General features: G+C 74.4%; 51 protein-coding genes. 23 read left to right on the forward strand and 28 right to left on the reverse strand.

Annotated features, from left to right (window positions below; translation table 11 throughout):
- Positions 1-291 precede the first annotated feature (291 nt).
- Positions 292-954 carry a LuxR C-terminal-related transcriptional regulator gene (locus tag ACF09K_RS21070; RefSeq protein ID WP_392245614.1) on the reverse strand — a complete coding sequence of 221 codons (663 nt, stop codon included), beginning with the start codon at positions 952-954 and terminating at the stop codon, positions 292-294.
- Positions 955-1,455: 501 nt separating this feature from the next.
- The gene (locus tag ACF09K_RS21075) at positions 1,456-2,124 is read right to left on the reverse strand and encodes a DUF3000 domain-containing protein (protein WP_392245615.1); all 669 of its coding nucleotides are present in this window, start codon (positions 2,122-2,124) and stop codon (positions 1,456-1,458) included.
- Positions 2,125-2,306: 182 nt separating this feature from the next.
- Here ACF09K_RS21075 and hemE point away from each other — a divergent pair, with 182 nt between their 5' ends.
- The gene (gene hemE, locus ACF09K_RS21080; RefSeq protein WP_392245617.1) at positions 2,307-3,374 is read left to right on the forward strand and encodes a uroporphyrinogen decarboxylase; all 1,068 of its coding nucleotides are present in this window, start codon (positions 2,307-2,309) and stop codon (positions 3,372-3,374) included.
- 13 nt (positions 3,375-3,387) lie between these two features.
- Here hemE and ACF09K_RS21085 read toward each other — a convergent pair whose 3' ends face one another.
- Positions 3,388-4,194, reverse strand: a complete 807-nt coding sequence (locus ACF09K_RS21085) for a rhomboid family intramembrane serine protease (protein WP_392245619.1) — start codon at positions 4,192-4,194, stop codon at positions 3,388-3,390.
- Positions 4,195-4,319: 125 nt separating this feature from the next.
- Between ACF09K_RS21085 and ACF09K_RS21090 the strand changes: the two genes are divergently transcribed.
- On the forward strand, positions 4,320-4,589 hold the full coding sequence (locus tag ACF09K_RS21090) for a hypothetical protein (protein ID WP_392245621.1): 270 nt from the start codon (positions 4,320-4,322) through the stop codon (positions 4,587-4,589).
- Between the two features lie 94 nt (positions 4,590-4,683).
- Here the strand turns inward: ACF09K_RS21090 and ACF09K_RS21095 are convergent, their stop codons facing one another.
- Both ACF09K_RS21095 and ACF09K_RS21100 read right to left on the reverse strand, forming a co-directional pair.
- Entirely contained in the window at positions 4,684-6,096 is a 1,413-nt protein-coding gene (locus ACF09K_RS21095; protein WP_392245997.1) for an FAD-dependent oxidoreductase, read from the reverse strand.
- A gap of 450 nt (positions 6,097-6,546) precedes the next feature.
- Positions 6,547-7,494, reverse strand: coding sequence for a DUF4349 domain-containing protein (locus ACF09K_RS21100; protein WP_392245622.1), 948 nt, complete (start codon positions 7,492-7,494; stop codon positions 6,547-6,549).
- 162 nt (positions 7,495-7,656) lie between these two features.
- Here ACF09K_RS21100 and hemG point away from each other — a divergent pair, with 162 nt between their 5' ends.
- Complete coding sequence (hemG, locus tag ACF09K_RS21105; RefSeq protein ID WP_392245623.1) at positions 7,657-9,111, forward strand: protoporphyrinogen oxidase; 1,455 nt, start codon at positions 7,657-7,659, stop codon at positions 9,109-9,111.
- 5 nt (positions 9,112-9,116) lie between these two features.
- Positions 9,117-9,848, forward strand: a complete 732-nt coding sequence (gene hemQ / locus ACF09K_RS21110; RefSeq protein ID WP_392245625.1) for a hydrogen peroxide-dependent heme synthase — start codon at positions 9,117-9,119, stop codon at positions 9,846-9,848.
- On the opposite strand, the gene ACF09K_RS21115 is transcribed toward hemQ, so the two are convergent.
- From ACF09K_RS21115 to zapE, 11 genes are all read right to left on the reverse strand, one after another.
- Complete coding sequence (locus ACF09K_RS21115; RefSeq protein ID WP_392245627.1) at positions 9,849-11,492, reverse strand: alpha/beta hydrolase; 1,644 nt, start codon at positions 11,490-11,492, stop codon at positions 9,849-9,851.
- 158 nt (positions 11,493-11,650) lie between these two features.
- Complete coding sequence (locus ACF09K_RS21120) at positions 11,651-12,433, reverse strand: DUF4142 domain-containing protein (RefSeq protein WP_392245629.1); 783 nt, start codon at positions 12,431-12,433, stop codon at positions 11,651-11,653.
- A gap of 324 nt (positions 12,434-12,757) precedes the next feature.
- On the reverse strand, positions 12,758-14,320 hold the full coding sequence (locus ACF09K_RS21125; protein ID WP_392245631.1) for a DUF692 family multinuclear iron-containing protein: 1,563 nt from the start codon (positions 14,318-14,320) through the stop codon (positions 12,758-12,760).
- A 316-nt stretch (positions 14,321-14,636) separates the two neighbouring features.
- The gene (locus tag ACF09K_RS21130; RefSeq protein ID WP_392245632.1) at positions 14,637-15,338 is read right to left on the reverse strand and encodes an aminoacyl-tRNA hydrolase; all 702 of its coding nucleotides are present in this window, start codon (positions 15,336-15,338) and stop codon (positions 14,637-14,639) included.
- Between the two features lie 99 nt (positions 15,339-15,437).
- Complete coding sequence (locus tag ACF09K_RS21135) at positions 15,438-15,626, reverse strand: hypothetical protein (RefSeq protein ID WP_392245634.1); 189 nt, start codon at positions 15,624-15,626, stop codon at positions 15,438-15,440.
- A 30-nt stretch (positions 15,627-15,656) separates the two neighbouring features.
- Complete coding sequence (locus ACF09K_RS21140; protein WP_392245635.1) at positions 15,657-16,538, reverse strand: polysaccharide deacetylase family protein; 882 nt, start codon at positions 16,536-16,538, stop codon at positions 15,657-15,659.
- A 97-nt stretch (positions 16,539-16,635) separates the two neighbouring features.
- The gene (locus ACF09K_RS21145) at positions 16,636-18,027 is read right to left on the reverse strand and encodes an alkaline phosphatase PhoX (protein WP_392245637.1); all 1,392 of its coding nucleotides are present in this window, start codon (positions 18,025-18,027) and stop codon (positions 16,636-16,638) included.
- Positions 18,028-18,117: 90 nt separating this feature from the next.
- Positions 18,118-19,032, reverse strand: coding sequence for a slipin family protein (locus tag ACF09K_RS21150; RefSeq protein WP_392245639.1), 915 nt, complete (start codon positions 19,030-19,032; stop codon positions 18,118-18,120).
- Between the two features lie 128 nt (positions 19,033-19,160).
- A complete protein-coding gene (locus ACF09K_RS21155) occupies positions 19,161-20,618 on the reverse strand; it encodes a SulP family inorganic anion transporter (protein WP_392245641.1) in 1,458 nt (485 codons plus the stop codon).
- Between the two features lie 8 nt (positions 20,619-20,626).
- Positions 20,627-21,208, reverse strand: coding sequence for a carbonic anhydrase (locus ACF09K_RS21160; RefSeq protein WP_392245643.1), 582 nt, complete (start codon positions 21,206-21,208; stop codon positions 20,627-20,629).
- 712 nt (positions 21,209-21,920) lie between these two features.
- Positions 21,921-23,072: a cell division protein ZapE gene (zapE, locus tag ACF09K_RS21165; protein WP_392245645.1), complete on the reverse strand. Its 1,152-nt coding sequence runs from the start codon at positions 23,070-23,072 to the stop codon at positions 21,921-21,923.
- On the opposite strand from zapE, the gene ACF09K_RS21170 reads away from it, so the two are divergent.
- From ACF09K_RS21170 to msrB, 4 genes are all read left to right on the forward strand, one after another.
- Positions 23,071-23,901, forward strand: a complete 831-nt coding sequence (locus ACF09K_RS21170; RefSeq protein ID WP_392245647.1) for a pyrimidine reductase family protein — start codon at positions 23,071-23,073, stop codon at positions 23,899-23,901. The genes zapE and ACF09K_RS21170 overlap by 2 nt on opposite strands.
- A gap of 224 nt (positions 23,902-24,125) precedes the next feature.
- Entirely contained in the window at positions 24,126-24,599 is a 474-nt protein-coding gene (locus tag ACF09K_RS21175) for an indole-3-glycerol phosphate synthase (RefSeq protein ID WP_392245649.1), read from the forward strand.
- Between the two features lie 353 nt (positions 24,600-24,952).
- The gene (gene murC / locus ACF09K_RS21180) at positions 24,953-26,341 is read left to right on the forward strand and encodes a UDP-N-acetylmuramate--L-alanine ligase (RefSeq protein ID WP_392245650.1); all 1,389 of its coding nucleotides are present in this window, start codon (positions 24,953-24,955) and stop codon (positions 26,339-26,341) included.
- A 23-nt stretch (positions 26,342-26,364) separates the two neighbouring features.
- Positions 26,365-26,772, forward strand: a complete 408-nt coding sequence (gene msrB / locus ACF09K_RS21185) for a peptide-methionine (R)-S-oxide reductase MsrB (protein WP_392245652.1) — start codon at positions 26,365-26,367, stop codon at positions 26,770-26,772.
- 64 nt (positions 26,773-26,836) lie between these two features.
- On the opposite strand, the gene ACF09K_RS21190 is transcribed toward msrB, so the two are convergent.
- A complete protein-coding gene (locus tag ACF09K_RS21190) occupies positions 26,837-27,862 on the reverse strand; it encodes a YbhN family protein (protein WP_392245654.1) in 1,026 nt (341 codons plus the stop codon).
- A 610-nt stretch (positions 27,863-28,472) separates the two neighbouring features.
- On the opposite strand from ACF09K_RS21190, the gene ACF09K_RS21195 reads away from it, so the two are divergent.
- Genes ACF09K_RS21195 through ACF09K_RS21205 form a run of 3 tightly spaced genes read left to right on the forward strand, consistent with a single transcriptional unit; the run spans position 28,473 to position 30,984 of the window.
- Positions 28,473-29,603: an ABC transporter ATP-binding protein gene (locus ACF09K_RS21195; protein ID WP_392245655.1), complete on the forward strand. Its 1,131-nt coding sequence runs from the start codon at positions 28,473-28,475 to the stop codon at positions 29,601-29,603.
- Positions 29,600-30,319: an ABC transporter permease gene (locus tag ACF09K_RS21200; protein ID WP_392245657.1), complete on the forward strand. Its 720-nt coding sequence runs from the start codon at positions 29,600-29,602 to the stop codon at positions 30,317-30,319. The genes ACF09K_RS21195 and ACF09K_RS21200 overlap by 4 nt, the downstream gene beginning before the upstream one ends.
- Entirely contained in the window at positions 30,316-30,984 is a 669-nt protein-coding gene (locus ACF09K_RS21205; protein ID WP_392245659.1) for an ABC transporter permease, read from the forward strand. The genes ACF09K_RS21200 and ACF09K_RS21205 overlap by 4 nt, the downstream gene beginning before the upstream one ends.
- A gap of 336 nt (positions 30,985-31,320) precedes the next feature.
- Here ACF09K_RS21205 and ACF09K_RS21210 read toward each other — a convergent pair whose 3' ends face one another.
- Genes ACF09K_RS21210 through ACF09K_RS21225 form a run of 4 tightly spaced genes read right to left on the reverse strand, consistent with a single transcriptional unit; the run spans position 31,321 to position 35,764 of the window.
- Positions 31,321-31,920: an ATP/GTP-binding protein gene (locus ACF09K_RS21210; protein ID WP_392245661.1), complete on the reverse strand. Its 600-nt coding sequence runs from the start codon at positions 31,918-31,920 to the stop codon at positions 31,321-31,323.
- Complete coding sequence (locus ACF09K_RS21215) at positions 31,907-32,347, reverse strand: DUF742 domain-containing protein (RefSeq protein WP_392245663.1); 441 nt, start codon at positions 32,345-32,347, stop codon at positions 31,907-31,909. The genes ACF09K_RS21210 and ACF09K_RS21215 overlap by 14 nt, the downstream gene beginning before the upstream one ends.
- A gap of 37 nt (positions 32,348-32,384) precedes the next feature.
- Complete coding sequence (locus ACF09K_RS21220) at positions 32,385-32,861, reverse strand: roadblock/LC7 domain-containing protein (RefSeq protein ID WP_392245665.1); 477 nt, start codon at positions 32,859-32,861, stop codon at positions 32,385-32,387.
- The gene (locus tag ACF09K_RS21225; RefSeq protein ID WP_392245667.1) at positions 32,858-35,764 is read right to left on the reverse strand and encodes an ATP-binding protein; all 2,907 of its coding nucleotides are present in this window, start codon (positions 35,762-35,764) and stop codon (positions 32,858-32,860) included. Before ACF09K_RS21225 ends, ACF09K_RS21220 begins: the two co-directional genes overlap by 4 nt.
- A gap of 440 nt (positions 35,765-36,204) precedes the next feature.
- Between ACF09K_RS21225 and ACF09K_RS21230 the strand changes: the two genes are divergently transcribed.
- Complete coding sequence (locus ACF09K_RS21230; protein WP_392245669.1) at positions 36,205-37,158, forward strand: ABC transporter substrate-binding protein; 954 nt, start codon at positions 36,205-36,207, stop codon at positions 37,156-37,158.
- Positions 37,159-37,726: 568 nt separating this feature from the next.
- Positions 37,727-38,155: an ankyrin repeat domain-containing protein gene (locus ACF09K_RS21235; protein ID WP_392245671.1), complete on the forward strand. Its 429-nt coding sequence runs from the start codon at positions 37,727-37,729 to the stop codon at positions 38,153-38,155.
- Positions 38,156-38,304: 149 nt separating this feature from the next.
- Here ACF09K_RS21235 and ACF09K_RS21240 read toward each other — a convergent pair whose 3' ends face one another.
- Positions 38,305-38,724 carry a DUF6114 domain-containing protein gene (locus tag ACF09K_RS21240; RefSeq protein WP_392245673.1) on the reverse strand — a complete coding sequence of 140 codons (420 nt, stop codon included), beginning with the start codon at positions 38,722-38,724 and terminating at the stop codon, positions 38,305-38,307.
- The gene (locus ACF09K_RS21245; protein WP_392245998.1) at positions 38,721-39,389 is read right to left on the reverse strand and encodes a DUF6230 family protein; all 669 of its coding nucleotides are present in this window, start codon (positions 39,387-39,389) and stop codon (positions 38,721-38,723) included. The genes ACF09K_RS21240 and ACF09K_RS21245 overlap by 4 nt, the downstream gene beginning before the upstream one ends.
- 699 nt (positions 39,390-40,088) lie before the next feature.
- On the opposite strand from ACF09K_RS21245, the gene ACF09K_RS21250 reads away from it, so the two are divergent.
- Positions 40,089-40,727 carry a Tat pathway signal sequence domain protein gene (locus tag ACF09K_RS21250; RefSeq protein ID WP_392245675.1) on the forward strand — a complete coding sequence of 213 codons (639 nt, stop codon included), beginning with the start codon at positions 40,089-40,091 and terminating at the stop codon, positions 40,725-40,727.
- Between the two features lie 114 nt (positions 40,728-40,841).
- Here ACF09K_RS21250 and ACF09K_RS21255 read toward each other — a convergent pair whose 3' ends face one another.
- Both ACF09K_RS21255 and ACF09K_RS21260 read right to left on the reverse strand, forming a co-directional pair.
- Positions 40,842-41,777, reverse strand: a complete 936-nt coding sequence (locus ACF09K_RS21255; RefSeq protein WP_392245677.1) for a lytic polysaccharide monooxygenase — start codon at positions 41,775-41,777, stop codon at positions 40,842-40,844.
- Between the two features lie 322 nt (positions 41,778-42,099).
- Positions 42,100-42,750 (reverse strand): ScbR family autoregulator-binding transcription factor, encoded by a 651-nt coding sequence (locus ACF09K_RS21260; protein ID WP_392245679.1) that lies wholly within the window; start codon positions 42,748-42,750, stop codon positions 42,100-42,102.
- Positions 42,751-42,931: 181 nt separating this feature from the next.
- Between ACF09K_RS21260 and ACF09K_RS21265 the strand changes: the two genes are divergently transcribed.
- The 4 genes from ACF09K_RS21265 to cyc2 all read left to right on the forward strand — a co-directional run bounded on the left by ACF09K_RS21265 (position 42,932) and on the right by cyc2 (position 48,205).
- The gene (locus ACF09K_RS21265) at positions 42,932-43,840 is read left to right on the forward strand and encodes a ScbA/BarX family gamma-butyrolactone biosynthesis protein (RefSeq protein ID WP_392245681.1); all 909 of its coding nucleotides are present in this window, start codon (positions 42,932-42,934) and stop codon (positions 43,838-43,840) included.
- A 68-nt stretch (positions 43,841-43,908) separates the two neighbouring features.
- Entirely contained in the window at positions 43,909-44,559 is a 651-nt protein-coding gene (locus tag ACF09K_RS21270; RefSeq protein ID WP_392245683.1) for a ScbR family autoregulator-binding transcription factor, read from the forward strand.
- Positions 44,560-44,723: 164 nt separating this feature from the next.
- Positions 44,724-45,908, forward strand: coding sequence for a damage-control phosphatase ARMT1 family protein (locus ACF09K_RS21275; RefSeq protein ID WP_392245684.1), 1,185 nt, complete (start codon positions 44,724-44,726; stop codon positions 45,906-45,908).
- Positions 45,909-46,042: 134 nt separating this feature from the next.
- The gene (cyc2, locus tag ACF09K_RS21280; RefSeq protein WP_392245685.1) at positions 46,043-48,205 is read left to right on the forward strand and encodes a germacradienol/geosmin synthase Cyc2; all 2,163 of its coding nucleotides are present in this window, start codon (positions 46,043-46,045) and stop codon (positions 48,203-48,205) included.
- 108 nt (positions 48,206-48,313) lie between these two features.
- On the opposite strand, the gene ACF09K_RS21285 is transcribed toward cyc2, so the two are convergent.
- Positions 48,314-49,069 carry a hypothetical protein gene (locus ACF09K_RS21285; RefSeq protein ID WP_392245687.1) on the reverse strand — a complete coding sequence of 252 codons (756 nt, stop codon included), beginning with the start codon at positions 49,067-49,069 and terminating at the stop codon, positions 48,314-48,316.
- Between the two features lie 87 nt (positions 49,070-49,156).
- Here ACF09K_RS21285 and ACF09K_RS21290 point away from each other — a divergent pair, with 87 nt between their 5' ends.
- Positions 49,157-50,023 (forward strand): LysR family transcriptional regulator, encoded by an 867-nt coding sequence (locus ACF09K_RS21290; RefSeq protein WP_392245689.1) that lies wholly within the window; start codon positions 49,157-49,159, stop codon positions 50,021-50,023.
- Positions 50,024-50,102: 79 nt separating this feature from the next.
- Here ACF09K_RS21290 and ACF09K_RS21295 read toward each other — a convergent pair whose 3' ends face one another.
- The gene (locus ACF09K_RS21295; RefSeq protein ID WP_392245691.1) at positions 50,103-50,858 is read right to left on the reverse strand and encodes a metallophosphoesterase; all 756 of its coding nucleotides are present in this window, start codon (positions 50,856-50,858) and stop codon (positions 50,103-50,105) included.
- 192 nt (positions 50,859-51,050) lie between these two features.
- Here ACF09K_RS21295 and ACF09K_RS21300 point away from each other — a divergent pair, with 192 nt between their 5' ends.
- Complete coding sequence (locus ACF09K_RS21300) at positions 51,051-52,178, forward strand: aminopeptidase P family protein (RefSeq protein WP_392245693.1); 1,128 nt, start codon at positions 51,051-51,053, stop codon at positions 52,176-52,178.
- A gap of 47 nt (positions 52,179-52,225) precedes the next feature.
- Positions 52,226-53,167 (forward strand): aminoglycoside phosphotransferase family protein, encoded by a 942-nt coding sequence (locus ACF09K_RS21305; RefSeq protein WP_392245695.1) that lies wholly within the window; start codon positions 52,226-52,228, stop codon positions 53,165-53,167.
- A gap of 37 nt (positions 53,168-53,204) precedes the next feature.
- Here ACF09K_RS21305 and treZ read toward each other — a convergent pair whose 3' ends face one another.
- Positions 53,205-54,950: a malto-oligosyltrehalose trehalohydrolase gene (gene treZ / locus ACF09K_RS21310; RefSeq protein WP_392245697.1), complete on the reverse strand. Its 1,746-nt coding sequence runs from the start codon at positions 54,948-54,950 to the stop codon at positions 53,205-53,207.
- A 221-nt stretch (positions 54,951-55,171) separates the two neighbouring features.
- On the opposite strand from treZ, the gene ACF09K_RS21315 reads away from it, so the two are divergent.
- Complete coding sequence (locus ACF09K_RS21315) at positions 55,172-55,723, forward strand: FHA domain-containing protein (RefSeq protein ID WP_392245698.1); 552 nt, start codon at positions 55,172-55,174, stop codon at positions 55,721-55,723.
- 316 nt (positions 55,724-56,039) lie between these two features.
- Positions 56,040-56,522 (forward strand): SSI family serine proteinase inhibitor, encoded by a 483-nt coding sequence (locus ACF09K_RS21320; protein WP_392245699.1) that lies wholly within the window; start codon positions 56,040-56,042, stop codon positions 56,520-56,522.
- The last annotated feature ends 10 nt before the right edge of the window (positions 56,523-56,532 follow it).

Consider the following 56,532-nt stretch of genomic DNA (forward strand, 5'->3'; position numbering starts at 1 on the left):
TTGGGGGGGTGGGGTCCGCTGGTGGGGTTGTGGGGGGGGGGGGGGGGGCCCCCCCCGGCCGGGGCGGGGGGGCCCCCGCCGCAGGGTCGCAAACCAGTCAGGCCGGGGGAGGGGGAGGGAAACCGGCCGGGCCGACGGGAGCGAACGGGGCGAACCGGTGGGGTGGGTGAAGAACGGGGAGGGATCGGGGCGGATCGAAGGGGAGGGAAGGGAGAAGGGTGTAGGAGAGATGGAAGGGTGCGGGGGGAGGAGGGGAAAGAAGGGAGAAGGGGGGAAGGGAGTCGCAGGGGATCAGTGGATGATGCCGGTGCGCAGCGCCACCGCGACCATCCCGGCGCGGTCGCCCGTGCCGAGCTTGCGGGCGATGCGGGCGAGGTGGCTCTTGACGGTCAGCGCGGACAGGCCCATCGAGACGCCGATCGCCTTGTTGGACTGGCCTTCGGCGACCAGTCGCAGCACCTCCACCTCGCGGCCGGACAGTTCGCGGTAGCCGCCCGGGTGGCTCGGGGCACCCGGGGGGCGGCGGTGGAGGCGGGCGGCGGCCGCGCCGATGGGGGCGGCACCGGGCCGGGTGGGGAGCCCGACGTTGGTGCGGGTGCCGGTGACGACGTAGCCCTTGACGCCGCCGGCGAGGGCGTTGCGTACGGCGCCGATGTCGTCGGCGGCGGACAGGGCGAGCCCGTTGGGCCAGCCCGCGGCGCGGGTCTCCGACAGCAGGGTGAGGCCGGAGCCGTCGGGAAGGTGGACCTCGGCGACGCAGATGTCGCGGGGATTGCCGACGCGGGGACGAGCCTCCGCGACGGACGAGGCCTCGATGACATCGCGCACACCGAGCGCCCACAGATGGCGGGTGACGGTGGAACGGACGCGCGGGTCGGCCACGACCACCATGGCGGTGGGCTTGTTCGGGCGGTAGGCGACCAGGCTTGCGGGCTGCTCGAGGAGAACGGACACCAGGCCTCCTGGGAGGGGGGGGGAGGGAACGACGGGGCCGGTTCGCGGGGATGGAGCGGGGGACGAACCGTGCTTTCAAGGTCACAGTCGTCTTCGGCACCGGACCGTGGGTCCTTTAGAAAATGATCACGATCTAGTGAGTAAAAATCTGTGCAATTCGGACGCTTGATCGATCGCCCGAAGATCGAATCGGTTTGGGCGGATGTCGTATGGGATCGAAAGTGGCCGTATCGACAAAGAGATGGTCAATCGGGGCGGCCGTTCGGGGGACTCCGCGGTTGTCGGACCCGAACACGGCGTGCGAGCACGCGCGGTCGACAGGCCTCGACGGGCCTCGACGGACCGCGACGGGGTGGCGGAGCCGGTGTGAGGGGTGGGTGGGATCGGTGAAAGCCGGACGGCCGGCCAAGCCGGGAACCGGGGCAGCCGGGCAGCCCGGGAACCGGGGCAGGTCAGGGGGTGCCGGGCGGTGACGGGACCCGTCGCCGCCGGTGCGCGCGGTCAGCGCGACTGCGGCCCCCGCCGTTGCGGCAGCGTCACCACGGACGCGTCCCCCGGACCGGCCGGCGGCAGCCCCGCGACCTGCGCCAGCAGATCGCACCAGGACGCCAGGTGCGCCGCCGTGTCCGGGACCGAGCCGAGCCCCTCGCGGGGCGTCCAGGAGGCCCGGATCTCGATCTGCGAGGACGCCGGGCGTTCCGACATGCCGCCGAAGTAGTGCGAACTCGCCCGCGTGACCGTGCCGCTCGGCTCGCCGTACGTCAGGCCGCGCGCCTGGAGCGCCCCGGTCAGCCAGGACCAGCACACGTCCGGCAGCAGCGGGTCCACCGCCATCTCCTGCTCCAGCTCCGCCCGCACGAGGGTGACCAGCCGGAAGGTGCCGCGCCAGGCGTCGTGCCCGGCCGGGTCGTGCAGCAGGACCAGACGCCCGTCGGCCAGGTCCTGGTCGCCGTCCACGACCGTCGCCTCCAGCGCGTACGCGTACGGCGCGAGGCGTCGCGGGGCGGGGGTCGGCTCGATCTCGATCTGGGGCCGCAGCCGGGCGGTCCGCAGCGCGTCGACGGCGGCCCGGAAGGGCGCCGGGGCCGCCCTGCCCCCCTCCCGGTCCTCCCCGTTCCCGTCATCCATCCCGCCCGTACCGTCCGACAGTCGTCCCTGAGCCGCAGCCATGCCGGGAACATTAAGGGGAACCGAAGCTTCGCGCAGGGCAAGACACCCGTGCGCGGACCCCGGACGGCTGCGCGCTGGGCGAACAGGCGCGCGGGCGGGGGTCGTCGGCGGGCGCCGCGGGGGCGGGACGGGGCGGACCGCCGGTTTCCGCGGGCTTTCCGCGTCGTGGGAGACTTGCCGTCGTGAGCGTGAACGAGAGCCCCGCGGGCCGGCAGCCGACAGCGACGTACGACAGCCCCTTCATGAAGGCGTGCCGGCGCGAACCGGTGCCGCACACGCCCGTGTGGTTCATGCGCCAGGCCGGGCGCTCGCTGCCCGAGTACCGCAAGGTGCGCGAGGGCATCCCGATGCTCGAGTCCTGCATGCGGCCCGAGCTGGTCGCCGAGATCACCCTCCAGCCGGTGCGCCGGCACGGCGTGGACGCGGCGATCTACTTCAGCGACATCGTCGTCCCGCTCAAGGCGATCGGCCTCGACCTCGACATCAAGCCGGGCGTCGGCCCGGTCGTCGCGGAGCCGATCCGCACCCGCGCCGACCTCGCCCGGCTGCGCGACCTCACCCCCGAGGACGTCTCCTACGTCACCGAGGCCATCGGCCTGCTGACCCGCGAGCTGGGCTCCACCCCCCTCATCGGTTTCGCGGGCGCGCCCTTCACCCTCGCGAGTTACCTCGTCGAGGGCGGCCCGTCGCGCACGTACGAGAACGCCAAGGCGATGATGTACGGCGACCCCGAGCTGTGGGCCGACCTGCTGGACCGTCTCGCGGACATCACGGCCGCCTTCCTGAAGGTGCAGATCGAGGCGGGCGCGTCGGCGGTCCAGCTGTTCGACTCGTGGGTGGGCGCCCTCGCCCCGGCCGACTACCGCCGCTCGGTGATGCCGGCCTCGGTGAAGGTCTTCGAGGCCGTCGCCGGGTACGGCGTCCCGCGGATCCACTTCGGCGTCGGCACCGGCGAGCTGCTCCGGCTCATGGGCGAGGCGGGCGCGGACGTCGTCGGCGTCGACTGGCGCGTCCCGCTCGACGAGGCCGCCCGCCGCGTCGGCCCCGGCAAGGCGCTCCAGGGCAACCTCGACCCGACCGTGCTGTTCTCCTCCACGGAGGCCGTCGAGGCCAAGACCCGCGAGGTCCTCGACGCCGCCGCGGGCCTGGAGGGCCACGTCTTCAACCTCGGGCACGGCGTCATGCCGTCCACCGACCCGGACGCGCTGTCCCGCCTCGTGGAGTACGTCCACACCCGCACGGCCCGCTGACCCGCCGCCCGCCTCACCAGCCGGGCCGCGCCCTCCTGCCGAACAGCAGGCCGCGCGGCTCCGGGGGCGGCGGCGTGCCCCTCTTCAGCGGCCAGGCGAGCAGCATGCCCGCCAGGAAGCCGACGACGTGCGCCGCGTACGCCACCGTGCCCACGTCGGACACGCCCTCGCCGGAGGAGTACACCGCCTGGAGCCCGAACCAGAAGCCCAGCACCACCCAGGCCGGCAGCCGCAGCGGCAGGAAGACCAGGAACGGGACGAGCACCCACACCCTGGCCTTCGGGTACAGCACCAGATAGGCGCCCAGCACGCCCGCGATCGCTCCCGAGGCGCCGATCAGCGGGTCGGCCGAGTCGGCGTTGACGAGCGCGAAGCCGTACGACGCCGCGTAGCCGCAGGCGACGTAGAACAGCGCGAAGCGGACGTGGCCCATGCGGTCCTCGATGTTGTTGCCGAAGATCAGCAGGAACAGCATGTTGCCCAGCAGGTGCAGCCAGCCGCCGTGCAGGAACATCGCGGTCAGGACGCTGAGCACCGGGGACTTGTCGTAGCCCGGCGGCCCCAGCAGACAGCCGCCGCCGCGCACGTCCCCGGTGGGGACGAGCTGCGGGAACCGATGGTGGATCAACTCGCGCGGGACGGCCGCGTACTGATCCAGGAACGCGTGCAGGTGGCAGGTCTGCGCCAACGTGCTGTCACCCGCCACCGAGCCGGACAGGCCCGGCATGAACAGGAACACGAAGACGTTCACGGCGATCAGCGCATACGTCACCACGGGGGTGCGGCGCGCGGGATTCACGTCATGGACGGGGATGACCACAAGGAAGTACTGCCCCCGATCCGTTCGGTGAACCGGTGAACGCGGTTCCCCGCGGACGCGTATGAACCGGCAACCGCCCGCGGCACTGGGAAGGCGGACCGCGGGAACGACGTGAGGAACAGGCGATGAACGACAGGGTGACCCCTCCGATGCACGCCACGCCCGACGGTGAGGCGGAGATCGCGCTGGTGATCAGACTGCCCTGGGAGGACGTGGCCCGGCTCGGCCAGGAGGCGGGGCGGCTGGCCGCGCAGCACCAGCGGCCGGTGACCCTCGACGAGGCCGTCAGCCACCGCCTGCGGTCCCGGCCGGCGCCGGCGGCGCACGCGAAGCCGACGGCCGAGCAGCAGCCTCCGGCGGTCTCCGCGCTGCCGAGGCTGACCGGGACCGCTTAGGCCGGGACCGCTTAGGCCGAGGCCGTGCGGGCCGGGACCGTGCGGGTCGGGGCCGTGCGGGCCGGATGCGCGAGGGCGGCCGCTGCCGCTGCCGCTATCCCCGTGCGTCGCGCACCTTCGCGGCCGCCTTCCGCGCCGCCACCAGCACCGGGTCCCACACCGGGCTGAACGGCGGGGCGTAGCCCAGGTCCAGGGTGGTCATCTGTTCGGCCGTCATGCCCGCCGTCAGGGCCACCGCCGCGATGTCGACGCGCTTGCCCGCACCCTCCCTGCCGACGATCTGCACGCCGAGGAGGCGGCCCGTGCGGCGTTCGGCGAGCATCTTGACGGTCATGGGGGAGGCGCCGGGGTAGTAGCCGGCCCGGCTGGTGGACTCGACGGTGACCGCCTCGTACCGCAGGCCCGCCCTGCGCGCGTCCTTCTCGCGCAGGCCCGTGCGGGCGATCTCCAGGTCACAGACCTTGCTGACGGCGGTGCCGACGACGCCGGGGAAGGTGGCGTAGCCGCCGCCGACGTTGGTGCCGATGATCTGGCCGTGCTTGTTGGCGTGGGTGCCGAGGGGGATGTGGCGTTCCTGGCCGGAGACCAGGTCGAGGACCTCGACGCAGTCGCCGCCGGCCCAGACGTTCTCGTGGCCGCGCACCCGCATCGCCCGGTCGGTGAGGAGACCGCCGTGGGCGCCGAGCGGCAGTCCGGCGGCCTCGGCGAGGGCGGTCTCCGGGCGGACGCCGATGCCGAGGACCACCACGTCCGCCGGGTACTCGGCGTCCGCCGTGACGACCGCCCGCACCCGGCCGTCGTCACCGGTGAGCAGCCCGGTGACCTCGGCGTCGTTCACCATGGTGATGCCGAGGCCCTCCATGGCCTCGTGCACCAGCCGGCCCATGTCCGGGTCGAGCGTGGACATCGGCTCGCCGCCCCGGTTGACGACCGTCACCAGGTAGCCCCGCTTGATGAGCGCCTCGGCCATCTCCACGCCGATGTAGCCCGCCCCGACCACCACGGCGTGCCGCCCGCGGGCGCGGGTGCGCGCGAGCGAGTCGAGCAGTTCCTGCCCGTCGTCGAGCGTCTGCACCCCGTGCACCCCCTCGGCGTCGGCCCCCGGCATGTCCGGCCGGATCGGCCGGGCCCCGGTGGCGATCACGAGGTCGTCGTACGACGTCCAGGACTCCGCCCCCGAGTCGACGTCACGCGCGCGCACCCGCTGCCGGCCGAGGTCGATCTCCGTGACCTCGGTGCGCAGGCGCAGGTCGATCCCGCGCGCGCGGTGCTCCTGCGGCGTGCGGGCGATCAGATCGTCCCGCTCCTCGACGTCACCGCCCACCCAGTACGGGATGCCGCAGGCCGAGTAGGACGTGAAGTGGCCGCGCTCGAAGGCCACGACGTCCAGTTCCCCGGGCCCCCTCAGCCGACGGGCCCGGGACGCCGCCGACATGCCCGCGGCGTCGCCGCCGATCACGACCAGCCGCTTCCGCCCGGCCGCCCCGGGGCGCGCGCTCTCGCTCATGCTCATGCGGACACGCTACGGGGCGGACGCCACGGCACCCCGCCCGCCCTCGCCCCCACCGGGCCGACCGGGTCACGGACTTGACGGTCCATCCGGCCCGCCCCCCACACCTCCGGAGACGGCGGGAGACCGTCGGCCGGGAGACGTCGAAGGGCCGGTGAGGCCGCACACGCGGGCCTCGCCGCCCTCGGGAGAGGGCAACCGCAACCGCAGCCGGACCGGGGCCGACGGCGGACAGCGGACAGCGCCTCGGGCGTCCGCGACGGCTCGGCCGGGGTCTCCCCGCCGAGCGGCTCGCGGACCGCCGGCGCGCAGCACGCGCCGGGCCGACGGCCCGCTTCTCGGGCCCGGCCGGCTTCCGGGGCGCGCCGCGGCCGCAGGGTGCCGACGCCCGGGGCGGCGCGGGGCCCTGGAGCCGGGCCCCGAAGAGGTCCGGCGCCGCCCGCCCGCTCAGTCCCGGTCGGCCGTCCGCCCCTCGGGCTCGGCCGGGTGGGCCGCCCGGCGTCGGGGGCGCAGCAGCCGCAGCCACACCAGCAGTGCCAGGGCGAGCACCGCGGCGAACGGCAGCACCGCGCCGAACGCGATCGCGATCCAGCGCAGCATCGTCACGAACGCGTCCCAGCCGCCGGCCAGCGCGTCCACGAACCCGGGGTCGTCGTCCCCGGCCTCGACCGGCACGGGTTTCTCGGACAGGGTCAGCGTGATCGTGGCCATGCTGGTGCGGTCCTTCAGGGACGCCTGCTGGGCGAGCAGGGCCTCCAGGTCGGCCTCCCGGCGGCTCAGTTCGCCCTCCAGGGTGACCACGTCGCTCAGCTTCGTCGCCCGGTCCATCAGCGCGCGGACGCGGGTCACGCTGGCCCGCTGCGAGGTGATCCGGCTCTCCACGTCGACGACCTGGTCGGTGACGTCCTGGGCCTTCGCCGTGCGCTCCAGGAGCTTGCCCGCCCCCTGCAGCCCGGCCAGGACGTCGTCGTACTCCTCCACCGGCACGCGCAGGACGACGCGGGTCTCCTCGGCACCGTCCTCGTCGTGGACGGTCGTCTCGTCGCCGATGTAGCCGCCCGCGTTCTCGGTGGTGGCGCGCGCCCGGTCGAGGGCCTTGGTCACGTTCTCGACCCGCACGGTCAGGGTGGCGGTGCGGATGATGCGGCTGACGGACGGCTTCGGCGCCGCGGTGGCCCGCGACCCGCCCGCGCCCGAGTCCGCACCGGACTTGGCGCCCGCGCCCGACCCGGCGTCCTCGGCGGGCCGCGCCGCGCCGGCCTCCGGGCCGGCCGCCTTGTCGGAAGTGCTGCCCGCCCCCGTGTCGTTCGCGCCGCACCCGGTGAGGGCGACGGCGGCCGCGAGCAGGACGCCCGCCAGGGCGTGGGCCGGTCGTACGGAACGTCGTGTGCGCATGTGGGCGTACCCCCCGAGGGTTCGGCGACGGCTGACGGTCCTTCGACGCCGGGGCGGGGCGCGACGTTCGGCCGCGACGGTCCCGAAGCGGTCACGGTCGGGACTCGGTGGGGCCACATGGCCCTGGCCGGAGCGCCGGTGGGGTCTGAGAGAGTGGGGGGCATGAGCGCAACGGGTACGAGCACGGAGCACGTCGTCGTGGTGGGAGCCGGGATCGCGGGCCTGGCGGCCGCCCACCGGCTGCTGGGGCGCGGCGCGCGCGTCACCGTGCTGGAGGCGTCCGAACGGGTCGGCGGCAAGCTCCTGCCCGGCGAGATCGCGGGGGTCCGGGTCGACCTGGGCGCCGAGTCGATGCTCGCCCGCCGTCCCGAGGCGGTGACCCTCGCGCGCGAGGCGGGCCTGGGCGAGCGCCTGCAGCCGCCGGCCACCGCCACCGCCTCCGTCTGGACCCGCGGCGCCCTGCGCCCCATGCCCAAGGGCCACGTCATGGGCGTCCCCGGCACCGCCGCCGCGCTCGCCGGCCTCCTCTCCGACGAGGGCCTCGCCCGGATCGCCCGGGACGCCGACCTGCCCCGCACGGAGATCGGCGAGGACGTGGCCGTCGGGGAGTACGTGGCGGCCCGCCTGGGCCGCGAGGTCGTCGACCGCCTGGTGGAGCCGCTCCTCGGCGGGGTCTACGCCGGTGACGCCTACCGCATCTCGATGCGCTCGGCCGTCCCGCAGCTGTTCGAGGCCGCGCGCACCCACCGCTCGCTGACGGAGGCCGTCCGCGACATCCAGGCGAAGGCCGCCGCCCACCAGCGGACCGGACCCGTGTTCCTGGGCATCGAGGGCGGCGTCGGCTCGCTGCCGCTCGCGGTGGCCGCGTCCGTCGGAGCGCGCGGCGGCGAGATCCTCACGCGCACGCCGGTGAGCGCCCTGCGCCGCGACCCGGCCGGCGGCTGGCGCGTCACCGCCGGCGACCGGGTCCTGCACGCCGACGGCGTCGTCGTCGCCGTCCCCGCCCCCGCCGCCGCCACGCTGCTCGCCGCCGAGTCCCCCGGGGCCGCCGCCGAACTGCGCACCGTCGAGTACGCCTCGATGGCCCTCGTCACCCTCGCCTTCCGCCGCTCCGAGGCCGTCCTGCCCGACGGCAGCGGATTCCTCGTCCCGCCCGTCGACGGCCGCACCGTCAAGGCGTCCACGTTCGCCTCGCGCAAGTGGGGCTGGATCGCCGACGAGGACCCGGACGTGACCGTGCTGCGCACCTCCGTCGGGCGGTACGGCGAGACGGAGGTCCTGGAGCGCTCCGACGCCGGACTCGTCGACGTCTCGCGCCACGACCTGAAGGCCGCCGTCGGCCTGGACGCCACGCCCCTGGAGACCCGCGTCACCCGCTGGACGGACGGCCTGCCCCAGTACCCCGTGGGCCACCACGCGCGCGTGGCCCGCGTCCGCGAGCACCTCGCGAAGCTCCCCGGCCTCGCGGTGTGCGGCGCGGCCTACGACGGCGTCGGCATCCCCGCCTGCATCGCGAGCGCGTACGCGGCGGCCGACGCGACCGGCGGCGACGGGAGCACCGCGCGCGAGCTGACGGCCAACCCCGTGCAAAGTCTGCACGGCGGAGCGGGAGAATGAGAACCATGAGTGACGACGCCCCCACCACCGAGCCCGGCAGGATCCCGAACAAGGGCAAGCTGGCCAAGGACCTCAACGAGGTCATCCGCTACACGCTGTGGTCCGTCTTCAAGCTGAAGGACGCCCTTCCCGAGGACCGCACCGGCTACGCCGACGAGGTCCAGGAGCTGTTCGACCAGCTCGCCGCCAAGGACGTCACGGTCCGCGGCACCTACGACCTGTCCGGCCTGCGCGCCGACGCGGACCTGATGATCTGGTGGCACGCCGAGACCAGCGACCAGCTCCAGGAGGCGTACAACCTCTTCCGCCGCACCCGGCTGGGCCGCGCCCTGGAGCCGGTCTGGTCGAACATGGCGCTGCACCGCCCCGCCGAGTTCAACCGCTCGCACATCCCGGCGTTCCTCGCCGACGAGACGCCGCGCGACTACATCAGCGTCTACCCGTTCGTGCGCAGCTACGACTGGTACCTGCTGCCCGACGAGGACCGCCGCCGCATGCTCGCCGACCACGGCAAGATGGCCCGCGGCTACCCGGACGTCCGCGCCAACACGGTCGCCTCGTTCTCCCTCGGCGACTACGAGTGGATCCTCGCCTTCGAGGCCGACGAGCTGTACCGCATCGTCGACCTCATGCGTCACCTGCGCGGCTCCGAGGCGCGGCTGCACGTCCGCGAGGAGGTCCCGTTCTACACCGGCCGTCGCAGGGACGTCGCCGAACTGGTCGCGGGCCTCGCCTGATCAGCGCGCCGGCCGGACGGCCGCCGCCTTCCCGGCGCGGCCGGCCGGCCGCGGTTCCGCGTGCGGGGCGCAGGCCGCGCGCCGGGCCGGCAGCCGCCCCTGGAGCAGGTAGGCCTCCAGGTGGCCGTTGACGCAGGGGTTCGGTCCGCCCGCGATGCCGTGGGTGCCGGCGTCGCGCTCCGTCACCAGCACCGAGCCCGTCAGCCGCCGGTGCAGCTCCAGGGCCCCGTCGTAGGGTGCCGCGGCGTCCCGTTCGGCCGCCAGGATCAGCGTCGCGGGCAGCTCGCCCGGCCCGGTCCGCACGTCCGGCGGCTGCTGCCGGGGCGCCGGCCAGTACGCGCACGGCAGGTTCGCCCACACGTTGTCCCAGGTCTCGAACGGCGCCACCCGCGCGAGCCGGGTGTTGTCCCGGTCCCACACCCGGAAGTCCGTCGGCCACGGCCCGTCGTTGCACTCCACGGCCGTGTAGACGGCGTTCGCGTTCTCCGCCTCCGCCGCCGCCTCCGGGGCCGGCGCGGCCAGCGCGATCAGCCGCTTCGGATCGCCCTTCAGGTACGCCGACAGCGCCTCGGCGCGCGAGGGCCAGTAGTCGTCGTAGTAACCGGCCTGGAGGAACGCGCCCTGCAACTGCGCGGGACCCACCCGGCCGCCGGCCGGCTTGGCGGTCAGCCGCGCCCGCGCCCGCTCGTAACTGCGCAGCACCGCCTTCGGGGTGCCGCCCAGCCCGTACACCCGGTCGTGCCGGGCGACCCACTCGCGGAAGTCCTCCCAGCGGCTCTCGAACGCCGCCGACTGGCCGAGGTTGTTGCGGTACCAGATCCGCGCCGGGTCCGGGTTCACCGCCGCGTCGAACACCATCCGCCGCACGTGCGAGGGGAACAGCGTCGCGTACAGCGCCCCGAAGTAGGTGCCGTACGACGCCCCCAGGAACGTCAGCCGGTCCTCGCCCAGCGCGGCCCGCAGGACGTCCAGGTCGCGGGCGTTGTTCAGCGAGTGGTAGTGCCGCAGCGCGTCGCCCGTCCGCCGCGCGCAGCCCCGCGCGTACGCCTTCGCCCGCGCGATCCGCTCCCGCTTGTACGCCTGCGAGGGGTGCGTCGGCGCGGGGGCGGGCCCCTTGAAGAAGGTCTTCGGGTCCTCGCAGGACAGCGGGGCCGAGCGGCCGACCCCGCGCGGGTCGTACCCCACCAGGTCGTAGGCGGCGCCGAGTCGCTTCCACGCGGGAACCATGCCGGCCAGCGGGAAGTACAGTCCCGAGGCGCCCGGCCCGCCCGGGTTGAAGACCAGCGCACCCTGCCGGGGCACGCGGTGCTTGCTGTTGTGCGGGTCGCGGTGGGTGGCCCGGACCCGGCTGACGGCCAGTCGGAGCTGCTCGCCGTCGGGCCGCGCGTAGTCGAGCGGCACGCTGACGGTGCCGCACTCGACGCCGGCCGGCAGGTCCGGCACGCCGGAGCAGGCGCCGAAGGCGATGCCCTTCGCCGCGGCCCGCTCGGCGGCGAGCACGACCCCCGCGACACCGGGGACGGCACCGGGGGCGGCTCCAGGGACGGCACCGGGGACGGCACCGGGGGTCCCGCCCGCGGGGACGGCGGACAGGAGGGTCAGGAGCAGGGCTCCCGTGGCCGAGTGGAGGACGGCTGCTCTCATCGGGTGTCCCTTCGGGGCGCGGCGGCGACAGAAGGGATGCTTGGCGCGCCCGTCGGCGAAGGCAAGCACCGCACGAGGGTGTCGGCGCCGATGCCCCTCGTGCGCCCCCGGGGAACCCGGACGCGCCGGGGCGCACGAGGCCGGACTCGTGCGCCGGGTCAGGAACCGCCGGACGGCGGCGGGCCGGTCGCGGCCGGCGGGAGCGGGGGGCCCGACGGTGAGGACGGGGCGAGCGGCACGACCGTTCCCGGGTCGGCGACCGGGCCGGGCGGAGCGGGGGAGCGGGTGACCGGCGGGGTGCCGCCCGCCGCCAGATCCCGGGCGAGGCGGGCGAAGTCGACGCGGCCGGTGGCCTCCAGGACCTTGATGTGGTCCAGGACCGTGGTGTTGGCGTCGTCGGCGAGGTCGCGCACCAGCACGTTCTGGGTGCCCGCCCGCACCTGCGCGACGACGGAGAACACCCGGCCGTGCGCGAGGCGCAGGATGTTGGCGAACTCCCGGTCGAAGTCCTCGCCCCGCGCCGCGTCCAGTTCCTCCAGCCAGTCCTGCTGCTGGTCGGTGGGCTCGTTCGGCAGGGCGAGCCCGAGCTGCGCGGCGACCGTGCGCACCCGCTCGTCCAGGAAGGCGTGCCCCTCGACGAGGTGCCGTCCCGCCGTCCGCACGGCCTCCGTCGTGCCCTCGGCCTGCGCCTGCCGGCCCGCCGGCAGCTCCCACAGCCCGGCCAGCCGCACCTTGGTGACGAAGTCGCGGTCGAGCCCGGACAGCGGCCCGTACGGCGTCGCCACGGTCTCGGCGTCCAGCACGTCGACGCCGGTGCCGGTCCGGTCCTCGTAGGACCAGAGGGGGAGGAGCAGCGCGACGAGCGTCGCGGCCAGGCCGACGACGATGAGCCCGGTGCCGCTGAAGATGCCTCTGCCCCTGATCGGGGGTCGGGGTCGCATGGTGCCTCCTGCTCACGGCACCGCACGCGCGTGCTTCGGGTGCGGACTTCGGGTGCGGGGTGGGCATATTACTTCGCCCGCGGACGCAACCGCCGCCCGAGGGGCAAACGCCGTGCCTCGGGCTTCCGGTGTGAAATCCCCTCCGGGAACATGCGGCAAAAGGGCGGAAAACGTAGGGAAACGCTCGCCGGGAGGGTCGGCCGGCCCCGGTGTTACCCCCGGCACACTCGGACGCGGGGTCTCCCGACGCTTTCGACGCGGGGGTCTCCCGACGGCTTCGGCGGGGGGCTTCCGACGGCTTCGACGGCCGGGGTGCGGCCCCGGTCACCGGCCGATCGGCGAGCGCCCCGTTCGTCCCAGCCGTCCCAGCCGCCTCAGCCGGGACAGCGGCCTCGGCGCCGGGCCCGAGCGGTCCAGCCACCAGCGCCGCAGTTCGCGCCGGGCCCGGCCCGGTGCCGGCCGCCCGTCCAGCAGCAACCGCTCGGCGAAGTCCAGGGCGTCCTGCCGGTAGCCGCCGCGCATCGGGTGGCGCTGGGCATGGGCGAGGAACGCGGACCGGTAGTCGGCGCCCAGGATCAGGGGCAGCTCCGGCGCCAGCTTCGCCACCACGTCGGCCCGCTTCGCGGCCAGCGCGCGGGCCTGCACGCCGAGCCGCACCCGGTCGAAGCCCTCCGGGGCGGGCGTCCCGGCCACCAGCGCGGACAACAGGGCGGCCTGGGCGAGCCCGAGCCGCTGCCGCGTGGCGTCGCCGACGGCCGACGGCTCGGTCTCCCCGGCCTCCGTCTCCTGCCGTGCCGTCCGCTCGGCTTCCGTCTCCTGCCGTGCCGTCCCCTCGGCCTCGGCCTCCTGTCGTGCCGTCCCCTCGACTTCCGCTTTCCGCCGTGTCGTCCGCCCGGCTTCCGCCGCGGGTGGTTCCGCTTCCCCGGTCCCCGTGGTGGACGGTCCTGCCGTCTCCGGACCGGTGGCCGGCGGCTCGCTCTTCCCGGTCCCCGCCGCGCGTGGTCCCGCTTCCCCGGTCCCCGCGGCCGGCACCTCCCGCGGCGCGGTCGCCACCCGCCGGCGCGCCCCCAGCTCCACCGCCTCCCGGATCGCGCCCACCTCCCCCTCCAGTTCCCCGGGTGCGGGGAAGTTCTCGTCGCGCTCCAGCAGCACCCCCGGCGGGGTGACGCGGGAGGTGAGGTCGGTCAGGATGTCCAGGACGGGACGCGGCACCGGATGCGCGTGGCTGTCGTGCCAGACGCCGTCCCGTTCGAAGCCGCCCGCGACATGGACGTACGCGATGGCCTCCAGCGGAAGCTCGGCGAGCGCCTCGGCGGGGTCCTCGCCGCGGTTCACGTGGTTGGTGTGCAGGTTGGCCACGTCGACGAGCAGCAGGACGCCCGTGCGGTCGGCCAGCTCGTACAGGAACTGCCCCTCCGTCATCTCCTCGCCGGGCCAGGCGAGCAGCGCCGCGATGTTCTCCACGGCGAGCGGCACGGGCAGCGACTCCTGCGCGACGCGCACGTTCTCGCACAGCACGTCCAGCGCGTCCCGGGTGCGCGGCACGGGCAGCAGGTGCCCGGCCTCCAGCCCGGGCGTCGCGGTCAGCGGACCGCCCGCCCGGACGAACGCGATGTGCTCGGTGACCAGCGGCGAGCCCAGTGCCTCGGCCCGTGCGGCGAGCGCGGCCAGCCGCCCCGCGTCGGGCCGGTCGGCGCCGCCGAGGCCGAGCGAGACGCCGTGCGGCACGACGGTGACCCCGCGTTCGCGCAGCCGCAGCAGGGACGCGGGGAGGTGACCGGGGCAGACGTTCTCGGCCACGGCCTCGACCCAGTCGATGCCCGGCATGCGCTCCACGGCGTCCGCGATCTCCGGCCGCCAGCCGATTCCCGTACCGAGCCGCGTCATGGCCCCCTCCTTCATCGCCGACCCCCCGGCGTGGTGACCGGGATATGACCCCGCCGGCCGGGCCCGAACCGCCGGCGGCGCTCCTTCAGAGCAACATTTGAGGTTCGGCCGCGCCCCCCGCACGGCCGGCCCGGCCCCGGGAAGTACGGGGGAGCGGCCCGCCCGGTTCACCGGGGGAGGGAAGGAGGCACGGCGGGACGCGGTGAAGGCGGGAGGGAGCGAAGGCGGGACCGGCCCGGTCGCACCGGCACCGGCACCGGTGACGGCATCGGTGACGGCCTCGGCATCGGTGACGGCACCGGCGACGGCGCCGCCGTCATCGCGAGCGCAGCGCCGGGTGTTCCGCGACCACCGTGCAGCTGCCCGGCGCGATCTCGGTGAACCCCGCGTCCCGCACCAGCGGCAGACCGCTCGCCGTCAGCTCACGCCAGCGCCCGGGCTCCGCGGTGCGCACGGCCAGCGGGAAACCCGCCTCGCGCCACGCCGACCGCTCCGCGTCGGACAGTTCCCACCAGGCGAGCTGCGCGCCGTGCCCGGCCTGCGCCATGGCCTTGCCCGCCGACATCTCCACCTCGGGGCTCATCCACAGCACCGGCACCCCCGGAGCGGCCGGCGACGGCTCCCGCGGGTCGTCGAGGTCGGTCCCCGACACCTGGAGCTTCGCCAGCTCCTTCGGCCACCCGTCCAGCGGCACCGGCACGAACACCCGCACCTCCGCCGTCCTTCCGGTCACGGTGATCCCGGGCAGTTCCCCGGCCCGCCGCCACTCGGCCCCGCGGGCCCGCCGCACGACCTTGCGGATGCGGGCGTCCTGCCAGTCCCGTACGGCCCGCGCCCACTCGCCCTCCCCGCGGGCCCGCTCGTCGCTCAGGAGCACGAGCACGGCCCGGGCGGCCGTCTCGAGCGCGTCGGTGCGGCCGGGCGGGTCGGTCTTCTCCAACCGCACAACGAGGGGAAGGACGAACTGCGGCGCCTGGTCACGCGGATTCGGCTCGGTCTGGAACGGGCTCTCACTCACCCGGCGCAGGGTACTGGACAGGACCGGCGCGACCGGCGCGACCCCGGACCCCGGTCACCGGCCCCCCTGGTCACCCCCCGGCCGCCGTGCGGCCGGAGCTCAGCCCGAACAGGCCGTCCGCTGGGCCTCCTGCCACTCGCACACGGGGCACAGCGTGATCCCCCTGTACGACCGCGGGTACTCCGTCGGCTCGCGGCACAGCACGCACTCCGCGTACGGCGGCCCCCCGGTCCCGGGCGGCCCGGTCACGTCGATCCGGCAGGAGGCGCCGTCGCTGTCGTCGCTCATGACCCCAGCGTACGAGAGCGGCGGGAGGACTCAGCGGCGGCCGCCCGCGGCGTCGATCAGCTCGGACACCTTCACGAACCGGTAGCCCCGGCGGCGCAGTTCGGGCACGATCGCGCGCACCGCCCGCTCGGTGACCGGGGCGGCGCTGCGCGTGCAGTGCATGACCACCACCGATCCCGGCCGCACGCCCTCCAGGACCTGCCGGGCCACCGCGTCCGCGTCGGTGGCGAAGGCGTCGCCGCTCACCACGTCCCACTGCACCGCCGTCACGCCGGTGCCGCTCACCGCGCGCAGCGCCTCCCCGTCGTAACAGCCGCCCGGAAAGCGGAAGTACGGCATCGCCTCCGGGACCCCGGCCGCGCGGAAGGCCGCGTAGGCCCGTTCCACGTCCGCCCGCATCGCCTCGCGCTCCACGGTCGGCAGGCCGTAGCAGTCGTCGGTGAAGGCGTAGTGGCTGTAGGAGTGGTTGGCGACCTCGAAGAGCGGGTCCCGGCCGATGGCGCGGGCCTGGGCCGGGTACTCCTCGGCCCACCGGCCGGTCATGAACACGGTCGCCGGCACCTTCAACGTGCGCAGGGCCGCGATCAGTCCGGGATTGTCGAAGTGCTCGCCGGCCGCCGCCCGCGCCCCCTGGCCGGCGGTCATGTCGGCGTCGAAGGTGAGGGCGACGGTCTTGTCGCGGGTGCGGGGCGCGTGCGCGAAGACGGGAGCCAGGCCGGCCGGGCCCGGCGCGAGAGTGGGCGGCCGGGACGCGGCGGGCGAGGGACGGCCGGTGGAGGACCGGTCGGCGGAGGGCCGGCCGGGGGCCGGGCGGTCGGCGCGGGGTGCCTCGGCGGTGCCGCAGGCGGCGAGCACGGCACCGAGGACACCGAGGGCGCCGACGGTGGCGAGACGGCGTACGGGAGGGATCACCGTATGAAGCTACGAGCGACCAAGCCCTGATCGTGTGTAAATATGCGCGCGCCTCGTGCCGTGTCACCCGCCCGGATCACCCGCCCGGATCACCCGTCTACCGGCGCCAGGGGCCCGTCACCGCGAACGTCGTCCCCGGCGTGTAGCAGTTGACGTACATCGTCCGGCCGTCGGGCGAGAAGGTGACGCCGGCGAACTCGCCCCACTCGGGCTCCTGCGGTGTGCCGCCCGCCGCGGTGGCGGCCGGTGTGATCGCCTGGCGTCCGCGTGCCATCGCGTAGACCTCGCCGCCCCGCGTCACCCCGAAGACGTGCTGGGCGCCGTTGCCGTCCTCGCAGACCATCAGGCCGCCGCTCGGGGCGAGGCAGATGTTGTCGGGGGACTCGCCCGGCAGCCGGACGTCCGTGTCCGGGCCGAAGACGATCACCAGGGTCAGCCGGCGGCGGGCCGGGTCGTAGCGCCAGATCTGGCCGAAGTGGTCGGCCGCCGAACCGTCCGTGGCGCGGGCGAACGACGACACGAAGTACACGCACCGCCCGCCCCAGTAGCAGCCCTCCAGCTTCTGCGCGTGCGTGACGCCCTTCGGGCCGAAGTCCTGGAGCCTGATCGGGGTCCCGGCGGCCAGCGGGTCGGGTACGTCGACCCACTCGACGCCGTCGAAACCCGTGCCAGTCTCCTGGACCGACGACAGGTCCGGTACGCCCGGCACGCGCATCGCCTGGAGCCGGCCGCCCGCGCGCAGCGAGCCCACGCCGCCCAGCGGCTTCTCGGGCAGGAAGCGGTAGAACAGGCCGAAGGGCTCGAGGAAGGCGTCCTCCGTCTCGTAGACGATCCCCAGGTGCGGGTCGACCGCGACCGCCTCGTGCTGGAAACGGCCCATCGCGGTCAGGGGGACCGCCCCGGTGCGGCGCGGGTCGGACGGGTCGACCTCGAAGACGAAGCCGTGGTCCTCGGTGTAGCCGTTGGTGCCGGCCCTGTCCTCGGTCTCCTCGCAGGTCAGCCAGGTGTGCCACGGGGTGGGCCCGCCCGCGCAGTTGACGGCCGTGCCGGCGATCGCGACCCGCTCGGCGAGCACCCGGTTGCCGGGGTCCAGCGTCAGCGCCGTACAGCCGCCCTTGCCGGCCGGGTCGTAGGTCAGGCCGGCCACGGTGGGGACCGCGTGCCGGGCGGTGGGGCGGTTCTCGTGGTTGCGGACCAGGTGGACGCGGCCGTTCCGGCCGGGGAGGGCCGTCATGCCGTCGTGGTTCGAGGGGACGGGGCCCTCTCCGGAGCGCAGCGGGTCGCCCTCGCGCGACAGGACCCGGTAGCGGAAACCTTCCGGCAGATCGAGCAGGCCGTGCGGGTCGGGCACGAGGGGGCCGTAGCCGCTGTGGCCGAGGTCCCGGGCGGCGGCCGTACCGGCGAAGAGTTCGGACAGCGCCCCGGAGAAGGCGATGCCCGCTCCCAGGGCACCGGTGCGGGCGAGGATCTGACGACGGGTCGCGGACATGGGGTGACCTTCCTGCTGGCGGACAGGGACGGTGACCCCGCCGTGTCTATCACCCGGCGCCCGCCCCGGGAACCACGCGCGTGGCCCGTGTCACCGCTCCACCGGCGGGGGCGACGGCGACGGTGCCGGCGACGGAGGGGCCTCGGGTCGTGACGCCGGCGGGAGCGGCGGCTGGGGCGGGGACTGCGGCGGTGGCTGTGGTGATGGCTGGGCTGACGGCTGCGGCTGCGGCTGTTGCGGGGGCTGTTGCTGGGCCCGCTCCAGGAAGCGCAGCAGTTCCACCGGGAACGGCAGCACCAGCGTGGAGTTCTTCTCGGCGGCCACCGCCACCACCGTCTGCAGGAGGCGGAGCTGGAGCGCCGAAGGGGTGCCCTCCATCTGCTGCGCCGCCTCGGCGAGCTTCCGCGACGCCTGGAGCTCCGCGTCCGCGTTGATGACCCGGGCCCGCCGCTCACGGTCGGCCTCCGCCTGACGGGCCATCGAGCGCTTCATCGTGTCGGGCAGCGACACGTCCTTGATCTCGACCCGGTCGATCTGCACGCCCCAGCCCACCGCCGGGCTGTCGATCATCAGCTCCAGGCCCTGGTTGAGCTTCTCCCGGTTGGAGAGCAGGTCGTCCAGTTCGCTCTTGCCGATGATCGACCGCAGCGAGGTCTGCGCCATCTGCGAGACGGCGAAGCGGTAGTCCTCGACGTTGACGATCGCCGCCGCCGGGTCCACGACCCGGAAGTAGACGACCGCGTCGACCCGCACGGTCACGTTGTCCCGCGTGATGCCCTCCTGCGCGGGCACGGGCATCGTCACGATCTGGAGATTGACCTTGCGCAGCCGGTCGACGAAGGGCACCACCATGGTGAAGCCCGGTGGGCGCACCTCGCCCGCGACCCGGCCGAGCCGGAAGACGACCCCGCGTTCGTACTGCTTCACCACCCGGGCGCCCGCCACCACGTACGCGAACCCCGCGGCGCCGACCGCCGCGGCCGCCGTCAGCAGTTCCTCGACCATCACGACCTCCTCCGACAGAGGTCCGGCATGCCTGTCCTGCAAAGATAGGCCCGCCGCCGGGTCCGGGGCCACGTACCGGGTCCCGGAACCGACGGCGGGCGGGCCGCGGTCCCTCGGTGAGCCGCGCCCTACGCGGCCATGGTGACCCGCACCGGTTCGGTGCCGGCGTCGCTGTGCCGGACCGCCCAGTTCTCCAGCGCCGTACGGCAGGCGTGGTCGAGGTGGTGCAGACCGGAGAGGTCCAGCTCGACCGGACGGTCCTGCGGCAGGGCCTCCAGACTGTCCAGGATCTTCGGCAGCCGCAGGAAGGTGGCGTTGCCCGACAGGTGGGCCCGGACGGGGCCCGCGCCCTTGTCGACGACCTCCATCCTGATGTGCGAGGCCTCCCAGGCCGTCTTGACGACCGCCAGCGCGAGACCGATCAGGACGCCCTCGAACATGCTGACCGCGACGATCGACACGGCCGTGACGACCAGGATCAGCGCCTCGCCCCGGTGGTCGCGCCACAGCGACACGAGCGACCGCACGGGGACGAGCTTGGCCCCCGCGTGCACCAGGATGCCCGCGAGCGCCGGGAGAGGTATGTAGGCCAGCACGTCCGGCAGGAGCGCCGCGAACAGCAGCAGCCAGACGCCGTGCAGGACCCGGGACGCCTTGGTGCGCGCGCCCGCCTGCACGTTGGCCGCGCTGCGCACGATCACCGCGGTCATCGGCAGGGCGCCGAGCGCGCCGCAGACGGTGTTGCCCGCGCCCTGCGCGAGGAGTTCCCTGTCGTACTCGGTGCGCGGACCGTCGTGCAGCCGGTCCACCGCCGCCGCGCTGAACAGCGACTCGGCGGACGCGATCAGCGTGAACGCCACGATGGTGCCGAGCAGGCCGACGCCGGCGGCCCCGCCGACGGCGTCCAGGGACGGCGGCTGGATCGAGCCGAGCAGCCCCCGCACCTCGACGGTGGCCACCGGCAGGTCCAGCACCAGCGCGGCGAGGGTGGCGAGGGCGACGGCGGCGAGCTGGCCGGGCACCGTGCGCACCTTCGCCGGCAGCCGCCTCCACACCACGAGGAGGGCGACGGTGCCGGCGCCCAGGGAGAGCGAGGCGAGCGCGGCGGTGCTGCCGAAGGCGTCCACGAGCGCCCCCGGCAGCCCGGCGATCTTCTCCGGGCCGGACGCGGGGGCCTCGGTGCCGACCAGCGAGTACAGCTGGCCGGCGATCAGCACCAGGCCGATCCCGGCCAGCATGCCCTCGACGACGGAGACCGAGATGGCCCGGAACCAGCGCCCCAGCCGCAGGGCGCCCATCGCGATCTGGAGCAGGCCGGTGGCGAGCACGATCACACCGAGGACGGGCAGCCCGAACTCCTGGACCGCCTCGAAGACCAGCACGGTCAGACCGGCCGCCGGTCCGGACACCTGGAGACTGCTGCCGCGCATCAGGCCGGTGACGATGCCGCCGACTATGCCGGTGACGAGCCCCAGCTCGGCCGGGGCGCCGGAGGCGACGGCCACGCCGACGCACAGCGGCAGCGCGACCAGGAAGACGACGAGGGAGGCGGCGAAGTCCCGCCTGAGGTGGGGGAACCTGGTCATCGGGGTCCTCACAGGGCCTCGAAGGAGTCGGTGGCGGCGCGGTGTTCGCGCACGGCACCGGTGTGGACCTCGTAGTACCAGCCGCGCACCCGCAGCCGGCCGTCCGCGAGCCGTTTCTCCACGCACGGGTAGGAGCGCAGCCGCAGCAGCTGGGCGAGGACGTGGTGCTGCACGGCCTGCGCGACGGCCGGGTCGCCGGGGTCGGCGGCCGCGGGTTCGCCGGCGGCGTGCGCGAGCCAGGCGCGCACGGCCGGGACGGCGTCGAGGTCGTCGCCGCGCACGAGCGCGCCGACGGCACCGCAGTGCGAGTGGCCGCAGACGACGACGTCCTGGACGCCGAGCACCTCCACCGCGTACTCGATGGTGGCGGCCTCGCCGGTCGGGGGGTTCGAGACGTAGGGGGGAACGATGTTGCCGGCGGTGCGCAGCTCGAACAGCTGGCCGGGGCGGGCGCCCGTGATCAGGGCGGGGACGACCCGCGAGTCGGAGCAGGTGATGAACAGGACCTCGGGGGACTGGCCCGCTGCGAGCCGGGCGAACTCCTCAGGGCGCTGTCCGAACATGCGGGCGTTGTCGATGAGGGGCTGCATGATGTGGTGATTCCTCCTGGCGCGCGGTGGGGTGCGCGTCGGACGTGCAGGACAGGTGGGGGAACTGCTGTTCCGCACCGCTTCGGCGGTGGAAGACCGTTTTCGGCGGCGGAGGGCCGCTCTCAGCAGCGGAAGACCTGGAGGGCGGCCGGAGAGTGGGGCGTCGGGGGTCTCGACCGGTGCCGGTGGTGCCCGGCCGGACCGGTGCCGTGGTGCCCGGCCGCCGGGTCCTCGGCCGACCGGGGGCGCTCGGAGTGTTGTGGCGTCCGATCGGCGGTGGCGGTGGCGCGGTGCCGATCGCGCGGGCGCAGCGGGTCGGAGGGTTTCCCGGACCGGCCGCAGGAGCGGGAGGCGGAGATCTCCTCGCGCGCGGACGTGGCGGAGAGGGCGACTCCGGGTTGAGCCTTGGCCTCGACATGACGGGCCGTGTGCGCAGGTGCGAAGGAAGGGGCGAGTGCGAAGAAAGGGAGTGCCAGCAGGACGGCGACGAGGAGCGAAACCGCGCTCCGGGCCGTCGCGCCTCGGAACATGAGCCCCCTCCCGGCCGCCTCACGTCTCTGCTCCGGACCAACGACTGGTCAATCATTGGTCAAGAAACACGTTAACCCTGCAAAGTTGTTTGCAGGGTCAACTCCGCGTCCCGGGACGAACTGCGCCTCAAAAACGAGGGTGGAGTGGCGTGAACCGGCCCCCGGACGGGGCGGGCGGATCCTCAGGCGGGCTCGACGAGCCGCTTGGCGTCGCGGGCCAGCGCGGTGAGCCGGGAGATCGCCCGGAAGTACTTCTTGCGGTAACCGCCGTTCAGCATCTCGTCACTGAACAGGCGGTCGAACGGGAGTCCGGAGGCCAGTACCGGGACCTCGCGGTCGTACAGTCGGTCGGCGAGGACGACCAGGCGCAGCGCCGTCGACTGGTCGGGGACCGGCCGGACGTCGGTGAGGCAGACCGCTTTCAGGCCATCGGTCAGCGCGCCGTAGCGGCTGGGGTGGACCCGGGCGAGGTGGTCGAGCAGGCGCGGGAAGTCGTCGAGCGAGGACCCCGCGGTGGCGTACGCCGCCTTCGTGACCTGTTCCTCGGAGTACGGCGCCGGCGCCTCGGGCAGGCCGCGGTGGCGGTAGTCCTCGCCGTCGATGCGCAGGGCGCGGAAGTGCGCGGACAGACCCTGGATCTCCCGGAGGAAGTCGGCCGCCGCGAACCGGCCCTCGCCGAGCTTGCCCGGCAGGGTGTTGGAGGTGGCCGCGAGGGCGACGCCCGCCTCGACCAGCTTGCCCAGCAGCGTCGAGACCAGGACGGTGTCGCCGGGGTCGTCCAGTTCGAACTCGTCGATGCACAGCAGCCGGTGGCCGGAGAGGGTCCGCACCGTCTGCTGGAAGCCGAGGGCGCCCACCAGGTTCGTCAGTTCGACGAAGGTGCCGAACGCCTTGAGCGCGGGCTCGGCCGGGGTGGCGTGCCACAGCGAGGCCAGCAGGTGCGTCTTGCCGACGCCGTACCCGCCGTCCAGGTAGACGCCGCGCGGGCCGGCGGGGACCTTCGGGGCCTTCGCCCGGCCCAGGCCGAAGAACCCCCGCCTGCCGGAACCGGTGGCGTGCGCCCCGCCGAGACCCGCGGCGAAGTCCTCCAGGACCTCCACCGCCCGTGTCTGGCTGGGCTGGTTCGGGTCGGGGAGGTAGGTGCTGAAGCGCACCGAGTCGAACCGGGGCGGCGGCACCATCTCCGCGACCAGCCGGTCCGCGGGGACACGCGGCTCACGGGCGCAGAGGGACACGGGGGCCGCGTCGGCTGTCGGGTCGAGGCCGGCGGCGGGAGCGGGATGGGAGGACGACACGGTTCCCCATGGTAAGCGCCGTGTCAGACTGCCTGGCATGCGACGGCTGTTCCCTGTGACCGACCAGACAGTGGCCGACCCCCCGGGCGAGGGGGGTGCGGCACGGCGGGCCCGTGAGGCCCGTGAGGCCCGCGAGGCCCGTGAGTGGGGCCTCGACGAGATCGCCGACGCCTACGCCTACCCGGAACCCGGCCCCGGCGGGCCCGTGCCCTGGCTGCGCGCCAACATGGTCTCCACGCTCGACGGGGCCGCCCAGCACGACGGGCGCTCCCAGCCCATCTCCCACCCGGCCGACATGCGCGTCTTCGGCACTCTGCGGGCGCTCGCCGACGTGGTGGTCGTCGGTGCCGAGACGGTGCGCCGGGAGCAGTACCGCCCGGCACGCGCGCGTGCGGAGTTCGCGGCACGGCGGGAGGCGGCCGGCCAGGGCGCCGCCCCGGCGATCGCGATCGTCAGCGCCGGCCTGGACCTGGACTTCTCACTGCCCCTCTTCACCTCCCCGCTGGTCCCGACCCTGATCCTGACCGGCGCGGCGGCGGCCCCCGACCGGGTCGCGGCGGCCGAGCGGGCCGGCGCCCGGGTGGTGACCGCCGGGGACGGCGCGGGCGTCGACCCCGCGCGGGCCGTCCGGGCCCTCGCCGCCCTCGGGCACACCCGGCTGCTCACCGAGGGCGGCCCCCGGCTGCTCGGGCAGCTGGTGGCCGCCGGGGTGCTCGACGAGCTGTGTCTGACCCTCTCCCCGATGCTCGCTGCGGGCGGCGCGCAGCGCATCGCGGGCGGACCGGAGGTCGAGGTTCCGCGACGGTTCGCCCTGGTGTCGCTCCTGGAGGAGGACGGGTTCCTCTTCGGTCGGTACGCACGCGCCTGACGTGCCAGGTGGAAGGGGGTGTGGCGGGGCGCCACGGGGGAAGGTGGGGGCAGCACCCCCGGAAGCCGAATTCGGTGGAATCTTCCGTTCCGGTCGGCTCCGGGTGGGCAGGCATAGGACACGCAGACCCCGTGCGAGCACGGGGGAGGATGGTTTCCGCAGGGGCTTGACGGCCCGCGGAGGACTGAGGGCCACGGGGGTCCTCGAAGGAGAATGAGGCGCTGGTGTTCACAAGCGTTTTGATGATCGAGAAGGCCCTGACGTCCGCGGACGTGGAGTTCGTCACCACTTTGCACGGTGACGAACAGGTCTCGTTCCACGTCCTGCTCCAGCCGCGCGGCGACCAGGCGGACCGCTTGCTGCGGGCCATCGACGACGTCGCGCTCGGCGAGCTGGACGAGGCGGCCAAGGAGGGCGAGACGCCCGAGGGCGACGAGGCCAAGGGGTTCGGGGTCCGGGCCCTGGACGTGTCCCTGCAGGCCCTGCACGCCGCCGGCAAGGAGGCGGTGGGGCGGCTGGTGGAGGACCACCCGCTGGACGCGCTGAAGACGCTCGTCGAGGAGACCGGGGCGGACGAGGTGATCGTCCTGACCGACCCGCACTACGTGGAGGAGTTCTTCCACCGCGACTGGGCGTCACGGGCCCGGCACAAGGTGGGGGTGCCGGTGCTGAAGCTGTTCTCCCACAGCAAGGTGTGACGTCCGTCGGTCTCGCGGGGGCGGTGCGCTTGACGTCCGTCGGTCTCGCGGGGCGGTGCGCCGTGGGGGTGCGGGGGGTGGGCGGCTCGCGGTCGTGCGGGGCCGGTCGCGCGGTTCCCCGCGCCCCTGAGGTGGGTGCGGTGGCCCTCGGCCGGATGGTGCGGTGTCCCGGGGGCGGCTTGCCGTGGTCGGGGCGGTCGCGCGGTTCGCCGTGCCCCTGAGGTGGGTGCGGTGGGCCTCGGCCGGGTGGTGCGGTGTCCCGGGGTGGTTCGCTGTGCCCCTCGGTCGGTCGTGGGGGGTTCGCGGAATAGGGTGGGGGCGTCACCGTCGTACCGCACCTGGGAGAGACACGCATGGCATCCGGCCTTCCTTCCGCCATGGACCGACCGCACTTCATCGGCATCGGCGGGGCCGGGATGTCCGGGATCGCCAAGATCCTGGCCCAGCGCGGGGCCGAGGTGGCCGGCAGCGACGCCAAGGAGTCGCCGACCGCCGAGGCCCTACGGGCACTCGGGGCGACCGTGCACATCGGGCACGCCGCGGAGCACCTCGCCGACGACGCCAGCTGCGTCGTCGTGTCGTCGGCGATCCGCGCGGACAACCCCGAGCTGGCCCGCGCCGCCGAGCTGGGCATCCCGGTGGTCCACCGCTCGGACGCCCTCGCCCGGCTGATGGACGGCCTGCGGCCGATCGCGGTCGCCGGCACGCACGGCAAGACCACCACCACCTCCATGCTCGCGGTCTCCCTGTCCGCGCTGGGCCTGAATCCCTCGTACGCCATCGGCGGCGACCTGGACGCGCCCGGCTCCAACGCGCTGCACGGCGACGGCGAGATCTTCGTCGCCGAGGCCGACGAATCGGACCGCAGCTTCCACAAGTACGCCCCCGAGGTCGCGATCGTCCTCAACGTCGAGCTGGACCACCACGCCAACTACGCCTCGATGGACGAGATCTACGAGTCCTTCGAGACGTTCGCCGGGAAGATCGTGCCCGGCGGCACGCTGGTGATCTCCGCCGACCACGAGGGCGCCCGGGAGCTGACCCGGCGGGTCGAGGGCGTGCGGGTGGTGACGTACGGGGAGGCCGAGGACGCCGACGTGCGCGTGCTGTCGGTGGTGGCCCAGGGGCTGAGGAGCGAGGTCACCGTCCTGCTCGACGGGCGGGAGCTGACCTTCGCGGTCTCCGTGCCCGGCCGCCACTACGCGCACAACGCCGTCGCCGCGCTGGTCGCCGGGGTCTCGCTCGGGATCCCGGCCACCGAGCTGGCGTCCGCCCTGGCCGCCTACACCGGCGTCAAGCGCCGCCTCCAGCTCAAGGGCGAGGAGGCCGGCGTGCAGGTCGTCGACTCCTACGCGCACCACCCGACGGAGATGACGGCCGACCTGGAGGCGATGCGCGCCGCCGTGGGCGACGCCCGCATCCTCGTCGTCTTCCAGCCGCACCTGTTCTCCCGCACCCAGGAGCTGGGCAAGGAGATGGGGCAGGCGCTGGCCCTCGCGGACGCCTCCGTCGTCCTCGACATCTACCCCGCCCGCGAGGACCCGCTCCCGGGCGTGACCAGCGAGCTGATCATCGACGCCGGCCGGGCGGCGGGCGCCGCCGTGACCCCGGTGCACGACAAGGACGAGGCGCCGTCCGTGATCGCGGGAATGGCCGGGCCCGGTGATCTCGTTCTCACCATGGGCGCGGGCGACGTGACGGACCTGGGCCCGCTCATCCTGGACCGTCTCGCACAGAAGTAACGGAAGCAGAGGGGTTGGCCTTCATGTCGTACGACGTCGAAAAGCCCGACGAGCAGTGGCGGGCGGAACTGACCCCGGCCGAGTACGCCGTGCTGCGCCGGGCCGGCACGGAGCCCGCCTTCACCGGTGAGTACACCGACACGAAGACGACCGGTGTCTACTCCTGCCGGGCCTGCGGCGCCGAACTGTTCACCTCCGACACCAAGTTCGAGTCCCACTGCGGCTGGCCGTCCTTCTTCGACCCGAAGGACACCGACGCGGTGGAGCTGATCGAGGACCGCTCGCACGGCATGGTGCGGACCGAGGTGCGCTGCGCGCGCTGCGGCTCGCACCTCGGCCACGTCTTCGAGGGGGAGGGCTACGCCACCCCCACCGACCAGCGGTACTGCATCAACAGCATCTCGCTGCGGCTGACCCCGGCCGAGGGCTGACGCCGGCCGGGGGCCGGCCCCCGCTCGCGTCCGCCGGCCCCGCGCCGGCCCTCGTCCGCCGCCCTCACAGCACCTTGCGCTGCACCAGTGCCGACAGCACCAGCATCCCCGGCAGCAGCGGGAGCCAGACCGTCAGGACGCGGTAGCCGATGACGGTGGCCGTGGCGAGGGCGAGGGGGGTGCCGTAGCCGGCCAGGGCGAGGACCAGGGCCGCGTCGACCGGTCCGATGCCGCCGGGGGCGGGGACGGCGCCCGCGGCGGTGCCGGCGGCCAGGAACGCGAGGACGAGCTGCGGCCAGGACAGCGGTACGCCGAGCGCGGTGCCCACCGAGGCCACCACGCACGCCTGGAGCAGCGGCGCCGCCACCGCCCCTCCCCACAGGGGGAGGAAGCGGCCGGGACGGGTGTGCAGGTGCCGGGCGTCGGTGAGGGCGGTGCGGACGAAGTCCACCGCCGGGCGGCGCAGGGGCCGCACCAGGGCCAGGACGACCGCGGCCGCGGCGGGCACGAGCAGGACGCCCCCGACGGCCAGGGCCAGGGTCCGCCCGTCCGGGAGGACCGTCACGGGCGGTACGGCCGTCGGGGCGGCCAGCAGGAAGACGAGCAGGAGCGGGGTCTTCGCCAGGGCCCTGACCAGGGAGTACAGGGCGATCGAGGTGGTCGCGCGGGGGAGCGGGACGCCCTGGCGCAGCAGGAAGCGGACGGTGACCGCGTGGGCGCCGAGGTTCGCCGGCAGCAGGTGGTTCGCGGCGTCCGCGGCGACCTGCGAGGCGAGCAGCAGCCCCCTGCGCAGCCGGTCGGGGACCGCGCCCTGCCGGACACAGGCGGCGGCGACCCAGCCCAGGCAGGTGAAGACGAGCCCGGCCAGCAGCCACCACGGGTCGGCGGCGGCGAGGCGGGCGGCACCGTCACGGACGGTGCCGCCGTCGACCGCCGCCCAGACCCCGAGCGCCAGGAGCGGGAGCAGGCTCGCGACGCGGCGGGCGGTGGCGGATCCGAGCGCGCGGCGGGCGGGGGAGACCGGCTGCGGGCGGCGGCCGTCGGTGCGGGGGAGCGGGGTGACGGGACCGTCGAGCGGCATCAGGGGCACGGCGCACGGCGTCCTTCCGCGTCACGCCCGCGCGTGGCGGGGCGACGGATCGGGGCGGGCGCGTCCGGCGGGCGGTGCGAACCCGGCGGGCGGGCCCTGGACGGGGGAGGGCACGGGGAGAACGTTCCCCTCCGGTGTGACGGTGCGGTGTCCGCAGGCCGACGGTGTGCGGGCGGAGGGGCGACCGTGGTGCTGGGGGATGTCTGCCCGCCGCACGGGCCGCTCACCCCCGGGAGCCGTCCGCCTCCCGGCTCGGCGCGGACCTCGTGGAGATCCCCGGCCTGTGCGAGCACTGCCGGGTCGCCACCGGCGGCGCCTTCGACGCCCGGCCGCCGGGGCGGGGGTTCGACCCGTGCGCGATCGTGAGGGGCTGGGCGGTGCGGCGGGCCGCGGAGCGGCGTGAGTGCGGGGGTGGGCGTGCCGGTGCGGGGCTCGTCGTCGGTCCGCCGGACCGGCACGCGCCCGCTGGTCCGGTGAAGGAGCGCGGGAAACCCGCCCCGCCCCTCAAAACCCCCGCGACACAAGCGGTCTAGACTCTCCCCGCAACGACTCGGAACGTGCGTGGTCGAGAGCGGGCAGACACGGCCAGACCCGAAGGGTGTTCGGCGCTTTGATACGGATAGACTCAGTCACCAAGCGGTATCCGGACGGAACGGTGGCGGTCGACCGCCTCTCCCTCGAGATACCGGACGGTGCCATCACCGTCCTCGTCGGCCCGTCGGGATGCGGCAAGACGACGACCCTGCGCATGATCAACCGGATGGTCGAGCCGAGCGAGGGCAGCATCCTCATCGACGGCGTCGACAGCCGCCAGCAGCCGGTCAACACCCTGCGTCGTTCGATGGGTTACGTCATCCAGAACGCCGGACTCTTCCAACACCGCACGATCATCGACAACATCGCCACCGTGCCGCGGCTGCTCGGCTGGAGCAAGGACAAGTCCCGTGCCCGCGCCCGTGAGTTGATGGACCGCGTCGGCCTCGACGCCGCGCTCGCCAAGCGCTACCCCTACCAGCTCTCCGGCGGACAGCAGCAGCGCGTCGGCGTCGCGCGCGCCCTCGCCGCCGATCCGCCCGTCCTGCTGATGGACGAGCCGTTCTCCGCCGTCGACCCCGTCGTCCGCAAGGGACTCCAGGACGAACTCCTGCGCATCCAGGACGAGTTGGGCAAGACCATCGTCTTCGTCACCCACGACATCGACGAGGCCGTCAAGATCGGCACGATGGTCGCCGTCCTGCGTACCGGCGGCCGGCTCGCCCAGTTCGCACCGCCCGCCGAACTCCTGTCGAGCCCCGCCGACGCGTTCGTCGAGGACTTCCTCGGTGCCGACCGCGGCATCCGGCGCCTGTCGTTCTTCTCCTCCGCGGGGCTCGACCTGCTCACCGCGCCGATCGTCGCCGTCGACGCCTCCGCGCAGCAGATCGCCGCCCGCGCCGGAGCCGGAGCGCCCTACCTCCTCGTCACCGACGTCGACGGCAGGCCCCTCGGCTGGAGCGAACCGGACCGGCTCACCGAGGGCCGCGTCGACGCGAACCGACTGCTGTCCCACGGGCGGCCGTTCGCCGCCGGACGGGACTCGCTGCGGGCCGCCCTCGACTGCGCCGTGCTCTCGCCCACCGGCTGGGCCGTCGCCGTGGACGGCGAGGGCCGGGCGGCCGGGGTCGTCTCCCAGCAGGCCATCGCCGAGGCGATCCGCGGCGCCCACGAGGACAGCGCCGCCCGGACCGAGGTCCTGCGATGAACGGCTTCTTCGACATCCCCAGCGACCTCCAGCACAGCTGGTGGGGACTGATCGGACTGCACCTGCGCGAGGCCCTGCTGCCCGTCCTGGCCGGCCTGCTGCTCGCCCTCCCGCTCGGCCAGCTCTGCGTGCGCCTGCGCTGGCTGTACGCGCCGGTGCTGTGGGTGACCACCGTGCTGTACGCCATCCCGTCGCTGGCCTTCTTCGTCGTGCTCATCGACTACACCGGCCAGACCGAGCTGACCGTGATGATCCCGCTGACCGTGTACAGCCTGGTCGTGCTGGTCCCCGCCATCGTCGACGCGGTGCGCTCGGTGCCGCAGGAGACCCTCGCCGCGGCCACCGCCATGGGCTTCGGTCCGGTGCGCCGTTACCTCCAGGTCCAGTTGCCGATCGCCGTGCCCGCGATCATCGCCGGGCTGCGGGTGGCCACCGTGTCCAGCATCAGCCTCGTCAGCGTCGGCACCCTCATCGGCAACCAGGGCGCCCTCGGCAACCTCCTGCACGACGCCACCATCTACAACCGTCCCGAACTCGCCTGGAACGCCGTCCTCACCATGGCCGTCCTGGCGATGCTCGCCGACGCCGCGCTGGTTCTCGTGCGCGTCCTGCTCACCCCGTGGATGCCGGGCGGCACCGAGCGCCGCACGACGTCCGGATCCGCCGGGACCCGGCCCGTGCCGGCCGGACCCGCACTCGAGGACGCAGCCCGGTGAACGTACTCCACTTCGTCAGCGCCTTCTTCGGCGACAGCGCCCACTGGCAGGGCTACGACGGCATCCCCACCCGCCTGGGCGAGCACCTCGGATACACCCTGGAGGCGCTCGGCCTGGCCGCCCTGATCGGGCTGCCGGTCGGCCTGCTCACCGGCCACTACGGCCGCGGCGGCAACGCCCTCTCCCTGATCGCCACCGCCGGACGGGCCCTGCCCACCTTCGGCCTGCTCGTGCTGATGACGATGCTGATCGGCTTCGGCATGCTGCCCGTGATGATCCCGCTGGTCGTCCTCGCCGTCCCGCCGGTGCTGGTCACCACCTACGAGGCGATGCGCTCCGTCGACCCCTCCCCGGTGGACGCCGCGCGGGGCATGGGCATGGCCGAGACCCGGATCCTGCTCCAGGTGGAACTTCCCGTGGCCCTCCCGCTGATCCTGGGCGGCCTGCGCTCGGCGGCCATCCAGATCGTCTCCACCGCCACCATCGCCGCCTACGTCAGTCTCGGCGGTCTCGGCCGCTACATCATCGACGGCCTCTACCAGCGCGACTACGAGAAGGTCGTCGGCGGCGCCGCCCTCACCGCCGGCATGGCCCTGGCCACCCTGGCGGTGTTCTGGGCGGTCACCAAGATGACGGTGTCACCGGGGGTGCGCAGGAGCGCGTAGCGGCCCGGCCGCCTCCGCGGCCCGGCCGCCTCCGCGGCCCGGCCGCCTCCGCGGCCCGGCCGCCTCCGCGCGCCGTCCGGGCCGCCCCCGCCCCACGGCCGTCCCCGCCGTGGGGCCGTGGAAGCGTGGGGGGCGTGGGGCGGTCCGCAGGTGCTTCCGGTCGGCTCCGCGCGGTCGGGGCACGCCCGACGACGAACGAGCCCGGCTGTCCGGAGCGTTCCGAGCCGCGGAGCCGCCCGCGGCCGGTGCCGGCTTTCCGGCAGGCCCGGGGAGAGCCGCCCTGAGCCGAGGAGAGCAGCCCCGGGCCGGGGGAGCAGCCCCGGCCCGGGGCGGCCGTCACGTCTGTGAGCGGGCCAGCGCCTGTTCCAGCACCACCAGCAGCGCGTCCCGCACCGAGCCGCGCTCGCGGGCGTCGAACACCAGGACCGGGACGCCCTCGGACACGTCGAGGGCCCAGCGGACCTCGTCCAGCCCGTGCTCGACCCGGCCGTCGAAGGCGTTCACCGCCACGGCGAACGGGATCCGCTTGTGCTCGAAGTAGTCGACGGCGGCGTAGCAGTCGTCGAGGCGGCGGCTGTCGACGATGACGAGGCCGCCGACCGCGCCCTCCACGATGTCGTCCCACATGAACCCGAACCGTTCCTGTCCCGGAGTGCCGAACAGGTAGAGCTTCAGGGTCGGGTCGATGGTGATGCAGCCGAAGTCCATCGCGACCGTGGTGGTGGTCTTGCGCGGGGTGTGGCTGAGGTCGTCCACCCCCGCCGCCACCTCGGTGATGGCCGCCTCGGTGGTCAGCGGCTCGATCTCGGAGATCGAGCCGACGGCGGTGGTCTTGCCCACGCCGAAGCCGCCCGCGATCACCAGTTTCACCGGCAGCGGCGGCCGTACGGCCGCCTGACCGGCGAAACGGCCGACGAGCGGTTCAGTCGGAGTCACGGAGTACCCCCCGGGAGTCGGGGATGGCCCGCAGGCCATCGATAACCCTGCGCAGGACGGACGCGTCATGGGTGACGCCGGAGTCGGGCACGTGCACCGACAGCTGCCCGGCCGCGCGCAGATCCTCGGCGAGGACCCGCACCACGTTCAGGTGCAGCCGCAGCCGGGCCGCGATCTCCGCGATCGACTGCGGCTGCCGGCACGCGGCGACGATGTCGTGCTGTTCGAAGGAGAGCCGGTCGAGCGCGGCGAGCCCGGCGGCGGTGGCCACCAGCTGGGTCTCCACCGGCATCGGCCGGCCGGCCGCGGCCTCGCCCGAGCCCGCGACCCGGCCGGCGGTGACCAGGAAGGGCCGGACGGCGGACGCCGGGCCGACGGGTGCGACGCCGTCCTCGCCGGCGCCGCGCGGAGTGCGGCCGTCCGCCATCGGTGGTGGGTTTCCTCTCTCGACCGGCGGCGGACGCTCAGCGCGACCTGGTCGCGCCGACGCTGTTCTTCAGCTCCAGCACGAGCTGCGGGCTGAGCGCGGCCCCGGCGCGGTTGGCGAACACGGTCATCTCGTAGGCGATGTTGCCCAGCTTGGCCTCCTTGTCGGTGACCACGCCGAGCACGGCGCCGCTGCCGATCGCGGAGACCAGCACGTGGCCGCCCTCCAGATCGATGATGACCTTGTTCAGGCCGCCCAGGCCGTAGTTGCCGGAGGCGCCGGCGGCCAGGCTCGTGATGCCGGAGACGATCGCGGCCAGCCGCTCGGAGTCGGCGTGCTCGCGCAGCTCGGACACGGCGATCAGCAGGCCGTCGGTGGACACCGCGATGGCGTCCACGACCCCGGCCGTCTCGTTGGCGAAACGGGTGAGCAGCCAGGTGAAGTCGGCTGCGGCGGCCCGCAGATCGGTCGGAGTGGCGTCTCCCGCGGGAGTGCCTCCTGTCGACGTGCTCACTGCTCGGCTCCTTCCGGAAGGTGGTTCTGGCGGTGCGTGGTGTTCCGGTCGCCGGTCCGGCGGTCGTCGGTCCGGCGGTCGTCCGTGGGGCGCTCGTCCGTGGGGCGGCCGGTCGCACCGTCGTCGCGCCCGGCGTCACCGGGCGGCGCGGAACCGACGTCGGGGCGGGGATGCTCGCCGGTGTCGCGGTGGGCGCGTTCCACGGCCGCCTCGAACTCCTCCAGCGCGCTGCGGACCGCGTCCGCGTCGGCGGGCGGGAGCGCCGGCCGCCGCGCGGCCTGCCGGTCGGCGGCCTCCGCGGTGGTCCGCAGCGTGGCCCCGCGGACCCGGCGGCGCAGGGGGCGGGCGCCGTCGTGCGCGGGCTCCGCCGCCGGGAGAGGCGCGCTCCCGCCGGCGTGGGTGCGGGCCGCGGGCTCCCCGGCGCCCGGCGCGGGCTCCCCGGCGCGGGCCGTCGGGCGTACGGCGCCGTCGGCCGGCCCGGCGGCGGAGGGCCCGGTGCCGGTGTGCGGCGCGGGCTCCGCCGTACGGTCGTGGACCGTCGGCTCCTCGACACGGTGACCGGGGACGAGCGGGGACGCGGTCTCCGTCCCCGTCCCTGCGTCTGTGCCTGCCCCGGTCTCGGTCTCGGATCCTGTCTCGGAACCGGCCGGTTCGCGCCGGGGGACCCGGCGGGGGAGCGGGACCGGGTCCTCGCCGTCCGCCGCCGCCCAGGCCGGCACGGAGGCCGCCGGGGAGGGGCCGCCCGCCGGGGCCGGGGCCGGGGCGGGGGCCGTCGTGCCGGCCGCCGTACCGAGCGTCGTGCCGGCCGCCGTGCCCGTCGGCCTGCCGGACGGGAGTGCCGCCGTCGCGGGCGCCGCACCCTGGAGGGCCGTGCCGATCGGCGTCAGGAGCAGGCCGGAGGGGATGGCGACCTCCGCCGTCACGCCGCCGCCCGGGGTGCGGGTCAGGGTGACGTCGATCTCCCAGCGGCGGGCCAGCGCGCCGACCACGAACAGGCCGAGCACCTTGGTCGGGACGAGGTCGAGGCGTTCGCGGCGCACCAGGCGGGCGTTCTCCTCGGCGAGCCGCTCGGCGCTCATGCCCAGACCGTGGTCGGCGACGGTGATCGTGGCGCCGTCGTCGCCGGGCCGGACCCGGACCTCGACGGGGCTGCCCTCGGGGGAGAACGACACGGCGTTCTCGACGAGTTCGGCGATCATCAGGGTCAGGTCGCCGATGATGTCGGGTTCGACCAGGACCTCGGTGCCCGCGTACAGCTGCACCCGCTGGAAGCCCTCGATCTGCCCGAGCGCGGCGCGGACCACGTTGGTGAGGGCGGCCGGACCCGAGTCGAGCACGGTCTCGCGGATGCCGGCCAGCAGCATCAGGCTGTCGGCGTTGCGGCGCAGCCGGACCGCGATGTGGTCGATGGAGTAGAGGCGTTCGAGCAGTGCCGGGTCGGTCTCGCCGCGTTCCACGGCGTCGATCAGCGCGAGCTGGCGGGTCGTGAGGTTGCTGACGCGGCGCCCCACGTTGCCGAACATCTCGGCCACGTTGCGCCGGCTGAGCACCTGGCGCTCCAGCAGCGCGGCCGCGGTCGTCTGGACGTTGTTGAAGGCCTTGGCGAGCGCGCCGATCTCGTCGTCGGCGGTGACCGGCAGTTCGCGCAGCCGCGGCGGCCCGCTCTCCTCGGCGTCGTCGTCGGCCACCCGGGCCAGTTCGCGCCCGGCGACGTCGGCGACCTCCTGGGCGGCCCCGGTCAGGGCCAGCACCGGACGGATCACGGAGCGGCGCACCAGCGAGGCCAGCGCGATCCAGGTGACGAAGCCCAGGAGCGCCAGGGTCAGCAGCAGGGCCGCGCGCCACTCGGCGGCGGCGTCGGCGTCGTCGGCGCGGTCGGCGATCTGGTCGATGAGCGAGCCGGTGATCCGCAGCCGGGTCTCGGCCTGTTCGTTGTAGCGGTGGTAGGAGTCCAGCGCCTCGCGGAACGCGACGCGGATCTCGCTCTTGGTGTCGGCCTGCAACGTGCTCGGGTCGACGGCGAGTTCGGCGTAGTGCCGGCCGATGACCGCCTGCGCCGGGTTGTGCTCGATGTCGCCGAGCAGGTCCGTCTGCGCCTCGGTGGCGAAGCGGGCGAAACGTTCGGCCTGGTAGGTGTACAGCGCGTGGGAGCCGACCGCGCCGGTGAACTCGATGAGGGCGTTGCTGTCACCGGTCCGCGCGGAGAACACCCCCGTCTCGTAGGCGCCGTGGGCCGCGTCGGCCCGCAGCAGCGAGTCGAGCAGGTTGCCGGTGAAGGTGGTGGCCAGGGCGGTGTTGCGGTCCAGGCCGAGGCCGTCGATGAGGCCTTCGGCGGCGCCCGAGTACGCCGGGTCGATGTTGTCGGCGGGCAGGTAGCCCTGTTCGATGGTGTCCCGCAGGCCGGCCAGGCTCTCGACCTCGCGCAGCGCCCGCGCCTCGGTGTCCGGCAGCCGGTCGCCGAAGGTCTCGCGCACCGTCCGGACCTGTGCGTCGACGGCGAGTTGGGCGACCCGGTAGGTGGAGGTGGACGGGGTGCCCCCGTCGAGGGACGCCTCGTACCGCACGGACAGCAGAACGGCCTGCTGGTGCTCGGCCTGCACGTCGGCGACCAGCTGGGCCACCGCGGCGCTGTCCCGGACCAGTCGGGCGGCCGCCTCGGCGTGCTCGGACTCCTCCAGCAGGTCGGCGACGACCCACGTCAGCAACAGCGCGATCACCGCCAGCGGGACGCCGACGAGGATGTTGAGCTTGCGCTGGAAGGGCCACCGGTCGGCGAAACCCCGCAGGCCCCGGCGTACGGACGAGGCCGCCGGCCGTCGGGGTCCCCCCTGCTCGTGCCGCTCGTGCCGCTTGTGCGAAGCCGAGTGGTGAGGGGAGGACGCGTCCACCTCGGTCGTGGACACCAGGCCTCCTTCATGAGCTCGTGCGCACCGCGCGACGCACGCTTCTGTCCGACGGTGATCGATGTTCTCGGCAGTGTGGTCGGGCGCGCGACCGCACCGCGCACGGTGCGGCACGGCACCGGAGTGGCCCCCGTACACCGCTGTGACCGATGCCGACTTCGGCGAGACTATCCCTCATCGATCGATCAAGTGGATGGCCCTACGTCAAGAATCCATTACAAAGCGCCTTCGCCGGGGTGTCCTCCTGGCCTTTCCTCCTGCACGGATCATCACAACCGGTCGCGCATCGAAGCCAATCGGTGACCCTGAGCCCCTTGACTGACGGAGAACGCGCTGGATTGGATCAGACGGAGCGTTCGTTCTCCGACCCATCTGCGAACCGACCTCCGCACCAGCTTCCGAACCAACCTCCGACAACCTCCGAGCCCGGAACGGCAGACGTGACTTCCAACGCGCACAGCAGCAGGTCCTTCAGGAACCACCCAGGCGCGGCGGCCCTCGCGCTCGCCGCGATGACGGCCCTGCTGGCGGGTTGTTCCTCCTCCGACGACACCGACCCGCTCTCCGAGGACAAGGCCGCCGGAGACACCGTCGTCGTCGGCTCCAACAACTTCGCCGAGAGCATCCTGCTGGCCGACATCTACGGCGAGGCCCTCAAGGCCAAGGACATCAAGGTGTCCTACAAGCCCAACATCGGCAGCCGCGAGACCACTTACGGGCTGCTCAAGAACGGTTCCATCACCGTCCTGCCCGAGTACAACGGCTCGCTGCTGGCCTACCTCGACGCCAAGGCCGAGCAGAAGTCGCTCGAGGCCGTCAACGCGGCGGCCAAGGCCAAGCTCGACCCCAAGCTGACCCTGCTGGAGTCCTCGCCCGCCGAGGACAAGGACTCCGTCACGGTCAACGCGGAGACCGCGAAGAAGTACGACCTCAACGCGCAGTCCACCCTCGCCGACCTCAAGGACGTCGCTCCCGACCTGGTCCTCGGCGGCTCGCCCGAGTTCCAGACCCGGCAGCAGGGCATGCTCGGCCTGGAATCGGTGTACGGACTGAAGTTCAAGTCCTTCAAGGCGCTGGACGCCGGCGGTCCGCTGACCCAGGCCGCGCTGAAGAAGAACACCGTGCAGGCCGCGGACATCTTCACCACCGACCCGACCATCACCAAGGAGAAGTTCGTCGTCCTCCAGGACCCGGAGAACCTCTTCGGATTCGCGAACGTGACCCCGCTGGTCTACAAGAGCGGGCTCTCGCAGGAGGGCGTCGACGCGCTCAACGCGGTCTCCGCCAAGCTCGACACCAAGACCCTGCTGGACCTCGACTCCCAGGTGCAGTTGGAGAGCAAGGACCCGCTGGACGTGGCCAAGGCCTGGCTGAAGTCCGTCGGCCTGGACTGACCCGGCCGCGTCGGACACGACAGCGCACCGGGTCGTCCTGGACGGCACCACCCGCACCGTCGGCGGACTGATCGCGCTCGCCGACGGCGCGGCGGTCCCCGTCACGGCCCCGAGTCACGCGAGCGGGCCGTACGCTCCTTCCGTGCCGGACGCCGACCGGCCGCCGCCGGACGGCGTCCGGCGTCGGCGTCGGCGTCGGCGCACACCGTGCGGTGTCCGTCGACGCGGACGAGTCGACGCGGACGACGGGACCGCGCACGGGCTGCGCCCGCTGCGCAGCCACGCGGGCGGCGTGGGCGCGCCGCTGCCCGCCCGTCAGATCCGCACGATGCTCGCGATCCGCGCCGGCCGGCTCCGCGCCGACCGGCTCCGCGCCGACCGGCTCCGCGCCGGCCGGCTCCGGCATCCACCCCGCCGTCGTCGACGCCCTCACCGAGGCGGCCGGCGCCCTGCCCGACGGCACCGGGGACCGCCCGCTGACCGGCGACGCGACCGCGGCGGCCGAACTGCCGCCCTCGCCGGCGCGATGGGGAGCGCCGGTTCCCGCATCCGGCTAACCTGCGGGGACATGAACAGGCGGAGGCAGAAGAAACTGGCCGGGAAACTGGTCACCGCGGCGTTGCTGGACGAGGGCGCCCGGGTCGGCGCACTGCTGCGGGCCGGCGCCGATCCGGCGGCGGCCGACCGCGACGGCACCACCGCGCTGTACGTGGCCTCCGTCCAGGGCTCGGCCGGCATCGTCCGCCGGCTCCTCGAGGCGGGCGCCCCGCCCGACGCGGAGAGCGCCGGGCCCGGCTCGGAGGGCACGCCGCTGTGCGCGGCCGCCTGCTGGGGACACACCGAGACGGTCCGCACCCTGCTCGCCCACGGTGCCGATCCCGGCCTGCGCGAGGACCGGGGCGCGGGCTGGACGCCGCTGGAGTGGGCGCGGCGGGGGCCGCACCCCGAGACGGTCGCCGTACTGCGGGCGGCGGAGGCGGCCGCCTCCCCGCGCTGACGGGCCGGTGACCGCACACCACCGTCGCCCGCACACCGCCCGCCGGCACCGACCGGCGGGGCACGGGGCACCGACCGGCAGGGGCCGGGGGCGATCCCCGTCGACGGTGGATCGCCCCCGGCCCCGTGGCACGCCCGGCGGAGTTCCGCTCAGGCGGCCTCACCGGTGTGCACCGGCGGCCGGCCGGCCGCCCGAGCCGCCCTGCGCCGCTGCCTGCGGGCCTTGCGCGGCTCCTGGTCCGGGACCCACCCGAAGGCCAGGCAACTGCCCACGACCCCGAGGAGCAGGCCGACGAGGAAGCCGCCGAGGTTCGAGGTGGGCCACGTCCCGAGGGACAGCAGGACCCCGATGAGCGAGTAGAACAGCCGCTGGGCCGGGTTGAACAGGATCAGCAGCCCGATCAGCACCATGAGGGTCGGCAGGAGGTAGCCGGCCAGGCCCTGCATCCCGATGTGCAGGATCACCGGGAGCGGTGCCTTCATGGTCACCAGGATCTCCGCACCGCCCAGGACGAGCAGCAGGCCGCCCGGGAAGGGCCGGCGAGCGGTCCACCGGCGGAAGCCGTTCACCGCGGGCAGCCTTCGCCCCCGAACCGCATGTGCAGGCCGGGCAGCTTGAACACGGCCGCGGTGGCGGCGTAGTTGTGCTGGTACAGGTCGGTGATGACGACCTTGTCCGCCTGCTGGCCGTAGACGCCCGGCAGGCCGCGGGTGCCGACCTTGTCGAAGGTGCTGGCGTCGCGTCCGATCTCGATGTTGTTGAACGCGGCGTTGCCGGTGATGTCGTCCGAGTCGATGGCCAGGTTCTCCACGCTCACCTTGTCGCCCTTGTCGCCGGCGGTGAGGACGAGCTGGATGCCGCCGAGGTCGACGCTCTGGCACATGTTGGTCAGCTTGCCCGACTTCACCACCGAGGTGACGACCAGGACCTGGCCGCCGGTGTCGCCCTCGTTGGGGCTGTTCTCGATCATGTGGTCCAGCGAGCCGAACTGTGCGAAACCGTCTCCCTCGAGCCTGTCGGCGGTCACCACGAACGGCATGCCGGAGATCGCGAACTGCACGCCCAGGGCTCCCTGGGCGGTGAGCACCGCGAGGCCGGCCGTGACGAGGGTCGCGGGGACGGCCATCACGGCGGCCCGGCGCAGCCGGACCCGGCCGCGTCTGTCTGCGGAACCGCTTTCCGGGTTCCCGGGGGTGTTCTCGGCGGACGACGTGACGTCCGAGGACGAGGCCATGTCTGCTCCCATGGGCATAGTCATGCGGGTTGGGCTTCAGTGGCGGGTTGTCCTGGCGCGGACAGCGGCTGCCGCGTACGTCTCCTCGCAACTCCCGGAAGCCGCAAGGGCTTTCTCGTTACGCGTCAGTAGCCTACGGGGAAGTTACCGATGGTTACACCGCAGGGTCAAGGGAGATGTGGAAAAAGGGTGCGCGAGATGTGCCGCCTGTGCGCCGGTGCGTCCGGGGCATCCCCGGGGTGCCGTACATCCATCAACTTCTGTGCGACGTATTGACGTTGACGGAACATCAGGTCTACAACTCTCGGTGACTCAGCCCGGATCCGTGGCGCCGGATCCGCAGTGCGGCGAGCCGTTCCCCGCTCTCCGTACTCCCGGACCCGGTCCGGCCGTCCCCGAAACCGACGGCCGGACCTCCCGTCAGAACGGGTACGACCGCCCGGGCATCCAGCACGGGCCGGCTCGCGCCCCGAGTCCGATTCCCCTCCGGCGCCGCCACGGCCGTCTCCCCCCTGCCGGCCGTGCCCGCCGCCACCTGCGCTGCCGGTCCGTCACGTATGGAGAAGGCGTTCCGGGCCGGCACCCGCCGGGCGTCGACGCGCGCCCCGCACCTCCCCTGAGCACACCTCGCACCTCCCCTGAGCACACCTCCCGGAACACCCTCCGGGAGCACCCCCACCTGAGAAACGAGGCATCCCCATGCGCACTCGCCCTCTCCTCGCCCTCGCCGGCACCGTCGCCGCCCTCTCGCTGACGGCGGTCACCCCGGCCTCCGCCGCCGGTCCGGCCGTCCTCACCACGGCCAACGGCGACGTCGCGGTCGGTGACGTCCTCAACGCCTCCCTCGCGAGCGGCACCAACGCCACCCTCTACTCCTCCGCCACCGGCACCAGCGGCGTCTCCTGCGCCTCGTCGGGCTTCAGCGCCACCGTCACCGACAACCCCACCGCTCCCGGCACGGCCACCGAGTCGCTCACCGCGCACACCTTCGGCAACTGCTCCGCGAACGTCGCCGGCGTGCTCGGCGTCACCAGCATCACGGTCAACAACCTGCCGTACAAGGCGACCGTGTCCTCCGCCGGCACCCTCACCGTGACCCCGGCGGCCGGCTCCTCGATCCAGACGACGGTCGTGCTGCGCACGCTCCTCGGCAGCATCAACTGCGTCTACCGGGGGCCCAGCCTGACCGGCACCGCGAACAACGCCGACCACAGCATCACCTTCACCGCCCAGCAGTTCACCAAGGTGTCCGGCTCGTCGCTGTGCTTCGCGAACGGCTACTTCAGCGCCAAGTACGCCCCGGTGACCGACGCGGGCGCCGCCGTCACCGTCAACTGACGGGGGCGGGAAGGCTCCACGGAACCACGGAGCGAAACCGCCGAGGAGAACCATCGAGGAAAGCACAGAGAAAAGCACCGAGGGAACCGGTTCGCACCCGAACCGGGAACCGGTTCAGCGCCGTCGCAGGCGCAGGACCAGGGTGGCGCCGCCGGTGAGCACCAGCACCGCGGCGGCGCCACCCGCCAGCAGGGGCGCGGACGGCCCGGCGCCGGCCCCGGAGGCGGACGCCACCGGGGTGCTCGTCGGCGCGGCGGACGCCGGCGCGCCGGAAGCCGCCGCCGTCCCCCGGGCGGGGGCGGCGGACGTCGTCGTACCGGTCGCCGTCCCCGCCGGGGCCGGCACGGCGGCGGACGGGGACTTCGCCGCGGCGGCCGTGGCCTTCGGGGCCGCGGCCGCTGCCTTCTCAGGGAACACCACGTCCGAGCACGAGTAGTAGGTGTCGGGCGTGCTGCTGTTCCGCCAGACCGTGTACAGCACCTGGCGTCCCGTGCGGTCGGCGGGCAGCTTCGCCGTGAGCCGGTAGGCGCCGTCCCGCAGCGCCGGGTCCCTGACCTCGGCGAACGGTCGCTCGGGAAGATCGTCCCAGGTGAGCGGCTGCGAGGGGTCGTAGCCCGGCTTCGTCAGGTAGAACGCGAACGTACCGGTGTGCGGGATCGTCGAGACGTACGTCATGCGCAGCGTCCCGCCCGGCGTCAGCGGGGTCGACGGCCAGTCGGAGCGGGCGAGGTCCAGTCCCCGGTAGGCGGGCAGGCCGCCGCTGCACAGCTTCCCGTCGGGGATCGTGCTCCGGTCGCGCCCGCCGACGTCCGCCACCCGCAGGTTGTCCCAGGCCGTGAAGGGCGCCCCGTTGGCGGCCACGGCCGCCCGGCACGCGGCGGACCCGGCGGCCGGACCGCCGTCGGGGGAGCAGGCGTGAACCCGGGCGACCGGGTTCGTCGGCGCGCCGTGCGCCTGCGCCGGCCCCGCCGCCCCCAGCAGTACCGGCAGGATCGGGCTCAGGAGGGCGGCCGCCAGGGCGGCGGCGCGGGGTGCGGTCGTGCGGCGCATCGGGACGTCTCCTCGGCCGGCGCGGGAACGGTGTCGACGTGCAGTACGCGGCGGCGGCCCGGCGCGTTCACACCGCCGTCGCCCCCCCCGCGCGGCCTCGCGCGGCCACGTCGTCGGCGACCGGGCGCCCCTGGTCGAACCCGGTCGTCGGCAGACCACGTGCCGCCGCCGAGGGCGGTGTTCCGGCCGGATCGAGGCCCTCGTACCGGAAGCCGGCCTTCCGAGGTCTCTCGCCACCGCTTCACGAACAGGCGGGCCGGCCGGTGCGGAGGCACACCGGCCGGCCCGCCGCACGTGCGGGGCCCCCGCGGCGGGCCCGGGATCAGGAAGCCGCGCGCTGCTCCGGCAAGGCCAGCACCCGCGCGCCCCGGTCGGCGCGGGCGTCGATGCCGGGGAGCAGGCCGGGCACCGCGATGCTCGGCAGGATGTGCGCCCACATCACCGCCAGCCGGTCCCCGAGATCGGCGCGGTCGGTCAGCGCCCGGGACATCAACTGGATGCCGGTGAAGGTGCCCACCAGCAGCCCGACCGTTTCCGCCGGCTTCACCGTGGGCAGCAACTCGCCCCGCTGGCGGGCCGCTTCCAGCAGGTCGGTGAGGGTCTGCGCCCACTGCCGGAACGGCTCGCCGTGATCCACCCCGGACGGCGTCTCCTGGTCCACCGCCAGCCGCACACTGCCCCGCAGCAGGGCGTTGTCCAGCAGTCGCCGCGCCACCACGAAGGTCATGTCGACGATCTCCTGCAGCTTGCACGGCTGCGCCGGAACCGACCCGAAGGGCACCTGCTCGTTCAGGACCGCCTGGGCGAGAGCCTCTTTCGACGCGAAGTGGAAGTACAGGGCACCCTTGGTGACCTGGGCGCGCTCCAGGACCATGGCGATGGTCGTGGAGGTGTAGCCGTGCTCGTCGAACACCGCGCCCGCCGCTTCCACGATCGCCCTGCGCGTCCTGATCGCGCGCTCCTGTTTCGCCATTGCGAGCCCCTTCACGGCACCGAGCCGGGCGTCCCGCGCTCGGATGCGGGTTCGGTCCGATCATAGGATGCCGTCGACTGATCTCATTGAAAACAAACCGGTCGCCTCGTACTCTAACGCTCACCGAGCGGGTGGTTCGCCCGTCCGCCCCGGGCCTTCGGGGCACCGTAGGGGGAGAGAGATGACGCGACCGCGGCAGCATGCCGACACGCCGTCCCTGACCGCAACCGTTCCGCGCCAGTTCGTCCACCGCGCCGCCGTCGCCGAGACCTTCCTCACCGGCTGGCGGCGCACCGGGACCGACCGGTTCACGGTGTCCGCCCAGTGGCCGCGCGCACACGTCCTGCACGTGGCGTCCGACTGGTCCGCGTACGACCCGCTGCTCGTCGTCGAAACGATCCGGCAGAGCGGCACCCTGGTCACCCACACCGAGTACGAGGCGCCGCTGGACCGGAAGTTCGTGCTGACCGAGTTCCACGTCACCTCGGAACCCGCGGCGTTGACGCTCGGCGCGCTGCCGGCCGAGCCCGAGGTCGAACTCGCCTTCACCGACGTCCAGTACCGCGGCGGACACCTCGCCGCCGCCCGCTACACCGCGCACGTCCTGCGCGACGGCGCCCGCGTCGCCACCGCGGACGTCGCGTTCACCTGCGTCAGCGGACCCGTCTACCGCCGGCTGCGCGGCGGCCGTACGCCGGAGACCGTGACCGCCGTCCCCGTCCCGCCCGGGGTGTCCGCCGACGCCGTCCGCCGGGCCCTGCCCACGGACGTCGTCCTCGCGCCCGCCGCAGCCGACCGGCCGGGGCGCCGGCAGCTGCGAGTAAATACCGCGCACCCCGTTTTCTTCGACCACCCGCTCGACCACGTCCCCGGCATGCTCCTGCTGGAGGCCGCCCGCCAGGCGGCCCTGCTGGAGACACCGGGGAAACAGGTCCCGACGGCCTACCACGCGGTCTTCCACCGGTACGCCGAGCTGGACGAACCCATCTGGATCGAGGCGAAGGGCGGGCACGGGACCGACGTGCAAGTGCTCGGCGTCCAAGGGGAGTCGACGGTTTTTGAATGCCTGGCCGGTACCGCCGGATCGTGAACTGAGGTTTACTGGGGGCAAGAAACAAACGGCATGACCCGTTCTTTACGCCCAGGAGTGTCCAGTCGATGGCGAGGCAGCTACGCGCGGAGCAGACCCGTACGACGATCATCAGGGCCGCGGCCGACCTGTTCGACCGCAACGGCTACGAGTCGACCAGCCTCAGTGACATCGTCGAACACGCCCGCGTCACCAAGGGCGCGCTCTACTTCCACTTCGCGGCCAAGGAGGATCTCGCCCAGGCCATCCTGGAGTTGCAGTCCCAGGCCGCGCGCCGGGTCGCCGGGGAGATCGACGAACGCGGCTACCCGGCCCTGGAGGCCCTGATGCGCCTCACCTTCGGCATGGCGCGGCTGTCGGTCGAGGGCCCCATCACCCGCGCCGGCCTGCGCCTGGCCACCGGCGGTGTCGCCGTACGGCCGCCCGTGCCCCACCCGTTCACCGAGTGGCTGGAGCTGATCTCCCGCGGGCTCGTCGGCGCGGTGCGGGAGGCCGACATCCATCCGGACGTCGACGTGGACGCGGTGGCCCACTCGCTGGTCTGTTTCTTCGTCGGCACCCGCGTGGTCGGCCGCTCCCGCGAACCCGGCGCGCGGCTGCCGCGCCGCATGGCCGAGATGTGGCACGTCCTCATCCGCGGCCTGGTCCCCGTCCCCCGCCGCCCCCGCTACCTGAGCCTCGCGGCCCGGCTCGAACGGGAGATCATGGCGGCGGTGTGAGCCACCGCCGCTCCCTCCCCTGCGGCGACGCCCCCGTGACGACGCCCCGCGGCCACGGGCGCGTGGTCACGTCCCCGCGATCACGCGCGCGTGGTCACAGGCGCGTGACCACGCTCTTGCGGCCGCGCCCTCCGCTCCACCCGCCCCGCGATACCGTGATCCGCATGCCCGACACCCCCCTCCCGCCCGTGATCCACGGCGACGAGCCCGGTTCCTTCCCGCATGGGGTCCTCGCCGAACGGCACCCGGCGATCATCCGGCGGGTGCGGGACGCGTTCCCCTACGGACCCGACGTCCGGGCGGCCCTGGACGCCCTGCTGACGAGCTGCGCCGCGGGCGTGATCGAACCGCTCCCCGCCGACGCCCACGACCTCGACCGCTGGCGGGCCTGGGGACTGGACGCGTACGCGGGCCGCTCCTGGTACGAGGTGCCCTGGCTGTGGGCGGAGAGCTACTTCTACCGGCTGCTCCTCGAGACCGTCGGTCACTTCCGGCCCGGCCCCTGGCAGGGACTCGATCCGTTCCGCCCGTTCAAGCTCGCCGAGCTGGACGCCCCCGGGACCGACGAGGAACTCGCCGCGCTGGACGGCCTCGAAGGCAGCCCGGAGCCGGAGCGGGCGCGGGCCCTGCTGCACGGCTCCCTGTGGGGGAACCGCGCCGACCTCGGCTTCCGGCTCTCCGACGCGGACGCCGAGGACCGGGCCGCCGTCCCCGCGCTGGTCGCCGACGACAGCGAGCGCCTGTGGGCGCTGCTGGCGCCGCCGGGGGCCGCCGACGGCACGCTGTGCCTGGTGGCGGACAACGCGGGCCGCGAGCTGATCCCCGATCTGCTCCTCGCCGCCCACCTCCTCGCCCACCGGCGGACCGGCCGTGTCGTCCTGCACGTCAAGCCGTACCCCTACTACGTCTCGGACGCCACGACCGCCGACGTCGTCGACGCGCTGCGCCGTCTGACGGCCGCCCCCGGGGCGGCCGCCGGGTACGGGCGGCGGCTGTGGGCGGCGATGACGGACGGCACCCTGACGGTGCGCGCCCACCCCTTCGCCGCCGCCCCGCTGCCGTACGAGCGGATGCCGGACGACCTGCGCGCCGAGTTCGCGGCCGCGACCCTGACCGTCGTGAAGGGAGACCTCAACTACCGCCGCCTGGTGGGCGACCGGCGGTGGCCGCCGACGACCCCGTTCGGGGACGTGACCGCGTACTTCCCCGGTCCGGTCGTGGCGCTGCGCACGCTCAAGTCGGACGTGGTCACCGGGCTGTCGGCCGGCACCGAGGCCGCGCTGACCGCCGCCGAGGGACAGGGCTGGCGCACCGGCGGGACGTACGCGCTGATCCAGACCGGGAAGTGAGCACGGCACGGACCCCGGGCCGGCCCGCCACCCGGGGGCGCCCGACGCGTGGGTGTTCGCCCCGGGTTCACGCGATGGTGTGATCATGTCCCGCGCCGCGGATGCGGGTTGAGGCCCCCGGGTAGGGCCCGGCCATGACGCAGCCGTTCGAACTCCCGCACTTCTCCATGCCGTATCCCGCGCGGCTCAACCCGCACCTCGAGGAGGCCCGCGCCCACTCGACGGGCTGGGCGCGCGAGATGGGCATGCTGGAGGGCTCCGGGATCTGGGAGCAGGCCGACCTCGAGGCGCACGACTACGGCCTGCTCTGCGCCTACACCCACCCCGACTGCGACGGCCCCGCCCTGTCGTTGATCACCGACTGGTACGTGTGGGTGTTCTTCTTCGACGACCACTTCCTCGACATGTTCAAGCGCACCCCCGACCGGGCGGCCGGCAAGGCCCACCTGGACCGGCTCCCGCTGTTCATGCCGCTCGACCCGTCGACTCCGGTGCCCGAGCCGCGCAACCCGGTCGAGGCGGGCCTCGCCGACCTGTGGGCGCGCACCGTGCCGGCGATGTCCGCCGACTGGCGGCGCCGTTTCGCCGTGGCCACCGAGCACCTCCTCAACGAGTCGATGTGGGAGCTGTCCAACATCGACGAGGGCCGGGTCTCCAACCCCGTCGAGTACATCGAGATGCGCCGCAAGGTGGGCGGCGCCCCCTGGTCGGCGGGGCTCGTGGAGTACGCGACCGCCGAGGTCCCGGCCGCCGTGGCCGGATCGAGGCCGCTCAGGGTGCTGATGGAGACCTTCTCCGACGGCGTGCACCTGCGCAACGACCTGTTCTCCTACCAGCGCGAGGTCGAGGACGAGGGCGAGCTGAGCAACGGGGTGCTCGTCCTGGAGACGTTCTTCGGCTGCACCACCCAGCAGGCCGCCGACACCGTCAACGACATCCTCACCTCCCGGCTCCACCAGTTCGAGCACACCGCCCTGACCGAAGTGCCGGCACTGGCCCTGGAGAAGGGGCTGCGCCCGGACGAGACGGCCGCCGTCGCCGCCTACGCCAAGGGGCTCCAGGACTGGCAGGCCGGCGGCCACGAATGGCACCTGCGCTCCAGCCGCTACATGAACGCGAAGGCGACCTCCTCCTCGCCCTGGGAGAGGCTGACCCACCCCGGCACCTCCGCCGCCGACGTCGGCGCCCTGCTCGCCTCGGCCGCCGCGGAACGTTCGCGCCCGTACACGCACGTGCCGTACCGGAAGGTCGGACCGTCCCGGCTGCCCGACTTCCACATGCCCTTCCCGGTGGAGCTGAGCCCGCACCTGGACCGGGCCCGGCGCAACCTGGTCGAGTGGACGCGCCGCACGGGCATGCTCTCCGAAGGGGTGTGGGACGAGGACCGGCTCGCCTCGTGCGACCTGGCGCTGTGCTCGGCGGGCCTGGACCCCGACGCCACCCCCGAGGCCCTCGACCTCAGCGCCGGGTGGCTGGCGTTCGGCACCTACGGCGACGACTACTACCCGCTGGTGTACGGCCACCGCCGCGACCTGGCCGCGGCCCGGGCCACCACCGCACGCCTGTCGGCCTGCATGCCCGTCGACGGCGAGGAGCCCCCCGCCCCCCTGAACGCCATGGAACGGTCGCTGATCGACCTGTGGGCGCGCACGACCGTCGGCATGACCCCCGACCAGCGGCGCACCCTGCGCGCGGCGGTCGACAGCATGACGGAGAGCTGGGTGTGGGAACTGGCCAACCAGCTCCAGAACCGCATCCCCGACCCCGTCGACTACCTGGAGATGCGGCGCGCCACCTTCGGCTCCGACCTCACCCTGAGCCTGTGCCGCATGGGCCGGGGCCCGGCCGTCCCGCCGGAGGTGTACGCCGGCGGCCCGGTCCGCTCACTGGAGAACGCGGCCGTCGACTACGCCTGCCTGCTCAACGACGTCTTCTCGTACCAGAAGGAGATCGAGTACGAGGGCGAGATCCACAACGCGATCCTCGTCGTGCAGAACTTCTTCGGCTGCGACTACCCGGCCGCCCTCGGCGTCGTCCACGACCTGATGACCCAGCGCATGCAGCAGTTCGAGCACGTGATCGCCCACGAACTGCCCGTCCTGTACGACGACTTCGGCCTGTCGGCACAGGCCCGCGACGCCATGGACGGGTATGTGGCGGACCTGCGGAACTGGCTGGCCGGCATCCTCAACTGGCACCGGTCGGTGGACCGTTACACCTCCGCCTACCTGGCCCGCCGGTCCCACGGCTTCCTGCCCGACCGCCCGCCGGCCGTCCCCGCGCTGCCGGTCGGCTGACGGCCCGCCGGCCCTCCCCGCGCCACCGGCCGGCCGACGGCTCCCCCCGCAGCCGCCGGCCGGCCGCGCACCCGGACCGCCCCGCCGGGGTGCGGTGCGGCGGGCCCGTCACACCGGCCGCGCCGTCGCCGGTCGTGTCGCGTGCTCGACCGCCGCCCGGGCCAGCTCCCGGAACATCGGGTGCGGGCGTGAGCCGTCGCCGTACAGCTCCGGCTGGAAGAGGGAGGCGAGGAAGAAGGGGTGGCCGGGGAGTTCCGCCATCCGCACCTGACCCGCCGCGTCCCGGCCGGAGAAGCGCAGGCCGTGCGCGACCAGGGTGTCGGCATGACGGGAGAGGCCGTAGCGGCAGGAATAGCGTTCGACCGTGGACTCCCGGCCGATCACCGCGTGGGCCAGCGAGCCCGGCTCCAGCAGGACGGTGTCCTCGTGGCCCTCCAGCGAGCAGGCCAGCGGTCCGAGGAGCGGGTCCGCGGCGGCGGGGTCGTTCTCGGCGTGCGCCGCGCGGGCCAGTCCGCAGGCGTTGCGGGCGAACTCCAGCAGGGCGTGCTGGAAGCCGCCGCAGGTGCCGAGGAAGGGGATGTCCTCCTCGCGGGCGGTGCGGATCGCGGCCAGGACCCCGGCCTCGCTGCGGTACGGGCTGCCCGGCACCACCCAGACCGCGTCGAACCCGCGCACCGCGCCCTCGGCCTCCGCGTCGGACGAGGGGATCCAGTAGGCGTCCAGGACCAGCCGGTCCCGGGCGGCGAGGGCGTCGAGGAGGAGCGGGATCCGGGTGTGGGAGACGACGCCGGGGGAGCGGTCGCCCACCAGGGCGACCCTGGCGATGCGAGCGGTGCCGGCGGTCCGCGCGGTGCTGTAGGTCATGTGCCCATGCTCGGAGCGGCCCCCGGTTCACGTCCAACGATGATTCCTGCACCCTCGATAAGCGGAACTGATGCGACGCTGGTCGGCATGGACCCGCACCTCCTGCGCACCTACGTCACCGTGGCCCGCCTCGCCTCCTTCTCCGCCGCCGCGCGCGACCTCGGCTACACCCAGTCCGCCGTCTCCCAGCACGTCGCGGCCCTCGAACAGGACCTCGGCGCACCGCTGCTGACCCGGCGCCCCGTCGCCCCCACGGCGGCCGGTGAGCGGCTCCTCGAACACGCCGGACCCCTGCTGCTGCGCCTGGAGGCGGCCCGCGCGGACGTCGCCCGGATGGCCGCCGCCCCCGCCCACGGCCTGACCCTGGCCACCTCCCCGACCGCGCTCACCCCCGCGGCCCTCGCCGCGCTGCCGCCCGCCGGGGTGACGCTGCGCGTGCTGGCCCGCGACGCGGTCCCCGCCGCCGTCGCCGCGGGCACCGCGGACCTGGGCCTCGTCGACGGCCTGGCCGCCCCCAGCGACCCGCTCCCGCTGCCCGACGTGGCGCCGCTGACCACGTACGGCGTCGGGGAGGAGCCGGTCGGCGTCCTGCTGCCCACCGCCCACCCCCTGGCCCGCCGCGCCGGACTGCGCCTCGGTGACCTCGCCGACGCCCGCTGGATCGACGCCCCCGACGCGGGCCTGCCGCTGCACCGGCTGCGCGCCGCGAACGGCGGCCGCGGCTTCCGGCCGGCCCTGCGCTACGAGGGCACCGACGTCCGCGTCCTGGCCGCGCTCGCCGCCGCCGGTCACGGTCTCGCCGTCCTGCCCCGCTCGGCGACGGCCGACGTCCCGGGCGCGGTGGCCGTCCCGCTCACCGGACCGCGGATCGTCCACCGGGTGGAACTCGTCCACGTCGGCACCCCGACGGGTGCCGCCCGCGCCCTGGTCGCGGCACTGTCCCCGGGCCGGTGAACGCCGGGCCGGTGAGCCCCGCGCCCGCGCGCGCCTCCCGTCACCCGCGCGCACCCGCGCGCACCCGCGCGCACCCGCGTCAGACGACCACGCGGAAGTGGCTCGTGAGCCGTCGCTCGTCGTCCAGGACGTGGAACGCGAACCCGACCGGCGCCTCCCGGTCGGCGGTCTCGTCGCCCTCCCAGGGCAGCCGGAGCGTCCACGTCACGCCGGGGCCCACCACCAGCGGCCGCCCCGCGAAGGTGGTGGCGGCCGGGGTGTGGGCGTGGCCCGTGATGATCCCGGCGATCTCGGGCCGCCGCCCGAGCAGCGCGGCCAGCCGGCCGGGGTCGCCCAGCCGGTAGGAGTCGGGCAGCGGGTGGTGCACCGCCACCGGCGGATGGTGGAAGGCGAGCAGCGCGGGCACGTCCCCGTCCAGCTCGTCGAGGGTCTCCTCGATCCAGGCGTACGTCTCGTCCGCCAGGGCGCCCTCGTCCTCGCCCGGGATGCTGGAGTCGCACATCAGGACCGCGCCGCCGTCGAACACCTGGACGCTGTTGACCGGCCCGTCGGCGGCCGGCAGGCCGAGGAGGGCCTTGCGGTAGGGGGCGCGGCGGTCGTGGTTGCCGGGGCAGGTGAGCACCGGCCGGGGAGCGTCGGAGCCCCGCGTCCCGAGGATGCGGGCGGCCTCCTCGTACTCGGCCTCCGCCCCGTGGTCCGCGATGTCTCCGGTGACCAGCAGCGCGTCCACCCGCCCGGGCAGGTCGCGGAGCCGGTCGCACGCCCGCTCGGCGCGCTCGGTGGCACGGGCGCTGCCGTCCAGGTGCAGATCACTGAGGTGAGCGAGTACGAGCACGGTGTCGGCCTCCCGGGGTGGGTCAATGCCCACCGGTGATCCAAGCATGGGATCCGCCTGCCGGGCAATCCACCCGCCCGGCAGGCGGCGGGGCGGCATTCCCCGGGGAATCCGCGCCGACCGGGTCGCGCCGCCCCTGCCGACCGGGCAGGATGCTGCCCGTAGTCACCACGTCCTGACAGGGAGACCCGGATGACCGGCCGTACGCCCGCGCGCTTCACCGCCGACGACTACCGGGCCCGCATGGAGCGGGCCGTGCACGCGGCCGGCGACGCGGGACTGGCCGGGCTGCTCGTGGCACCGGGCCCGGACCTGGTCTGGCTCACCGGCTACGAGCCCCCCGCGGCCACCGAACGGCTCACCCTGCTCGTCCTGACGCCCGACCGCGACCCCGTCCTCGTCGTCCCGGCCCTCGAGGCCCCCGACGCGGCCGGGGCGGCCGGGGCCCCCGCCCTCACCCTGCGGGACTGGACCGACGGCAAGGACCCCTACGCCGCTACCACCGCGCTCCTGGACGCCGGCGGGCGGTACGGCGTCAGCGACAACGCCTGGGCCCTGCACCTGCTCAACCTGCAGAAGGCCCTCCCGGACAGTTCCTACGCCTCCCTCACCGACGCGCTGCCGATGCTGCGCGCGGTCAAGGACGCGGCCGAACTGGAGCTGATGGCCGCCGTGGGAGCCGCCGCCGACGCGACGTTCGAGGAGATCCGCGGGGTTCCCTTCGCCGGGCGCAGGGAGTCCGAGGTCGGCGCCGACCTCGCCGACCTGCTCCGCCGCTTCGGCCACTCCCAGGTCGACTTCACCATCGTCGCCTCGGGCCCGAACGGCGCCAACCCCCACCACGAGGTCGGCGACCGCGTCATCGAGCACGGCGACATGGTCGTCCTCGACTTCGGCGGCCTGAAGGACGGCTACGGCTCCGACACCTCCCGCACGGTCCACGTCGGCGAACCCACCGACGAGGAGCGCCGGGTCCACGACCTCGTCCGCGAGGCCCAGGAGGCGGGCTTCCGCGCCGTACGGCCCGGCGCCGCCTGCCAGGAGGTCGACCGGGCCGCCCGCGCCGTCATCGCCGACGCCGGGTACGGCGAGTACTTCATCCACCGCACCGGCCACGGCATCGGCGTCACCACCCACGAGCCGCCGTACATGATCGAGGGCGAGGAACAGCCCCTCGTCCCCGGCATGTGCTTCTCCGTCGAGCCGGGCGTCTACCTCCCCGGCCGGTTCGGCGTGCGCATCGAGGACATCGTCACCGTCACCGCGGACGGCGGCCGCCGCCTCAACGACACCACCCGCGAGATGGTCGTGGTCGACTGACCCCGCAGGAGAGTCCCGGCACCCACCCGAACGGCTACGGCGCGACCATGACCCAGGCACCCCCACCCACCGCGGACACCGTCCGCCGGCTGGTCCGAACCCTCATCGAGGACGCCGGCGACGGCGGCCCCGGCCTCGAGGTGCGGCCCGTCAGCGAGGAGGGCGGGCACGGCACCTGGTGGGTCGGCGCCCGCCACGTCCTGCGGCTCGCCCGCGACCGGGAGACGACCGTCCGCATGCGCCGCGAACTGCGGCTGCGCGACCTCGTCCGGCCGCACGTGCCGGTCACCGTGCCGACCGCCGTCGCGCACGGCGAGTGGTCGCCCGGCCTCGCCTACACCCTCGACACCAAGGTGCCCGGCGGCACCGCCGAGGACCACGACGTGTCCGCCGTCGGCGAGGCCGACCTGGCCGCGCTGCTCGGCGGACTGCGCGAGGTGCCCGTCCGGCAGGCCGGGACGATCGGCGTGCCGCGCGTCGCCCCGCGCTCCCTGGAGGCACTGCGCCGCATGGCCGTCGCCGCCGCCGGACGCCTGGCCGCCGCCGACGAGTTCGACCCCGCCCGGCTCCACCAGCTCACCCCGCCCGGCGCGGCCCAGCTCGCCGCCCAGCCCGCCAACGCCGTCCTCGTCCACCACGCCCTGCGGGGCGAGCACCTCGTGGTCGGCGCCGACGGCCGGGTGCGCGGCGTCCTCGGCTGGACCGGCGCGGTCGTCGGCGACCCCGCCGAGGACATCGCCGGGCTCGCCCTCGCCGTCGGCTCCGGCGCCGCCGTCCGCGCCGCCACCCTCACCGGGTACGGCGCCCGCGCCTGCCTGCGCGGCCTGTGGCTGGCCCGCTGCGACACCGTCGTACGCCTGGCCGGACACCTGACCGGCCAGGGCGCCGAACCCCCGGCCCTGCCGCGCACCCAGCTGCGCCGGGCCTGGGAGGCGATCCTGCTGGAACGCGTGACGGAGCTGCGGGAGGACGGGGCGGACGGTCCCTGACGGGATCCGCCGGCCCGGCCCCCTCCTGCCGCGGCCCTCAGTCCTGTTCCAGGACCACGCACGACTCTCCGGGCAGGCGCAGCAGGCCGTCCGGGTCCGTCGTCCCCACCGGCTCCCACGCGGCCAGCACGCGTACGGGGCGGGTGCCGAGCGGGATCTCCGCCGGTTCCCTGCCGAGGTTCACGGCGACCCGGACGTCCCCGCGGCGGAAGGCCAGCCAGCGGGCCTGCGCGTCGTAGGCGACCTTGAGGTCGGCCAGGTCGGGGTCGGTGAGGTCGGCGTGGGCGTGCCGCAGGGCGATCAGCCGGCGGTACCAGGCCAGCACGCGCGCGTGGGGCTCGCGCTCCGGTTCCGACCAGTCCAGGCAGGAGCGGTCCCGGGTCGCCGGGTCCTGCGGGTCCGGCACGTCCTCCTCCGCCCAGCCGTGCTCCGCGAACTCCCTCCGCCTGCCGCGCCGTACGGCCTCCGCGAGCTCCGGGTCGGTGTGGTCGGTGAAGAACTGCCAGGGCGTGCCCGCCGCCCACTCCTCGCCCATGAACAGCATCGGCGTGTACGGGGAGGTCAGCGTCAGCGTCGCCGCGCAGGCCAGCAGGCCGGGGGAGAGGGAGGCCGCGAGCCGGTCGCCCTGGGCGCGGTTGCCCACCTGGTCGTGGGTCTGGGAGTAGCCGAGGAGGCGGTGCGCGGGCAGCCGGGCGCGGTCCAGCGGCCGGCCGTGGGACCGGCCGCGGAAGCTGGACCAGGTGCCGTCGTGGAAGAACCCGCCGGTGAGGGTCTTGGTGAGCGCGGCGAACGGATCGCGCCCGAAGTCGGCGTAGTAGCCCTGGGACTCGCCGGTCAGGGCGGTGTGCAGGGCGTGGTGGAAGTCGTCGTTCCACTGCGCGTGCAGCCCCAGGCCGCCCTCCCGGCGGGGCGTGACCAGCCGCGGGTCGTTCAGATCGGACTCGGCGATCAGGAACAGCGGCCGGCCCGTCTCCTCGGCGAGCGCGTCCACCGACTCCGACAGCTCCTCCAGGAACGGGTACGCGCGCGTGTCGGCCAGCGCGTGCACCGCGTCCAGCCGCAGCCCGTCGATCCGGTAGTCGCGCAGCCACGCCAGCGCGCTGCCCAGCAGGAACGCCCGCACCTCGTCCGAACCGGGCGCGTCCAGGTTGACGGCCGAGCCCCACGGGGTGTGGTGCGTGTCGGTGAAGTACGGCCCGAAGACGGGCAGGTAATTGCCCGACGGGCCCAGGTGGTTGTGCACGACGTCCAGGACCACCCCCAGACCCAGCTCGTGCGCCCGGTCGACGAACCGCTTCAGCGCCTCGGGACCGCCGTACGGCTCGTGCACCGCCCACAGCGACACCCCCTCGTAGCCCCAGCCGTGCCGGCCGGGAAAGGGGCACAACGGCATCAACTCCACGTGCGTCACACCGAGTTCGACGAGATGCCCGAGCCGGTCGGCCGCCGCGTCCAGGGTGCCCTCGGGGGTGTACGTGCCCACGTGCAGCTCGTACAGCACCGCACCCGGCAGCGGCCGCCCCGGCCACCGGGCCCGCCACGCGTACCGGCCGTGGTCGACGACCGCGCTCAGCCCGTCGGGCCCGTCCGGCTGCCGGCGCGACCGCGGATCCGGCAGCACGGGGCCGTCGTCCACCGCGAAGCCGTACCGGGTGCCGTCCTGCGCCTCCGCCTCACCGGCCCACCACCCCGGCCGCGCGGCGTCGCGCTCCAACGCGCGCGTCACGCCCTCGCACTGGAGCGTCACACGTTCGGCCTGCGGTGCCCACACCTCGAACTGCACGGACGGTTCCCCTTCGTCTGCTCACCGTGATGTAGCCCGACCCATCGTGCTCCAAACGGGATCGATCCGCCGCACGAACACTCCCTTCGCGACCGATGTCGCAGCCGTGTCGCGGTCGACGTCGCGGCCGGTGCCGCGACGGTCCGCTCCGGGTGCGCGTGCCCGGCCGGCGTTTTCCCGTTTTCTGGACACCTGACGCCCGCTGACCGACAATCACGAGCGTGACGTCGTCATTCGAGTTCAACACGTACCCCGCGCGCCCGTCCGACGTGGAGCGCGACAGGGCACTGAAGGTGCTCCGTGACGGTGTCGCCATGGGCCGTCTCTCCCACGACACGTTCGTCCGGCGCATGGAACTGGCGCTCGCCGCCCGCCGCTCCGACGAACTGGCGGTCCTCACCGCCGACCTGTCCAGGGAGAACCGCCTCGCGCGCGCCGTGTTCGGCACCGTCGAGGCCGTCTCCGGCTTCACCGTACGGCTGCGCAGGGCCTGGCAGGCCGAGCGGCTGCCCAAGCTGCTGCTGCCGCACCCCGGCACCGAGCGGGCGCTGCGCATCGGCCGCGACCCCGCCAGCGGCCTCCGGCTGACCCACGACAGCGTCTCGCGCGTGCACGCCGAACTCAGCCGTCAGGGCGGCATGTGGATCCTGCGCGACCTCGGTTCGACCAACGGCACGACCGTCAACGGACGGCGCGTCATCGGCGCGGCCGTGGTCCGCGAGGGCGACCAGGTCGCCTTCGGGCGGATGGCGTTCCGCCTCTCGACGAACTGAGTCCGTCCGGCCGGCCGGGGCGTCCGGGGCGGTGTCGACGCGCCTCCCGGGCCGTGACCCGGCGCGCGTGCACCCGGCTCTCCCGGTGGACCGACGGCGCTCCCGGCGCGGGAGCGCGTCCTGCCGCCACGTCGGCGCTGCCCGTTCGCGGACGAACTCGCTTCCCGCGCGGCCGTGTTCGTCGCCGGGCGCCGCCGCGTCGCCCGGTCGCGCCGTGTTCGAACCGGTCGCGCCGGTCGCGCGACCGGCCCCGCGCACCCGCACGATCGGGTGAGCCGGACTGGGGAACCGGGGTCCCCGTGCCGATGCACCGGGAATGAAGCACTTCCCCGCCCCCCGCCTCCTGGCCGCCCTGCCCGGCACCGCCGCGCTCCTCCTCGCCGCCGTCGCCCCCGCCCAGGCGTCGGCGCCCGGCCACGCCCTCCCCGGCGACGGGCTCCGGCTCACCGTCACCACGGGCGACTCCCGTTCCGGCGACACCCGCGGCACGCTCCTGCTGTGCGACCCGCCCCAGGGCCACTCCCGCGCCGCCGAGGCCTGCGCCGACCTCACGGCGGCGAACGGCGACATCGACGCCGTCGCGCCGAGGGAGGCCGTCTGCTCCCTCCTCTACGCGCCCGTGACCGCCCGCGCGAACGGCTGGTGGCACGGCCGCCCCGTCGCGTACACGGAGACCTTCTCCAACACCTGCGTGATGCTCGCGGAGACGGGCGCGGTGTTCGCCCTGGACGACGAGCAGCTCCCCGAACTCCCCGAGCTCCCCGGACTCCCCGGACCGTCCGTGCTGCCCGGGGGGTGAGGCCGGTCGG

The sequence above is a fragment of the Streptomyces sp. NPDC014882 genome, assembly GCF_043081325.1.
Lineage (GTDB): Bacteria > Actinomycetota > Actinomycetes > Streptomycetales > Streptomycetaceae > Streptomyces.

Excerpts from the sequence above, each read along its gene's own strand:
- ACF09K_RS21075 (WP_392245615.1), bottom strand. The coding sequence starts at position 2,124 with ATGGCTGCGGCTCAGGGACGACTGTCGGACGGTACGGGCGGGATGGAT.
- ACF09K_RS21090 (WP_392245621.1), top strand. The coding sequence starts at position 4,320 with ATGAACGACAGGGTGACCCCTCCGATGCACGCCACGCCCGACGGTGAG.
- ACF09K_RS21095 (WP_392245997.1), bottom strand. The coding sequence starts at position 6,096 with ATGAGCGAGAGCGCGCGCCCCGGGGCGGCCGGGCGGAAGCGGCTGGTC.
- ACF09K_RS21100 (WP_392245622.1), bottom strand. The coding sequence starts at position 7,494 with ATGCGCACACGACGTTCCGTACGACCGGCCCACGCCCTGGCGGGCGTC.
- hemG (WP_392245623.1), top strand. The coding sequence starts at position 7,657 with ATGAGCGCAACGGGTACGAGCACGGAGCACGTCGTCGTGGTGGGAGCC.
- hemQ (WP_392245625.1), top strand. The coding sequence starts at position 9,117 with ATGAGTGACGACGCCCCCACCACCGAGCCCGGCAGGATCCCGAACAAG.
- ACF09K_RS21115 (WP_392245627.1), bottom strand. The coding sequence starts at position 11,492 with ATGAGAGCAGCCGTCCTCCACTCGGCCACGGGAGCCCTGCTCCTGACC.
- ACF09K_RS21120 (WP_392245629.1), bottom strand. The coding sequence starts at position 12,433 with ATGCGACCCCGACCCCCGATCAGGGGCAGAGGCATCTTCAGCGGCACC.
- ACF09K_RS21125 (WP_392245631.1), bottom strand. The coding sequence starts at position 14,320 with ATGACGCGGCTCGGTACGGGAATCGGCTGGCGGCCGGAGATCGCGGAC.
- ACF09K_RS21135 (WP_392245634.1), bottom strand. The coding sequence starts at position 15,626 with ATGAGCGACGACAGCGACGGCGCCTCCTGCCGGATCGACGTGACCGGG.
- ACF09K_RS21145 (WP_392245637.1), bottom strand. The coding sequence starts at position 18,027 with ATGTCCGCGACCCGTCGTCAGATCCTCGCCCGCACCGGTGCCCTGGGA.
- ACF09K_RS21150 (WP_392245639.1), bottom strand. The coding sequence starts at position 19,032 with ATGGTCGAGGAACTGCTGACGGCGGCCGCGGCGGTCGGCGCCGCGGGG.
- ACF09K_RS21155 (WP_392245641.1), bottom strand. The coding sequence starts at position 20,618 with ATGACCAGGTTCCCCCACCTCAGGCGGGACTTCGCCGCCTCCCTCGTC.
- ACF09K_RS21160 (WP_392245643.1), bottom strand. The coding sequence starts at position 21,208 with ATGCAGCCCCTCATCGACAACGCCCGCATGTTCGGACAGCGCCCTGAG.
- ACF09K_RS21170 (WP_392245647.1), top strand. The coding sequence starts at position 23,071 with ATGCGACGGCTGTTCCCTGTGACCGACCAGACAGTGGCCGACCCCCCG.
- zapE (WP_392245645.1), bottom strand. The coding sequence starts at position 23,072 with ATGCCAGGCAGTCTGACACGGCGCTTACCATGGGGAACCGTGTCGTCC.
- murC (WP_392245650.1), top strand. The coding sequence starts at position 24,953 with ATGGCATCCGGCCTTCCTTCCGCCATGGACCGACCGCACTTCATCGGC.
- msrB (WP_392245652.1), top strand. The coding sequence starts at position 26,365 with ATGTCGTACGACGTCGAAAAGCCCGACGAGCAGTGGCGGGCGGAACTG.
- ACF09K_RS21200 (WP_392245657.1), top strand. The coding sequence starts at position 29,600 with ATGAACGGCTTCTTCGACATCCCCAGCGACCTCCAGCACAGCTGGTGG.
- ACF09K_RS21215 (WP_392245663.1), bottom strand. The coding sequence starts at position 32,347 with ATGGCGGACGGCCGCACTCCGCGCGGCGCCGGCGAGGACGGCGTCGCA.
- ACF09K_RS21235 (WP_392245671.1), top strand. The coding sequence starts at position 37,727 with ATGAACAGGCGGAGGCAGAAGAAACTGGCCGGGAAACTGGTCACCGCG.
- ACF09K_RS21245 (WP_392245998.1), bottom strand. The coding sequence starts at position 39,389 with ATGGCCTCGTCCTCGGACGTCACGTCGTCCGCCGAGAACACCCCCGGG.
- ACF09K_RS21250 (WP_392245675.1), top strand. The coding sequence starts at position 40,089 with ATGCGCACTCGCCCTCTCCTCGCCCTCGCCGGCACCGTCGCCGCCCTC.
- ACF09K_RS21255 (WP_392245677.1), bottom strand. The coding sequence starts at position 41,777 with ATGCGCCGCACGACCGCACCCCGCGCCGCCGCCCTGGCGGCCGCCCTC.
- ACF09K_RS21260 (WP_392245679.1), bottom strand. The coding sequence starts at position 42,750 with ATGGCGAAACAGGAGCGCGCGATCAGGACGCGCAGGGCGATCGTGGAA.
- ACF09K_RS21265 (WP_392245681.1), top strand. The coding sequence starts at position 42,932 with ATGACGCGACCGCGGCAGCATGCCGACACGCCGTCCCTGACCGCAACC.
- ACF09K_RS21270 (WP_392245683.1), top strand. The coding sequence starts at position 43,909 with ATGGCGAGGCAGCTACGCGCGGAGCAGACCCGTACGACGATCATCAGG.
- ACF09K_RS21275 (WP_392245684.1), top strand. The coding sequence starts at position 44,724 with ATGCCCGACACCCCCCTCCCGCCCGTGATCCACGGCGACGAGCCCGGT.
- cyc2 (WP_392245685.1), top strand. The coding sequence starts at position 46,043 with ATGACGCAGCCGTTCGAACTCCCGCACTTCTCCATGCCGTATCCCGCG.
- ACF09K_RS21285 (WP_392245687.1), bottom strand. The coding sequence starts at position 49,069 with ATGACCTACAGCACCGCGCGGACCGCCGGCACCGCTCGCATCGCCAGG.
- ACF09K_RS21290 (WP_392245689.1), top strand. The coding sequence starts at position 49,157 with ATGGACCCGCACCTCCTGCGCACCTACGTCACCGTGGCCCGCCTCGCC.
- ACF09K_RS21300 (WP_392245693.1), top strand. The coding sequence starts at position 51,051 with ATGACCGGCCGTACGCCCGCGCGCTTCACCGCCGACGACTACCGGGCC.
- ACF09K_RS21305 (WP_392245695.1), top strand. The coding sequence starts at position 52,226 with ATGACCCAGGCACCCCCACCCACCGCGGACACCGTCCGCCGGCTGGTC.
- ACF09K_RS21320 (WP_392245699.1), top strand. The coding sequence starts at position 56,040 with ATGAAGCACTTCCCCGCCCCCCGCCTCCTGGCCGCCCTGCCCGGCACC.